At 58.6% G+C, this 57,671-nt stretch carries 35 protein-coding genes, 1 tRNA gene and 6 pseudogenes (1 of these 42 running past the window's edge); 9 read left to right on the top strand and 33 right to left on the bottom strand.

Going from position 1 to position 57,671, the window contains the following annotated elements; all coding sequences use genetic code 11:
- The 24 genes and pseudogenes from nifE to GPL20_RS11155 form a co-directional block, all read right to left on the bottom strand.
- Positions 1–955 carry the 5' portion of a nitrogenase iron-molybdenum cofactor biosynthesis protein NifE gene (gene nifE / locus GPL20_RS11270; RefSeq protein WP_157329602.1) on the bottom strand. 692 nt of this gene lie to the left of the window's left edge, so 955 of the gene's 1,647 nt are visible here — the first part of the coding sequence; its start codon is at positions 953–955; the stop codon falls past the left edge of the window.
- Between the two features lie 96 nt (positions 956–1,051).
- Positions 1,052–2,608, bottom strand: a complete 1,557-nt coding sequence (nifK, locus tag GPL20_RS11265) for a nitrogenase molybdenum-iron protein subunit beta (protein WP_157329601.1) — start codon at positions 2,606–2,608, stop codon at positions 1,052–1,054.
- Between the two features lie 65 nt (positions 2,609–2,673).
- Complete coding sequence (gene nifD, locus GPL20_RS11260) at positions 2,674–4,176, bottom strand: nitrogenase molybdenum-iron protein alpha chain (protein WP_157329600.1); 1,503 nt, start codon at positions 4,174–4,176, stop codon at positions 2,674–2,676.
- Between the two features lie 436 nt (positions 4,177–4,612).
- Entirely contained in the window at positions 4,613–5,860 is a 1,248-nt protein-coding gene (locus GPL20_RS11255) for a cysteine desulfurase (RefSeq protein ID WP_100233581.1), read from the bottom strand.
- A pseudogene (gene sufD / locus GPL20_RS11250) lies at positions 5,857–7,176 on the bottom strand (Fe-S cluster assembly protein SufD). Before sufD ends, GPL20_RS11255 begins: the two are co-directional and overlap by 4 nt.
- A gap of 17 nt (positions 7,177–7,193) precedes the next feature.
- Positions 7,194–7,946 carry a Fe-S cluster assembly ATPase SufC gene (gene sufC / locus GPL20_RS11245; RefSeq protein ID WP_157329599.1) on the bottom strand — a complete coding sequence of 251 codons (753 nt, stop codon included), beginning with the start codon at positions 7,944–7,946 and terminating at the stop codon, positions 7,194–7,196.
- A gap of 65 nt (positions 7,947–8,011) precedes the next feature.
- The gene (sufB, locus tag GPL20_RS11240; protein ID WP_157329598.1) at positions 8,012–9,508 is read right to left on the bottom strand and encodes a Fe-S cluster assembly protein SufB; all 1,497 of its coding nucleotides are present in this window, start codon (positions 9,506–9,508) and stop codon (positions 8,012–8,014) included.
- 190 nt (positions 9,509–9,698) lie between these two features.
- Positions 9,699–9,893 carry a 4Fe-4S binding protein gene (locus GPL20_RS11235; protein WP_091956552.1) on the bottom strand — a complete coding sequence of 65 codons (195 nt, stop codon included), beginning with the start codon at positions 9,891–9,893 and terminating at the stop codon, positions 9,699–9,701.
- 748 nt (positions 9,894–10,641) lie between these two features.
- On the bottom strand, positions 10,642–11,754 hold the full coding sequence (ald, locus tag GPL20_RS11230; protein ID WP_157329597.1) for an alanine dehydrogenase: 1,113 nt from the start codon (positions 11,752–11,754) through the stop codon (positions 10,642–10,644).
- A gap of 397 nt (positions 11,755–12,151) precedes the next feature.
- Positions 12,152–13,198: a hydrogenase expression/formation protein HypE gene (gene hypE, locus GPL20_RS11225; protein WP_157329596.1), complete on the bottom strand. Its 1,047-nt coding sequence runs from the start codon at positions 13,196–13,198 to the stop codon at positions 12,152–12,154.
- Positions 13,195–14,337, bottom strand: a complete 1,143-nt coding sequence (gene hypD / locus GPL20_RS11220; RefSeq protein WP_157329595.1) for a hydrogenase formation protein HypD — start codon at positions 14,335–14,337, stop codon at positions 13,195–13,197. The genes hypE and hypD overlap by 4 nt, the downstream gene beginning before the upstream one ends.
- The gene (locus GPL20_RS11215) at positions 14,334–14,519 is read right to left on the bottom strand and encodes a HypC/HybG/HupF family hydrogenase formation chaperone (protein WP_309143192.1); all 186 of its coding nucleotides are present in this window, start codon (positions 14,517–14,519) and stop codon (positions 14,334–14,336) included. The genes hypD and GPL20_RS11215 overlap by 4 nt, the downstream gene beginning before the upstream one ends.
- 49 nt (positions 14,520–14,568) lie before the next feature.
- Complete coding sequence (hypF, locus tag GPL20_RS11210; RefSeq protein ID WP_157329593.1) at positions 14,569–16,824, bottom strand: carbamoyltransferase HypF; 2,256 nt, start codon at positions 16,822–16,824, stop codon at positions 14,569–14,571.
- Positions 16,821–17,780 carry a hydrogenase nickel incorporation protein HypB gene (hypB, locus tag GPL20_RS11205; RefSeq protein WP_167532981.1) on the bottom strand — a complete coding sequence of 320 codons (960 nt, stop codon included), beginning with the start codon at positions 17,778–17,780 and terminating at the stop codon, positions 16,821–16,823. The genes hypF and hypB overlap by 4 nt, the downstream gene beginning before the upstream one ends.
- A complete protein-coding gene (gene hypA, locus GPL20_RS11200) occupies positions 17,780–18,121 on the bottom strand; it encodes a hydrogenase maturation nickel metallochaperone HypA (protein ID WP_157329592.1) in 342 nt (113 codons plus the stop codon). The genes hypB and hypA overlap by 1 nt, the downstream gene beginning before the upstream one ends.
- Positions 18,114–19,208, bottom strand: coding sequence for a nickel-dependent hydrogenase large subunit (locus GPL20_RS11195; RefSeq protein ID WP_157329591.1), 1,095 nt, complete (start codon positions 19,206–19,208; stop codon positions 18,114–18,116). Before GPL20_RS11195 ends, hypA begins: the two co-directional genes overlap by 8 nt.
- A gap of 100 nt (positions 19,209–19,308) precedes the next feature.
- On the bottom strand, positions 19,309–20,172 hold the full coding sequence (locus tag GPL20_RS11190; RefSeq protein WP_167532980.1) for a hydrogenase expression/formation protein: 864 nt from the start codon (positions 20,170–20,172) through the stop codon (positions 19,309–19,311).
- Positions 20,173–20,711: 539 nt separating this feature from the next.
- Positions 20,712–21,002, bottom strand: coding sequence for a HypC/HybG/HupF family hydrogenase formation chaperone (locus GPL20_RS11185; RefSeq protein ID WP_157329590.1), 291 nt, complete (start codon positions 21,000–21,002; stop codon positions 20,712–20,714).
- A 16-nt stretch (positions 21,003–21,018) separates the two neighbouring features.
- On the bottom strand, positions 21,019–21,603 hold the full coding sequence (locus GPL20_RS11180; protein ID WP_100233593.1) for a HyaD/HybD family hydrogenase maturation endopeptidase: 585 nt from the start codon (positions 21,601–21,603) through the stop codon (positions 21,019–21,021).
- A 19-nt stretch (positions 21,604–21,622) separates the two neighbouring features.
- Positions 21,623–22,335: pseudogene (gene cybH, locus GPL20_RS11175) on the bottom strand (Ni/Fe-hydrogenase, b-type cytochrome subunit); the annotation flags it as partial.
- Entirely contained in the window at positions 22,325–24,115 is a 1,791-nt protein-coding gene (locus tag GPL20_RS11170) for a nickel-dependent hydrogenase large subunit (protein ID WP_254124905.1), read from the bottom strand. The gene GPL20_RS11170 and the pseudogene cybH, both read right to left, overlap by 11 nt.
- 13 nt (positions 24,116–24,128) lie before the next feature.
- Positions 24,129–25,229: a hydrogenase small subunit gene (locus GPL20_RS11165; protein WP_157329712.1), complete on the bottom strand. Its 1,101-nt coding sequence runs from the start codon at positions 25,227–25,229 to the stop codon at positions 24,129–24,131.
- Between the two features lie 781 nt (positions 25,230–26,010).
- Positions 26,011–27,269, bottom strand: a pseudogene (locus GPL20_RS11160) (serine hydrolase domain-containing protein).
- Between the two features lie 78 nt (positions 27,270–27,347).
- Complete coding sequence (locus tag GPL20_RS11155) at positions 27,348–28,037, bottom strand: molybdate ABC transporter permease subunit (protein ID WP_167532994.1); 690 nt, start codon at positions 28,035–28,037, stop codon at positions 27,348–27,350.
- 1,166 nt (positions 28,038–29,203) lie between these two features.
- Here GPL20_RS11155 and dctA point away from each other — a divergent pair.
- A complete protein-coding gene (gene dctA / locus GPL20_RS11150) occupies positions 29,204–30,514 on the top strand; it encodes a C4-dicarboxylate transporter DctA (RefSeq protein ID WP_157329589.1) in 1,311 nt (436 codons plus the stop codon).
- Between the two features lie 517 nt (positions 30,515–31,031).
- Here the strand turns inward: dctA and GPL20_RS11145 are convergent.
- Positions 31,032–31,837: pseudogene (locus GPL20_RS11145) on the bottom strand (IS5 family transposase).
- Between the two features lie 527 nt (positions 31,838–32,364).
- On the opposite strand from GPL20_RS11145, the gene GPL20_RS11140 reads away from it, so the two are divergent.
- Genes GPL20_RS11140 through GPL20_RS11130 form a run of 3 tightly spaced genes read left to right on the top strand, consistent with a single transcriptional unit; the run spans position 32,365 to position 36,192 of the window.
- Positions 32,365–35,040 carry a PAS domain-containing protein gene (locus GPL20_RS11140; RefSeq protein WP_157329588.1) on the top strand — a complete coding sequence of 892 codons (2,676 nt, stop codon included), beginning with the start codon at positions 32,365–32,367 and terminating at the stop codon, positions 35,038–35,040.
- A 56-nt stretch (positions 35,041–35,096) separates the two neighbouring features.
- A complete protein-coding gene (locus GPL20_RS11135; protein ID WP_157329587.1) occupies positions 35,097–35,720 on the top strand; it encodes a response regulator transcription factor in 624 nt (207 codons plus the stop codon).
- 46 nt (positions 35,721–35,766) lie between these two features.
- Positions 35,767–36,192, top strand: coding sequence for a response regulator transcription factor (locus tag GPL20_RS11130; protein ID WP_157329586.1), 426 nt, complete (start codon positions 35,767–35,769; stop codon positions 36,190–36,192).
- A gap of 518 nt (positions 36,193–36,710) precedes the next feature.
- Here the strand turns inward: GPL20_RS11130 and GPL20_RS11125 are convergent.
- The 3 genes and pseudogenes from GPL20_RS11125 to glmS all read right to left on the bottom strand — a co-directional run bounded on the left by GPL20_RS11125 (position 36,711) and on the right by glmS (position 39,426).
- Positions 36,711–37,046 (bottom strand): hypothetical protein, encoded by a 336-nt coding sequence (locus GPL20_RS11125; RefSeq protein WP_157329585.1) that lies wholly within the window; start codon positions 37,044–37,046, stop codon positions 36,711–36,713.
- Between the two features lie 32 nt (positions 37,047–37,078).
- A pseudogene (locus GPL20_RS11120) lies at positions 37,079–37,498 on the bottom strand (IS256 family transposase); the annotation flags it as partial.
- 101 nt (positions 37,499–37,599) lie between these two features.
- Positions 37,600–39,426 (bottom strand): glutamine--fructose-6-phosphate transaminase (isomerizing), encoded by a 1,827-nt coding sequence (gene glmS / locus GPL20_RS11115; protein ID WP_157329711.1) that lies wholly within the window; start codon positions 39,424–39,426, stop codon positions 37,600–37,602.
- Positions 39,427–40,417: 991 nt separating this feature from the next.
- On the opposite strand from glmS, the gene gmd reads away from it, so the two are divergent.
- Positions 40,418–41,503, top strand: coding sequence for a GDP-mannose 4,6-dehydratase (gmd, locus tag GPL20_RS11110; protein ID WP_157329584.1), 1,086 nt, complete (start codon positions 40,418–40,420; stop codon positions 41,501–41,503).
- Positions 41,484–42,491, top strand: a complete 1,008-nt coding sequence (locus GPL20_RS11105; RefSeq protein WP_157329583.1) for a GDP-L-fucose synthase family protein — start codon at positions 41,484–41,486, stop codon at positions 42,489–42,491. The genes gmd and GPL20_RS11105 overlap by 20 nt, the downstream gene beginning before the upstream one ends.
- A 282-nt stretch (positions 42,492–42,773) precedes the next feature.
- Here GPL20_RS11105 and GPL20_RS11100 read toward each other — a convergent pair whose 3' ends face one another.
- Both GPL20_RS11100 and GPL20_RS11095 read right to left on the bottom strand, forming a co-directional pair.
- Complete coding sequence (locus GPL20_RS11100) at positions 42,774–43,913, bottom strand: MFS transporter (RefSeq protein ID WP_167406945.1); 1,140 nt, start codon at positions 43,911–43,913, stop codon at positions 42,774–42,776.
- A 1,742-nt stretch (positions 43,914–45,655) separates the two neighbouring features.
- Complete coding sequence (locus GPL20_RS11095) at positions 45,656–48,760, bottom strand: efflux RND transporter permease subunit (protein WP_157329582.1); 3,105 nt, start codon at positions 48,758–48,760, stop codon at positions 45,656–45,658.
- Between the two features lie 837 nt (positions 48,761–49,597).
- Between GPL20_RS11095 and GPL20_RS11090 the strand changes: the two genes are divergently transcribed.
- Both GPL20_RS11090 and GPL20_RS11085 read left to right on the top strand, forming a co-directional pair.
- Positions 49,598–50,101, top strand: coding sequence for a hypothetical protein (locus GPL20_RS11090; RefSeq protein ID WP_157329581.1), 504 nt, complete (start codon positions 49,598–49,600; stop codon positions 50,099–50,101).
- Positions 50,102–50,477: 376 nt separating this feature from the next.
- Positions 50,478–50,888: pseudogene (locus GPL20_RS11085) on the top strand (transposase); the annotation flags it as partial.
- Between the two features lie 2,246 nt (positions 50,889–53,134).
- Here the strand turns inward: GPL20_RS11085 and GPL20_RS11080 are convergent.
- Both GPL20_RS11080 and GPL20_RS11075 read right to left on the bottom strand, forming a co-directional pair.
- The gene (locus GPL20_RS11080) at positions 53,135–53,458 is read right to left on the bottom strand and encodes a hypothetical protein (RefSeq protein WP_157329580.1); all 324 of its coding nucleotides are present in this window, start codon (positions 53,456–53,458) and stop codon (positions 53,135–53,137) included.
- Positions 53,459–53,828: 370 nt separating this feature from the next.
- A complete protein-coding gene (locus GPL20_RS11075; protein ID WP_157329579.1) occupies positions 53,829–54,437 on the bottom strand; it encodes a hypothetical protein in 609 nt (202 codons plus the stop codon).
- 995 nt (positions 54,438–55,432) lie between these two features.
- On the opposite strand from GPL20_RS11075, the gene GPL20_RS11070 reads away from it, so the two are divergent.
- A complete protein-coding gene (locus GPL20_RS11070) occupies positions 55,433–57,481 on the top strand; it encodes a recombinase family protein (protein ID WP_430641767.1) in 2,049 nt (682 codons plus the stop codon).
- Here the strand turns inward: GPL20_RS11070 and GPL20_RS11065 are convergent.
- Positions 57,438–57,514, bottom strand: a tRNA-Met gene (locus tag GPL20_RS11065). The two genes, GPL20_RS11070 and GPL20_RS11065, sit on opposite strands and share 44 nt — an antisense overlap.
- Positions 57,515–57,671: the final 157 nt, after the last annotated feature.

The following is a 57,671-nucleotide window of genomic DNA, read 5'->3' as shown; positions in this document are numbered from 1 at the left end:
GCCCTATCGCAGCCCGGACCCACGCTTCCTCGCGCGCGATCACCGCTTCAGTTCGCCCGAGCAGATCTGCAGGCGCGCCGCGCTCAACCAATAAACGCGCAAGCTGACGCAGCGATTCGCTCGAATCTTGAATACCGTAGAACGACCCCTCGAAGAACGGAATCCCGTAGCGTTGCTCCATCTTGCGTGCGACGTTGATCATGGACTTTGAGCACACCAACATCGCCGCCCGCGCGCGATGGGATGAAGCGACTTCGTGATACTTGCCATCGCCGGAGATGCAGGAGAGAATCCGTATTCCAAGTTCGTCTAGCAATGGCTTCACTTGCCAGAGCTCTCCCGAAAGGTTGTATTCCCCAATTAGGTTGATATCGTACGGGGTGGTGTAGTCTGGCTCTTGCGTCCCGATCACATGGTCGAGCAATGCTTCGCCGGCGAGCTTGTTACCGAGGTTCTTCGAGCCGACGAAGCCCGGGGAATTGATCGGGATCACCGGCTTTGCGAACCTTTGCGATGCTGCCTTACAAACTGCGTTGACGTCGTCGCCTATCATGGCCGGGATGCAGGTTTGATAGACGAAGATGGCGGGCGGGTCGCACTTGTCGATGATCTCCTTGATCGCTTTACAGAGCCGCTTCTCGCCTCCGAATACAATATCGGTTTCGCTCAAATCTGTTGTGAACGAGGTGCGCCACAGATTCGAGCCTGACGACGCCGCGCCGCGATTGTCCCAGGAATTACCTTCGCACGCGATCGGACCATGTACCAAGTGAGCGACATCGGTGAACGGCTGCAGCGCAACCTTGGCGCCATCGAAAGCACAGCCACCAGCAGCGCTACCCGGCAGCAGTTGTTTGGTGCAGCCGTTCTTGCGTTCAGCCTCCGACTTACTGCCGTTTTTGGCGCAGCCCGGCTCGTCAAAAATATTCTGGACCGTGGCCGCTAGTGAACTCATCCCTTTTCCTCTCAGCGCAAACTAATTGCATGGTCAACGGTCGTGTGCTTGTGCCATCGCCGAGTTATTGGCGATGGCACGCGCCACGGTCGCTCATCAACGAATGATGTCGAAGCTGTAGTCAGTTTTGCCAAGAACGTTTGTCTTCTTGTCCATCTCATCGAAGATCTTGTCCAGGATCTTCACCAGCACATTCAGGCCGCCCTGATAGCCCCATAGGGGGGAGCGGTGATGGTGATGCCGATCAAAAACCGGAAAGCCGATGCGGATCAGTGGCGTTCCAGTATCGCGCTCCAGATACTTGCCGTAGGTGTTGCCAATCAGAAAATCGACTGGCTCAGTGAACAGGAGTGAGCGCATGTGCCAGAGGTCTCGGCCCGGATAGGCTTGGCAGCCCTGCCCAAATGGCGAGCTTGCAAGCAGCACCTGCATTTTTTCGTGCCATGCCTTGCTGCCATTCGTGGACAGTACATGGGTCGGTTCGGCACCGAGCTCGAGCAGAAACGCAGCCAACCCATAGCAAAGATCCGGATCGCCATAGATCGCGAACTTCTTGCCATGGATATGCGCGCTGGAGTCAGCGATGGCGTCGACCAGGCGGCCACGTTCTCGCGCGAGTTGCTCGGGAATATCCTTGCCACTGATGCGTGACAGCGCCACGATAAAGTCATCCGTTGCGGATAAGCCCACCGGGTAGTTGAAGGATACGACGTCCTGGCCATGCTCAGCCACGAATGGCAGTGTTTTTTCGGTGCACCACTGCTGCATGGAAATCGTCGCCTTGGCGTGAACCGCGTTGGCCGCATCTTCTAGCGTCGTGCCTCCGTCATACATCCGGAATTCGCCGTCTGTCGGAGTATCGAAGACTTCGGAATTATCCGCGAGAATCGTGTGCTGGATGCCCATCAACGCCAAGATGCGCTTGATCTCGCGAAGGTTCCCGACGGTATAGCCATCGAACCCACCAATGATGTTGATCGCCCCGTTCTGCTTGCGCTCCAGCTTCGGCGCTATGCCGGCCTTACCGTCCCAAAAATGCTCCAGAATGCCCTTGAGCGCATTGTCATAACCGGTGACGTGGCTGCCGACGAACGCCGGCGTATGGGCGAATGGCACGTCGAAGTCTGCCGGCACCGAGCCTTTTTCTTTCGACGTCTTGATGAAGGCGTTTAGGTCATCGCCAATCACCTCGGCCATGCAGGTCGTCGAGACCGCAATCATCTTGGGTTTGTACATGTTGTAGCTGTTCGCGAGCCCGTCAATCATGTTGTTCAGGCCGCCGAATACGGCAGCGTCTTCCGTCATCGACGAGGAGACGCAGGAAGAAGGCTCCTTGAAGTGCCGCGACAGATGGCTGCGGTAATAGGCCACGCAGCCTTGCGAGCCGTGGACGAAGGGCAGCGTGCCCTCAAAGCCAACAGAGGCGAATACGGCGCCAAGCGGCTGGCATGCCTTGGCCGGATTTACCGCTAGCGCCTCCCGCGCAAAGTTCTTTTCGCGATATTCGGCCGTCTTCGTCCATTCCTTGATGCGTTCGACCTCGGCGGGATCGCGAGGATTCTCGAATATCTTCTTCTTGGCCAGCATCTGCTGGTATTCTGGACCGCGGAACAGCTCGAGATGATCGAGCACGTGTTCGGCACTCTGCGCCATTGTTGAAGTCCTTCACTATCGAGATTGGTGTCGCCCCGGCTTCCCACAGAGCGCGATGAGTTGGTTTATTCTGCAGCCAGGAGCTTGGCTCTCGAAGCTTCCTTCCAGGGGGCCTTCGTTTTCTTCCAGACCGGCGAGTTGATGGCCATGTCCATGTCGCGCGCAAAGATGGCAAAACCGTCATAGCCGTGATATGGGCCCGAATAGTCCCAGGAGTGCATCTGCCGGAACGGCACACCCATCTTTTGAAAAACGTATTTTTCCTTGATGCCCGAGCCGACGAGGTCAGGCTGGAGCTTTTCGACGAAGTGCTCGAACTCGTAGCCATTGACGTCATCGTAGATGAGCGTGCTGTCCTTTACGTAGTGCTGAGCTGTGCGCTGATAGTCGTCGTTGTGACCGAACTCGTATCCGGTACCAATGACTTCCATCCCGAGGTCCTCGTATGCGCCAATCACATGACGCGGACGGAGCCCGCCGACGTACAGCATCACCGTCTTGCCCTCCAGGCGCGGGCGATATTTTGCGATCACGGCGTTCACCAGCGGTTGGTACTTTTCAATCACCCGCTCGGCACTTTCCTTGATCTTGTTGTCGAAATAGCCCGCAATCTTGCGCAGCGACTCTGCGATCTTTGAAGGTCCGAAGAAGTTGTACTCGCACCAGGGGATGCCGAACTTCTCTTCCATGTGGCGTGAGATGTAGTTCATGGAACGGTAGCAATGCAGAATGTTGAGCTTTGCCTTCGGCGTTGCCTCGAGCTCAGCTAGCGAACCGTCGCCAGACCACTGCGCGATCACCCGCAGGCCCATCTCCTCTAGTAGAATTCGCGATGACCAGGCGTCGCCGCCGATATTGTAGTCTCCGATGATCGCAACATCGTACGGCGTCGGCTCAAACGTTGGTTTGCCATCGGACTCGAGCTTGTCGAAAATCCAATCGCGCACCGCGTCGTTGGCAATGTGGTGGCCTAGTGACTGCGACACGCCCCGAAAGCCCTCACAACGGACCGGCACGATGGTCTTGCCGCCATATTCCTTGGATTTTGCTCTCGACACGGCCTCGATGTCGTCACCGATCAATCCGATCGGGCATTCCGATTGGATGGTGATGCCGTTGTTGAGTGGAAACAGCTCCTGGATTTCATCAAGAATTTTGACCAGCTTTTTGTCGCCACCGAACACGATATCCTTTTCCTGGAAGTCCGAGGTGAACTGCAGGGTCACGAAGCTATCGATGCCCGTCGTGCCAACGTAATAATTGCGTCGCGAGCCCCACGAATACTGACCGCAGCCGACCGGGCCGTGGCTGATATGGACCATGTCCTTGATCGGTCCCCAGACCACTCCCTTTGACCCTGCATAGGCGCAGCCTCTGATCGTCATCACGCCAGGTATGGATTTGATGTTGGACTTCACCCCGCAATCTGACTTGCCGGCTTGGTGAACGTTGAGGTGCTTGGCACGCCGTTTCGCGGTTTTCTCCGGATAGACCTTCAGCACCTCCTCGATCAGCTCTTTGTTGCGAGCCCTGATTTCTGCGGTGCTCTGGGTCGTGGCGAGACTCATCTGATGTCCTTCAAAGGTTAGCTGTTACGAGGGCGACTTCTTGAACAAGACTTTAGCAACGAGCATGCCAGCGTGCCGTGAGCACCAAAAAACATAGCAAACAAAATCGCTTAGCGAGCCTCCTGCGGTGACGGGGGGTGTTGTTGCGAACCCGACATTAGCTTTGGGCAGAGAAAACTCTCGGTTTGGCGCTGTTCGAAATGAAACAAGGGCTGCCTATGCGTGAAATCGCCCGCCCCGCCCAATTCTCGAGCGTGTCCGCGATCGCAGTACTCTGCGATCGTGCTCGCCGAAGGCCCTGCACAGGAAGACCGGCCGCAAGAGCGGTTGGCCCACACAGGCCTGCCAATGCCATCTATGCTTGCTGCGACCGACAGGTGCTTACCTGCTGCGATGCGATGAGGTGCATGACCTCATCCAGCGTAGGCTCGCCGAATCACGAGAACAGCTGCCGCGCCTTGATTAGCGCACGCACGAGCACATCGATCTCTTCGCGTGTATTGTAAAGTCCGAGGGACGTACGGCACGTTGCCAGCACGCCGAAGCGCTCAAGCAGCGGCATCGCACAATGGGTTCCGGCCCGCACCGCTACACCGGCGCGGTCGATGATGGTGGCAACATCATGCGCATGCGCTCCCTTCATATCAAAGGAAATGATCGGTCCCTTGTCGGCCGGGGTCCCGATCATGCGCATGAAATTGATCTCCGCCAGCCTCTCCTGGGTGTACGCGAGCAGTACGCTCTCGTGCCTGCGGATCTGCACCTTGCCTATTGAATTGATGTAATCGATAGCCGCCCCTAAACCGATGGCTTCGACGATCGGCGGCGTACCCGCTTCGAACCGGTGTGGTGGATCACCATAAATGACCCCGGAACGCGAGACCTCGCGGATCATCTCCCCGCCGCCATTGAAAGGCGGCATCGATGCCAAATGCTCAGACTTGCCGTAAAGCACACCGATCCCAGTCGGACCATAGAGTTTGTGGCCCGTCATGACGTAGAAATCGCAATCCATGTCGCAGACGTCGGCGCTCAGGTGGACGCAAGCTTGCGAGCCGTCGACCAGCACCGGGATACCACGAGCATGCGCGATCCTCACCACCTCTTTCACCGGCAATACCGTGCCGAGCACGTTCGACATTTGTGTGATTGCAACCATCTTGGTGCGCGGGGTCAGCAGCCGCTCAAAATCATCGAGCAAGAAGTTGCCCTCATCATCCACTGGCGCCCATTTGATCACTGCACCGAGTCGTTCCCTGAGAAGGTGCCATGGCACAATGTTGGAGTGGTGTTCCATAATCGAGAGAACGATCTCATCACCCGGGGTAATGCGTTCACGCCCAAAAGTCTGGGCGACCAGATTGATTGCTTCCGTGGCGCTCCGAGTGAAGATGATCTCTTCGTTTGAACGCGCGTTCACAAACTGCGCCACCTTGGTACGGGCGCCTTCATACGCCTCGGTCGCCGCGTTAGCGAGGTAGTGCAAGCCGCGATGAACGTTGGCGTATTCGCTGGAGTACACTTGCATCATACGGTCAAGCACCGCGTTGGGCTTTTGCGCGGATGCAGCGTTATCAAGGTAAACAAGCGGCTTGCCGTACACCGTCATGGCGAGCGCAGGAAAGTCCGTACGTAGACGGTTGACGTCGTAACCGCCATTGCTCACGGCGGGATGTGCGCTCATCGCCCCGCCTGCAGCCAGTGTTCAGCTTGAGCTGTCACAAAATCGCGCAGATTCTCAGAAGTGATCTCCTCGATCGACTCGCCAACGAAGGCTTTAATCAGCAACATCTTCGCATCCTTCTCGGATAGCCCCCGAGCGCGCAGATAGAATACAAGACTGTTGTCCAGCGCACCCGATGTCGCTCCGTGGCCGCAGGTCACGTCGTCAGCCAAGATTTCAAGTTCCGGCTTGCTGTCGGCCTCGGCCTGGTCGGATAGGAGCAACGCCCGCGTCGTCAGGTTGGCATCTGTCTTCTGGGCGGCGGGACGAACGACAATTCGGCCCTGAAATACCGAGCGGCCGCAATCGTCGATGACCGCGCGGAACTTCTCCCGACTGATGCAATGTGGCACGGCGTGGTCTACCACCATCGTTGTGTCGGCGTGAAGCTCGTCCCTGATGAGGTTAACGCCATTCGCCGAGACCTTGGTTCCCTCGCCAGCCAGCTTGATGAATCCCTGATAGCGGCTGATGGAGCCGCCGCAGGTCATGCTGAAGAGGTCGAGCTTAGCCCTGGCGCCGACTGCAATGATCGCAGACGAGATATTCACGGCGTCAGAGGCAGCGGCTGCGACGCGGATATGCGAAAGGCTCGCCTCGTTACCAACCAGGGCGATTATCGCATCGTTGGCTTGATAGCCGCTCGCGCGTTCAGCCGAGACGACACTTTCCACGATGGCCGCATGCGCCTTTACCAAGCTGTAGATACGAGCGTGTAAAGGTGGACACCGACACTCCGGTTGCGACGTGAACGATTTGAATTGGACGCTTCACCGCGTTGCCGTCGACGACCGTAATCACCAGGCCATCTGTCGCCATTGCGGCGTTTAGCGAGATAGCGGAATCGCTCGTCGTCGACAGCAGCAGACCTGCCATGTCGCCAGGGGCCGAATTCTCCAGAACCTCTCGCAGCGACCGCACAACAACTTGATTTTTCAGCCTGCCGAGATCGGATAGCTCCGGCGCGAATATACCATCCACCAAAACCAGTTTGACCGCCTGATCGACAGATACTCGCTCGGCCGACACCTTTGCGCGCACCAGCGCCTCCGCATCCGGTCGCGGAGCGAGTGGCAGCACCCCGCCGATCAGGGCGCGCAGATCTGTGTATTTCCAGTCCTCCATGCCCCGATGCGGAAGGCCGGTACGCTCGTAGACCTCAAATGCGCTCGCCCGGATTGGGGGACAAGGCCTCCACCAGGCAGCCGTCCACGCGCCGCAGCGAAAACATTGCCAATTGCGCGTTCGGGGTCGGCTTTGGGCAAAACCTGCTTCATCGGAGTCCCTAGAGCCGTCAGGCCGCGTCTTCGAATTGGGCGTAGCCAGAAGCCTCGAGCTCCAGCGCGAGTTCCTTGCCGGCGCTCTTCATGATCCGCCCTTTCGACATCACGTGCACAACGTCCGGCATGATATGGTCGAGAAGCCGCCGATAGTGCGTGATCACGATCATCGCTCGTTCCGGCGAACGCAAGGTGTTGATGCCGCTGGCGACGATACGCAGCGCGTCGATGTCGAGGCCGGAATCGATCTCATCAAGGATGCACAGACCCGGCTCGAACAACGCCATCTGCAAAATTTCGTTACGCTTCTTCTCGCCGCCGGAGAAGCCGACATTGACGCCGCGCTTGAGCATGTCCTGGGGAATGTTGAGCGAACCGGCCACCTCGCGGATTCTTTTCAGAAATTCGGGGGTGGAGAATTCCTGTTGATCCCGCGCCTTGCGCTGGGCGTTCAGTGCCGCCCGCAGGAAGTTCATGGTGGTCACGCCAGGGATCTCGACCGGATACTGGAATGCCAGGAACACGCCCTTGGCGGCGCGTTCATTTGGCTCCGTCCGCAACAGGTTCTCGCCCCTGAACAGGATTTGTCCACCGGTGATTTCATAACCGGGCTTGCCGGCGATAACATGCGAGAGCGTCGACTTGCCGGAGCCGTTCGGCCCCATGATCGCGTGCACCTCACCCAAATTGACGTTAAGATCGAGGCCGCGAATAACTTCGCGGTCTTCGACACCAACATGCAAATCTCGGATTTCGAGTAGCGCCATTCTGGTCTGATCCCTGAGATGTCGTCTGCCGAGCCGCCTTCGAGGGCGGCTCGCGGGAGGTTTGGTTATCCGACAGATCCGTCGAGCGAGGTCGAGATTAGCTTCTGGGCCTCCACTGCGAACTCCATCGGCAGTTTTTGCAGAACTTGCTTGACGAAGCCGTTGACGACCAGGCCGACAGCCTCTTCCTCGCTTAGGCCGCGCTGGATGCAGTAGAACAGCACGTCCTCGGAGATCTTCGAGGTCGTCGCCTCGTGCTCGAACGTCGCGGAAGAGTTCTTGGCCTCGATGTACGGCACGGTATGCGCGCCGCATTTGTCGCCGATCAGCAGCGAGTCGCAGGCGGTGAAGTTGCGCGCCCCTAGCGCTTTCCGGTGCGCGGTGACGAGGCCGCGGTAGGTGTTCTGCGACTTGCCGGCGGCGATGCCCTTGGAGATGATGCGGCTCGACGTGTTCTTGCCGAGATGGATCATCTTGGTGCCCGAGTCGACCTGCTGGAAGCCGTTCGAGATCGCGATCGAGTAGAACTCGCCACGCGAGTTGTCGCCGCGGAGAATGCAGCTCGGATATTTCCAGGTAATCGCCGAACCGGTCTCGACCTGGGTCCAGGAGATCTTGGAATTGTTACCGCGGCAGTCGCCACGCTTGGTGACGAAATTGTAGATGCCGCCCTTGCCTTCCGAATTGCCGGGGTACCAGTTCTGCACCGTCGAATATTTGATCTCGGCATCGTCGAGCGCGACGAGCTCGACCACGGCGGCGTGCAGCTGGTTCTCGTCGCGCTGCGGCGCGGTGCAGCCTTCGAGATAGGAGACGTAGGAGCCCTTGTCGGCGATGATCAGCGTGCGCTCGAACTGGCCGGTGTTGCGCTCGTTGATGCGGAAATAGGTCGACAGCTCCATCGGGCAGCGCACGCCCGGCGGCACGTAGACGAACGAGCCGTCGGAGAACACCGCCGAGTTCAGCGTCGCGTGGAAATTGTCCGAGGTCGGAACCACCGAGCCCAGATATTTCTGCACCAGTTCAGGGTGCTCGCGGATCGCCTCCGAGATCGGCATGAAGATCACGCCGGCCTTCTTCAACTCGGCCTTGAACGTGGTCGCAACCGAGACCGAATCGAACACGGCATCGACCGCGATCTTGCGGCGCGCCGGATCTTCCTCGCCCACCTTGGGCTCGACGCCTTCGAGCATGGCAACTTCCCGCAAGGGGATGCCGAGCTTCTCGTAGGTCTTCAGGATCTCCGGATCGATCTCGTCGAGCGAGGAGACCGACTTCTTCGGCTTCGGCGCCGCGTAGTAATAGAGGTCCTGGAAGTCGATCTTGGGATAGTCGACGCGCGCCCAGGTCGGCTCGGTCATGGTGAGCCAACGCCGATAGGCCTCGAGCCGCCACTGGAGCATCCAGGCGGGTTCGTTCTTCTTCTGTGAGATGAATTTTACGATCGCTTCCGACAGCCCCTTGGGGGCCTTCTCGGAGTCGATCAGGGTCTCAAACCCATAACGATATTGGTCGACGTCGATGCGCTTCACGCGCTCGACCGTCTCTTGTACGGCTACCATTGCCCGCTCCACTCGCGCAACGACAACTCCCGCTGGCGAGGATTCCGCCGCAATCTATCTGACCCGATCGCGCAAGTTGCCGCCGACTCCGGGCCAGCGAGTGAGAGAAACAGAAGACAGATCCAAAAGGCGGCTGTCGATCGCGTTTTCATCATGTTCGCGCCCGAGCTTCTCTCATCGGCCACTCCACCTATGCCGGCACGCACGTATCGGGCACCGGGCAAACGACGGCGCATTGTGGCGCGTCAAAGTGCCCCTCACATTGAGTACACTGGGTCGGATTGATCACATATATGTCGTTCTTCAGGTTGATCGCGGCATTGGGACATTCGAACTCACATGCACCGCAGACGGTGCACTGGGATGCGATTATCTTGTAGGCCATCACTGCGATTCCATGAGCCAAAGTTGCGGGACGGTCTCTGGCGTTCAAGTCTTGTGCCAGACAGTTTAACTTGATTTTGTCTGGGCTAATTTCGAGAACGCAAGTCGCCGTCTCGACACGGTGTCGCAAATCCTACACCGCGCATGACAGTCGCTTGAGCTCGATCCGTGGTTTGCGCAGGGTCGCTCTCACGGCAGTCAGCGATCAGGTGAACCGCGTTCGCCAGCCTCGGGAACGATCTGCGATCCTTTCTAAGGCCGCTGTGCCGCAGCGATGATGGATGCGCCGCGCGACTTCAAAAAAGAGCTTCTCCGCCGGTGTGTCAGGTCGACCCCGAGCCGCATCTTGATGGTTTCACTCACCGGGCAGCGGCGACTCCGGCGACAGCACCACGGTAACCTGTGCAGTCATCACCGGCCCAGTTGGCCTCTCCCCAGACAATCAGAAACGCGGCGATCGGACCAGACAAAGTAGGTTCGGTGATCGCGGGCCCCGCAGCGGACCGCAGGACGCATTCTCAATTGCCTTGGATTACCTGGCAAAACCTGCATTCATATGCGCTGTATGGACCGAAAGTACATTGCCTGGCGTCGTGCGGGGACGAAGCCAGGCGTCCGTCTGGTGATCCTCCGCTTCGCTACAAGTTCGAACGCATGCCGGCGCCGGTCAGCAGATCGATGGAGCCGAAAAAAAGCCACCCCGAAGGGTGGCCTAAGTCAGGGAGGAAACGCCCATAGGGCCTCTGGGATCAGGCCGCAGCCTGATCGATCGGTGAGAAGGGGAGCCCGAGGCTTTCGGCCACCGCTTCGTAAGTTAGCCGGCCCCGATGGACGTTGAGGCCTGCGCGCAAATGCGGATTTTCGAGGACGGCGGAAAAGCCCTTGTTGGCCAGAGCCAAACCAAACGGCAGCGTCGCGTTGTTCAAGGCCTGGCTCGAGGTCAGCGGCACGGCACCGGGCATATTGGCCACGCAATAATGAATGATGCCATCCACCTCGTAAGTAGGATCAGCGTGCGTGGTTGGGTGCGATGTCTCAAAGCAGCCGCCCTGATCGATAGCGACGTCCACGAGCACCGCCCTCTTGCGCATCGAGCTCAGCATGCTCCGGCGGACCAGCTTCGGCGCGCTCGCACCTGGAACGAGCACCGCACCAATCACCACATCCGCCGCAAATACCTCTTCCTCCACAGAGTCGATAGTCGAAAATCTGGTGCGAGCGCGTCCTTCGAATAGCTCGTCCAACTCGCGGAGCCGGAGTATCGAACGGTCGATGATGGTCACCTCTGCGCCCAGACCAACCGCCATGCGTGCCGCGTGTGTACCAACGACGCCACCTCCGATCACCACGATTCGGGCAGGCTGAACACCGGGCACCCCACCGATCAACAGCCCTCGTCCTCCTGCACTCCGCTTCAGGGCGCTGCCCGCCGCTTCGATCGCAAGCCTACCCGCGACCTCGCTCATGGGCGCCAGCAGCGGAAGACCACCATGCGGATCAGTTACGGTCTCGTAGGCGATCGCAGTGCATCCAGATTTCAGGAGGCCCTTGGCCTGATCCGGGTCGGGGGCCAGATGCAGATAAGTGAACAGAATCTGATTTTCCCGCAGCTGACACCACTCGGACGGCTGAGGTTCCTTAACCTTTACGATCATCTCGCTCGATGCGAATACCTCAGCGGCGGAAGGTAGAATCGTTCCGCCAACAATGCGATAATCGTCATCGGTTGCACCAATGCCAGCGCCGGCATTGGTCTCGATCATCACGCGGTGGCCCGCTGCCACGTATTCGCGGACAGCTCCCGGGGTAAGGCCCACGCGATATTCGTGCGCCTTGATTTCCTTGGGGACTCCGACCTTCATTTGAAAACTCCCTGCCTAGAGAGCCTTTCTAATCGGAAGCACGCAGCGATATTGCGACGCAGCCGTCAAAACGGCGCAGAAATTCAACGATATTTGACAAGCTTCGCAGGATTTCAAACCCACGGGTACCGAGCGGATCGTGTGACCATGCTCGCTGAGCTTAGCCATCGAAACTGCGCGATGGCGATAAATCGTTTCGAATTGCGTTCTCGGCTCGTGGAAAAGCTAACAACCGATATTCAGCACGCCTAAAGAGCGAAGTCGCAGTCTGCCGGTTGGACAGATTGCCCATCTAAGAGATCGTTTCAGAGCTAATGAGTAATGGGGGGTGATGGGTGATGGCTCACGACCATTGATCATAAACTTGGTTTGCAAAAGCTGGACGATGCGCGGCGTGTTAACAGATCCGGGGCAATTGTTCGCCCCACAACCAGTCGACGATTCGTCGACCGCCGAAGCTGGTCGCCATCTGAACGAATTTCCGATTGTCAGCCACCGCTTCGCCAATATCAGCTGCGTCGGACCCGAGCGGGTGCGCCTTCATGGCTGCAAGCACGGCATCGGCGAAATCAGGCGCGACGATCGCAACGAGCTTGCCTTCGTTGGCGACATGGATAGGATCGAGTCCAAGGAGTTCGCAGGTAGCCGCAACCGCCGGCTTCACCGGAATGGATGCTTCCTGCAGACGGAACCCGAGTTCGGATTGATGCGCAATCTCGTTGAGGGTTGCGGCAAGCCCACCGCGCGTGGGGTCGCGCATTACCCGGATGCCGCTACCGCCGGCGGCAACCATGACCGCTACGAGCTTATGCAACGCCGCGGAATCCGAGACGACCTCGGTTTGAAAAGCGACATTCTCGCGTTTTGACATGACCGCCACTCCATGATCGCCGAGGCTACCGGAGACCAGCACACGGTCCCCGACCATTGCCTTGTCGGCGGAGAGATCGAGCCCATCGGCCACAATCCCGATCCCGGTCGTAGAGATGAACAAACCATCCGCCTTGCCGCGCTCGACGACCTTGGTGTCTCCGGCAATGATGTAAACGCCGGCACTGCGCGCTGCCGCGCCCATGGAATCCGCGATCGCCTTCAGATCAGAAAACGGGAGGCCCTCCTCGATGATAAAACTGGCCGACAGATAGAGGGGACGAGCGCCGGACATCGCGACATCATTGATCGTGCCGTGCACAGCCAGTGACCCGATATTGCCGCCCGGAAAGAACAGCGGCGAGACCACATAGCCGTCGGTCGTCATCACCATCCTGCCTGCCGCAACGTCAAACGCCGACTGATCATTGCAGCGGGCGAGCCATTCATTACCAAAGGCTTGGTGGAAAAGGCCGGAGATCAGCTGTGCCATGGCCCGGCCCCCGGATCCGTGGGAAAGATCAACTCGTCCGTTCTCGAGGTCGAGCTTGCGTTGATAGCCCTTTACGCTCATGACGTCCGCCTCAACTGTTCATCGCGAACTCGGCCATAGGTCCAATACGCCGCACAAGCGCCTTCCGATGATACCATGCAGGACCCTATGGGAGTTTCCGGCGTGCAGACGGTTCCAAACAGCTTACACTCGACCGGCCGCTTGGCGCCACGCAGGATCGCGCAGCACTCGCACGCCGGATTGTCTGCGACACGCAGGTCGTGGATCGCAAAACGCGCCTCCGCGTCGAATTGCGCGTAAGCCGGTTTCAGCTTCATTCCGCTGTTGGGTACGAGTCCGAGCCCACGCCATTCAAACTGCTCGCGCAGTTCGAATATCTGCGATACCTCGTCCTTGGCGCGCCGATTTCCTTCACGTGTCACCGCACGACTGTATTGGTTCTCCACCTGGTAGCGATCTTCGTTCACCTGCCGCACCAGCATCAGAATCGCCTGCATCACATCGAGCGGTTCAAATCCCGCGATCACGATCGGCTTGCCAAATTGTTCCGCCAGGGGCTCGTAAGGCTGCGTACCGATAATGGTGCTGACATGTGCAGGCCCGATGAAGCCGTCAATTGGAACCCCGCCGGTGTCGCGGATTTTGGGGTTCTCGAGAATGCTGTGCATCGCAGAGGGTGTAAGCACGTGGTTGCAGAACACGCTGAGGCCCTTCAGCCGCTTCTTCTCGGCAATTCGGATCATCACCGCCGTCGGGGGCGTCGTGGTCTCAAATCCGATGGCAAAGAAGACCACCTCGCGGCTCGGTGCCTGTTCGGCGAGCCGGATAGCGTCGAGCGTCGAGTAGACCATCCGAATGTCGGCGCCGAGCGCTTTAGCTCGCAACAGGGACTGTCCTTGCGACCCAGGCGCGCGCATCAGGTCGCCGTAGACGCACAGAGTGACCTCTGGTCGGTCGACAAGCCGGATCGCCATATCGATTCGACTGGCGGGCAGAACGCAGACCGGACAACCGGGCCCGTGGATCATGCGGACGTTCGCGGGCAGCAGATCCTCCAGGCCATATCGGGAGATCGCATGAGTGTGCCCGCCGCAGAATTCCATGAACCGATAGGCTCTTTGCGAACTAACCTCGGCGCCAATCGCATGCGCAATTCCCTGCGCGATGGCCTTGTCGCGAAATTCGTCGGCATATTTCATGATCCGCGTTCCCCTGCGCTGCCTAGCTCCTGCAGCAGCTCCAGCGTGCGCTCGGCTTCCGTCGGATCGATCTTGGCCAGCGCATAGCCAACATGGACAAGGACGCAATCGCCGACCTCGAGCTCGTCGACGAGAGCAATCGATATCTCCAGGCTGATGCCATCGATGGACACTATGGCCATGTCGTTGGGAAGAATCTTCGCAATCTTTGCCGGAACCGAAAGACACATCTCAGGCTGATCCTCCCCTGACGGACGACTGTTGAGATATCTGCAGAGCAGCAATCCAGGCCTGGCCAAGGCTCAAACCGCCATCATTGGGCGGCACCCGCCGTGGCACGAGCGGGGTAAGGCCGGCCGCGCTGCAACCGCGCGGGATTTCATCCGCCAGCGCCGCGTTCAGAAAGCAGCCGCCGCTCAGAACGACGGTATTAACGCCCGTTGTCCGCGAAGACCGCGTGACCCAGTCAACGCAGGCAGCGGCGAAGGTGCCATGAAACAGCCCGGCTCCGCCCACCGGGTCAATGTCATCTGCAATCAACCGCGCAAACAGCGGGCGAAGCGACAGCACGCCGCCATCGATCGTCCAGCCGGCTTCGAGAATCGCAGTCCGCCGCACAAGCGCCTCGAGCTTCATCGCCACTTCGCCCTCATAGCTCTGCAAACTCGCAATCCCCAGCAGCGCCGCTGCGGCGTCGAACAACCGGCCCGCACTGGTCGTGGTGGCCCCGCCCGGCTGTTCGAGCAAGGCCGACACACATCCAGCCTGCCGTTGCGACGCAAAGCGCGGCCCGATTTCGTTATCCCGGCCGAGCGCGTGTAATACTGCGCTGGCCATGCGCCACGGCTCGCGGGCTGCACGATCTCCACCAGGCATTTGCAGGGGCGCTAAGTGCCCGATGCGTCGGCACCCCGTCCCTTCGCACAACAATAGCTCGCCACCCCAGTTTCCTCCCCCGGAGCCAAGGCCATGGCCATCGAGCACCAGGGCAAGCGCAGGTCCCGCATGGCCATGCTCGGCAATCACTGCGGCGGCGTGTGCGTGGTGATGCTGGACAGCGACCAGCGCGCGGCCATTTGCTTCCGCAAACCGGGTAGAAGCCATATCAGGATGCAGATCATGGGCGATGGCGACAGGCTCTACATCAAGGCTCGATGTAAGGTGTCGGATCGTCTCCTCGAACGCGCGGATGCCTTCGGCCGTATCCAGATCGCCAATATGCTGGGAGACGAACGCTTCGTTGTCCCGCGTGATGGTGACGGTCGATTTCAGTGCGCCGCCGACGGCGAGCACGGACGGCACCGACTTCGCAAGCCTGATCGGTTCGGGAACATAGCCGCGGGCACGACGAATGAATTGCGGCCGGCCAGCCACCACCGACACCACGGAATCATCAGCATGCGTCACTATATCGCGATCATGGGTCACGATAAGATCGGAGATCCTCTCGAGCCGCCGCAGCGCCTGCGCGTTGTCGATCAGGAGCGGTTCGCCGCAAAGATTGGCACTGGTGGCGACGATGACCGGGCCGCTGCCCGCATATGCTTCTGCCGAGCGAAGCGCATGAAGGATGAGGTGATGCAGCGGCGCTACAGGCAGCATGACACCCACTCGCGATAAGCCAGGAGCTATGGCGGGCGCCAAATTGTTGCGCGAAGGAAGAAGGACGATGGGACGTGCTACGGATTCGAGCAGCGCAAGCTCGGACGCGTTAGCCTCCGCGATCGCGCTGACGCGCTCTATGGAATCTACCATAACCGCGAACGGCTTCTGAAGGCGCTGCTTTCTCCTGCGCAAACGCTGCACGGCGTCCTGGTTACGCGCATCGCAAAGAAGCTGGTATCCCCCCAGCCCCTTTATCGCCACTATTTGCCCCCCCGCGATAGCCGCGACAATGGCGCTGATCCCATGGCTGAGCCGAGGCCCGCATGTCGGACACGCGATCGCCTCCGCATGAAACCTGCGGCTCGCCGGATCGGCATATTCGGCCGCGCAGGCGGCGCACAGCTTAAAAGCACCCATCACGGTGTTGCGGCGGTCGTACGGAAGTCGTTCGGCGATGGTGTAGCGTGGGCCGCAATGGCAGCAACTGATGAAGGGGTAATGGTAGTGCCGATTTTTTGGATCGAACAGCTCGCTGAGGCATTGCCGGCAGACAGCAGCATCAGCAACGATCTGCGTTGACAATTTGCCGCCTTCGCTCGTGCCGATCAAAAAGCCTTTCGCCCCGAGCCCCGCAGTTTCCCGAACGCAGATGTGGTCGATGCGTGCCAATGGAGGCGCCTCGAGCGGCAACGTGGCGACAAACTCCGACGTGCGGTGGCCCTCGACTTCGATCGTAACGCCCTCCGGGCCATTGATGACAAACCCCGCCAATCCGTAGCGCGTGGCGAGTCCATAGACGTAAGGACGAAAGCCAACCCCTTGCACGGCCCCACTCACGCGCACGCGCAGCCGCGTTCGGTCGCAGGTGGTTGGGGCTGTCATCGCCTTGTGTCCTCTAGGGCGCGCCTCTGCTGCCCCGACTGTCTATCGATCCAGGCGTACAGCGCGCCAAAACCCTCGCCCGTACGCGCCGACACTACAAGCACGTCAATCTTGGGATTGACTCGTCTGGCGTATTCGATCGCCCTTCCCAAATCGAAATCAAGCAGCGGGGCCAGATCAATCTTGTTAATCACCATGAGCGAAGAAGCGGCAAACATATCAGGATATTTGAGCGGCTTGTCTTCACCTTCGGTAATCGACAGCACTACAATCTTGCAAGCCTCGCCAAGGTCGAAGGCTGCGGGACAGATCAGATTACCGACGTTCTCGATGAAGAGAATACCCCCCGTGAGCAGCGGCAAGCGACGATAAGCCTCGCCAATCATCGCAGCGTCGAGATGGCAACCCTTGCCGGTGTTGACTTGAATGGCTGGCACGCCGGCGGCCCGAATGCGTTCGGCATCGTTCGAGGTTTGCTGGTCGCCTTCGATGACCCCGACCGGCCGGCTACGCTTGAGCTCAGACACCCCGCGGACTAGCAGCGTCGTTTTACCTGCACCGGGACTGGACAAAAGATTAAGTACAAGCAGGTCCTCGGCGACAAAGAGCGCGCGGTTGTCCGCCGCAATCCCATTATTCTTGCCAAGAATATCGCGCCCGATCTGAATGACCCGCTCTCTGCTCATGCCCGCGACCTTCGAGCCAGCCGGGCCAGCGCCGCCACTCAGAAGCGCCTGCCCACCATGAGCCTGGTGATTGGCAGAGGGACGATGGCGACTATGACTATCGCCTGCATGGTTTGAACGCTGCGGGCCTTGGTCGCCATGCGGATAGGCACGATGGCGATCGCACTCGTCCAGCACGTGGGCATCGTATCGCTGACAGCTCTCCTCATCATGCGCCTTGGCGCGTTTGGTCGATGGCGTCTCTTCGGTGCAGCCGCAAACGGTACACATCAATCGATCTCCAGCTCTTTCACGCGCATCTGTTCGCCCGCGGTTACCTGCAACTGATAGCTGCCGCAGCAAGGACAGCATTCACCGCGTCGCGCAATCTCGACGCTCTTCGAACAGCTCATGCACCAGGCAGCACCTGGCAGTTCGACGATATTAAGGACTGCACTCTCGGCAACAGTCCGCGTCGCGACGACAGCAAAGCAGAACCTGATCGCTTCCGGCGCGGCATGACTCAGCGCTCCGACCTCTAGACAGACACTCCGCACCCGCGAAAACGATCGGTGACGTACCTCCTCCTCGACGACTTGAATGATGCCAAGACAAATCGCCACTTCATGCATCGCCAACTTCGCGAAACTTGAGAGTGAACCCGACGCACGGATCCAGCGATGCAATCACCGCATCGACTGCATCCCGACGCCGTCTAGCCGTCAGCACCGCGCCCAGCAGGCTGCGGACAAGCGGTCCGCGCGGGTGGAAATTCCACTCCGTCGGCGCAAGGAATTCGAAGCGGGATATCCGGCCCTGAGGATCAAGCTCAACCGCGTGGTAGAGACGCCCCCTGGCGCATTCGACTGCGGCCGCGGCACGGCCGGGCCCTAACTTATATCTTTCGATAATCCCATGCTCTGCCGAGTCAATCTGAGCACCGGCCTTGAGCCACGCACATAACCGGAGCGCTTCAGCAATTCTGGCCCTCAGCCGCTCGGCCGCACCGGTGGGGCTCGGCGAGAGCCGATAACGCGTCATTCGGCGCGCCCATGGGCCCGTCTCGGGCACATGTCCGTCAAGATCCGGACAATAGCAAAATGTCGCGCCATCCACGAGCAGCCGTTTAATAATGTTGAGGTCGTCAGCAACGGACAGGAACGAGTGCCCCGCCGGAATTGACTTCAGGTCGATCTCATCAAGCGCTGCAATGCGAAGCGCCAATGGGCTACCGGGCCTCACCGCGTCCCCCTCATTCGACATGCCGAGAGCGTTCAGCGCAGCCACGATCCGCGCTGTTTCTTCGCATTGAGCGGAGCCCCAGGCTGGCTGGGCGCTTCCGAGAAGGGCTGACATTCTCCGCATAAGAACGCGGATTGCCGCCGCACTGGCGATGTCTTGCGCAACATGTCCGACAAACAGGCCCCGAAGCAAATCCGCGATGCGCTCGATTACGATAAGCGCAATACGATGCTGTTCTGTTGTGCGGGTGGCCACTTGGTCGCGCGCCGTCTCGATCGCGCACAGCAGTGCAGTTTGCTGCGCAGCGGCACACAACGCAAAGAGCCGCGGCAGCACCTCGAGCAGCAACGAGGCTTGTTTGCCAGCGAACAGTCGCGCCAGCGGCGGCCGGACTCGCGGCTGGATCTCGATCGCGGCGACTACGTCGGCAGCTAGCGATACGGTGACATCGATTTTGTTTAGGGCAGCGAGGCTCATGAGCACCGCTCCACCAACTTCCTGCGCGAGGTATGCCGGCGGTCGCTGCGTCCGCGCCGTCTAGAGGGTCCCACCCGACACCGAACATTCTCCAAGCTCTTCATGTGAAATACGCCTTAATGATTTCCTGCATGCGCTCGGCCGAGTCCTGGAAATCTTCGTCGGCAGCCAACGCAACAATCGGCACGCCGCCGACCTCCAGCGTATCAAGGATGATATTGTCCGTAGAACTGAAGAACTGCACCGACCAGACGTTCCTGATCCCGGTCGCATGCACTCGGCACGAGCCGTAGCCACGGAAGATGAGTTGGACCGGGCCATTGCCCACGCTTTGCTGCAGGAATGTCAGGTCGACAACGCTCATCGGCAGCAAGGTGAGATTGATGACATGCGTGCGCATCCCAAAGCGCCAGACGCGCGCCCGCTCGCGTATTTCGGCGAGCACCGGTTGCACGTTCATCGCGCCATCCGGCGCCGCGCCAATCGCAAGACCGGCGGACGTCAGGTCAGTTGCGGCGCGGCGGACAATCTGCGGGATCGCTCCGACCTCAAGATATTCGTGCGCCGGCTCGCTCCCGATGCGCACGCGCCAGATTCCCGCAAGCACGGACTCCCGGATTTGCGCGAAAGAGCCATCTGGCAGCGCAACCACGCCGGCGACCTCACCTTCTCCGAGCACTTCGCCAATCAGCTTGCGCTCGAGATCGCTGAGATTCCCGAGTCCGTACAGTTGTGTCCGAGCGCAGCTTCTCTGGCTGCCAACGGCAGCAGCGGCATTCGATAGCAGCGCCATGGCATTTGGGTAGTTCCTTGCAAGCTCGTCGCCCTTGCGCCAAGCGCGCTTGGCGAGCGCACTCGCGCTCGTCAACCCGCTATAGAATACATCGAGACTTCGAGAGCCCGTAGCGAGGTCACTCGCCGTCCCGTCGGCGTCGGCGGATACAACGCGGATCGCCGTTTTCATGATGCGATGTTCCGTTGGCTGCATCGAGAGGCAATGCACTTGCCGACACAAGCGTTGCCGGCGTGTGGCCGAACCATCGGTACCGGGACGCGGCCGAGCCACCCAACCAGTTCGCCACCAACGCCGCGCGCAGGCACTGCACCTTGCAGGCGCCGCCGAAACGCCTTGACCATCTTAGGAAGTAGGAGTGCGACGTGGATGATCCGGAGCAAATATAGGGGATCGACCGCCGGCAGCTGCATCACGGCCGTCCTCACGGGAGCGTGCACGACCAGGCGTGCATCGACGCTGACGCCCTCCACGTCGTACCAAGCGGGCCGCGCAAGACCATGTTCCGACGGCTGCAATTTCATCACACGCCCTCCTGAAAATGTTCGGTTCTGCTAGCAGGGTATTAGCAAGGCGTATGCCAATCACGGTCTGGCCGCGACCCGCGATCGAAGCAACGGCTCGAAACCTGACATTTTCGATGCAAGGTTACGTGCGACGGGATGCGATTCGTGAGCAAGCCTGGTCGGCGCAACCGGCGAGGGGAACTGCTAGCGTAGGTGCTCCGGCAATTGCGGCTCATGACCGATCAAGTCGGCAAAGAAGCGATCGCAGTCCTGGCCATTGAGGCTGGCCTCAAGCCCGTGAAGTGCTTCCGAGATCAGCCTCGCTTCATTTTCGGTCAAAAGCCGCACCGCGCTGTCGATATGAACGAGCACCTTGGCGCCGGCCGAGGCGTCGGAGAGCAGCAAGATCGAGACGCGCCGCCGTTCATTGCCATACTCGCACAGCGCCGTGATGCCGTCGGTGTCGACAATCGTCATTGGCAAGCCAAGGCACATGGTCAGTCTCGGGCCGCTAGATCGGCCGCGCCCCGATCTCATAGTTTGCATGGTCGATATTGTTCGCCAACAGCCGTTCTGATGCAGGCAGCGGCGCGGTCCGCGGCTTTGCCGGCGAGTCCCACTGCGCCAGGAGTTTGCAAGCCAGTTCAATCGCAGGCGCAATCTGAAGGCGTACCGGGGTGGTCAGTGGACCGCCCCAGTGCTCCAGGTCTAGCGGCTGACAGCCGATGAGAGCGAGCTCTCGCGGGCGGCGGCCAAGCAGGTCGGCCGCACTCAAGACCTCCTGAAAGCCGGTCTGATGCAGGCTCACCTTCTTGGCGGCGGTAAATTTTGGCACTTCGTCATCTCGCACAAGCTTCAACTGCCCGGGCAGCAATCCATAATCGATGGCATCGAACACGATCAGGCAATCGGATTGCTCAAGAAAACTGACGAGGTAGAGCCCCTGTGTGCCGCCATCGAGGACGGTTACGTTGTCATCGGTGGCGTAGCGGCGATGAAACTCCTCGACCACCCGCACGCCGAATCCCTCGTCGGCCCACAGGATATTGCCGATGCCGAGCACCAGGATCCTTTTCTTGTCTTTCGGATTCAGCATCTGCTTCCCAGTCAATCGCGAAACCGCGCTCACCCGATATCAAAGAGATGCTCCGGCGCGCCATGAGTCTTCCCGGACCACCGCGTAGATATGGACCAGCGCAAAGGTCACGATCACCCACAGGCCGAGATGATGCCAGGTATGGACGTCCTGACTGTTCGGCCAAATTGAAAATACCCAGCCGAACAGCTTGTACTGCCAGCTGTCAGTATCGGCACCTTGCCCATAAAGTGCAAAGCCTGTGACGACCATGAACGTGATCGTCTGCGTAAACATGAAGAACATCGCGAGCTGAGCAAGACGGTTGCGCCCGACGGGCCTCTCGGGCTCAACTGTAAGGAACGCATACCAGCGAATCTCGTGGTACACCTCTCGCCATAAGCACTTGCGCCAGAGCGGCACCCAAAAGATCTGCATGGCATGCGCGTTTCCGATTAAAGCCCAGTAGATCCGCAGAAGAAAGCCGATACTGAGCACATATCCCGCCGAGAAATGAGCAAAGCGGATATAGCCGAACACGAAATTGCCGCTTGCCTCTCCCGACATCGCCGGTGTCCCGGTTCCAATGACATAGCCGGTTAAACTCAGCATCAGTATGGCCGCCGCATTAACCCAATGCCACAGTCGCACCGGCGCGTAACTGATGGCAATGCCGATGCTCCATTCAGTGGGTTTCGCATCGACGGCGGCAAAGAGCTTCCGAGCTCTGTCCCGAATGTCGTTACCGAACATTGATTGAGGCCACTTCCTGGCCGTCAGGACTCATCACGTGGGTCGAGCAAGCCAAGCACGGATCAAAGGAATGGATCGTGCGCAAGATCTCCAGAGGCCGCTGCGGATCGACCATCGGCGTACCGATCAGAGAGGCTTCGAAAGCGCCAATATTGCCCTTGGGATCGCGAGGAGATCCGTTCCACGTCGTCGGCACGACACATTGATAATTGTCGATCTTGGCGCCCTTGATCTTGATCCAGTGCCCAAGCGCACCGCGCGGGGCCTCACTGAACCCGTAGCCCTTGGCCTCCTTGTGCCAGCTTTCCGGCTTCCACCTGCTCACATCGGCAGTTGCCGTATTGCCTGCCTTGATGTGGATTACCAGCTTATCCTGGAAATAACGCATCTGATGCGCCGCCCACTGGCATTCGAGCGCCCGCGCCGCAGTACGGCCAAGCGTCGAGAACAGCGCAGTCAGGGGAAGATTGAGCCCCTTGAGCAGTCTCTCGGCCGGCTCCTTGAACTCGGCTTTGCCTTGCGCATAACCGATGATGTATCGCGCCAACGGCCCGACCTCCATGGCGTGGCCGCGCCAGCGCGGCGCTTTGATCCAGGAATACTTGCCGCCTTCGTCGAGTTCCTTAATATCTGTCTTGCTGCCTTTGAGTTTTGGCCCAAGTTCAAAATGCGGCTCGGTGATACCGTCCCAGGGATGCAGCCCGCAGCAATCGCTGGGGTATTTGTACCATGAATGCGCGACGAATTCCTGGATCTGCTCGGGATCACCATGGTCGATCGGCAGTATCTCCTTGAGATTGCCACCAAGAATGACCCCGCGCGGGAGCTTGAAACTTTTGGCGGAACAGTCATTTGCGTTTTCGGGGATGTCGCCATAGGACATCACACTCTTGCTTGAAAGTCCGCCGCCATGGAGCCAGTCCTTGTAGAACGAGCAGATCGCGGCAATGTCGGGCAGGTAGACCTGCTCGACGAACTCGATCGAGCGCGAGATGATCGAGGCCACGATGTTCAGTCGCTCCATATTGATCGCACCCACCGCACCGGGTCCGTCGATGTTGATCGCGCAGGGCACGCCGCCGACCAGCCAGTTCGGATGCGGGTTCTTACCACCATAGATAGCTTGGATCTTGACGATCTCCTTCTGGAAGTCCAGCGCTTCCAGATAATGCGCTACAGCCATCAGGTTCGCTTCCGGTGGCAGCTTGTAGGCCGGATGCCCCCAATAGCCATTCTTGAACGGACCGAGTTGCCCTGATCCGAAGAATTTGGTGAGCCGGATCTGCAAATCCTTAAAGTAGCCAGGGGACGACAGCGGCCAGGGCGAGATAGACTGCGCGAGCGCCGAGGTCGACTTGGGATCGGCCTTGAGCGCGGAGACCACGTCGACCCAATCCAGCGCGTGCAGGTGATAGAAATGTACGAGGTGATCATGCACGAGCAGGCACAGCTGCATGATGTTGCGGATCGAATTGGCATTCTCCGGAATCGCAATTCCTAGTGCATTTTCAACCGCGCGCACGGAGGTGAGCGCATGGGTGCCGGTGCAGACCCCGCAAATCCGCTCGGTGAACGCCCAGGCGTCGCGAGGATCGCGCCCGCGCAGGATGACTTCGATGCCACGCCACATCGTCCCGCTTGAGACCGCATTGCGGATCACATTGTCGGAATCGAGATTGGCTTCGACACGCAGGTGGCCTTCGATCCGCGTCAGCGGATCGATGACGATTCGCCTGCCTGAACGATCAAGATTGAACCCATTCGGTGTCTGGACGGCCACCGTCGCCCCCTCCTCAACTCGGTTTGCTTTTGTGGGCTGCGCGATCCGGCTTGTGGGTCAACCGCTTCACGGCGGTGACCGCTGCATGGGCAGCGACGGTTAGCCCAACTACGCCGGCAGCGGCCAGGCCGATCTGGTCGGCGTTCTCCTCGATCCCGAACTGCTTGATGGTTGTGAGTCGGTCGTAAAATGACCCCTTATCCCAGAAGCCGTCTTCGGAGCAGCCAAAGCAGCCGTGGCCGGATTGAATCGGAAATGAAACGCCGCCGTTCCACCGAAGGGCCGAACAGGCATTGTAGGTGGTTGGTCCCTTGCAGCCCATCTTGTACAGGCAATAACCCTTGCGTGCATACTTATCGTCCCACTCCTCGACGAATTGGCCAGCGTCGAAATGGGAACGCCGATAGCACTTGTCGTGAATGCGCTCGGAATAGAACATACTTGGGCGCCCTTGGCGATCGAGCTCCGGAAGCTTTCCGAACGTGGTGATGAAAGTCACGAGGCCACTCATGACCTCTGCGATAGGCGGGCACCCGGGCACTTTGATGATCGGCTTGTTGGTGATCACCTTATCGATCGGGGCCGCGCCAGTTGGATTGGGCTTGGCCGCTTGCACGCATCCCCAAGACGCACACGTGCCCCAAGCGATGATCGCCATGGACTCTTCCGCCATGGACCTGAGCTTTTCAACGAACGGCTTGCCGCCGTCAATGCAGAACATGCCACCCTCGTTCAGCGGTGGATTGCCTTCGACGGCGAGCACATACCTGCCTCTGTACTTGGCACGAGTTTCCTCCAAGATGGCTTCGGCCTGGTGTCCCGCCGCCGCCATGATCGTATCGTCATAGTCGAGTGAAATCATCGACAGCAGCGCGTCCTTGATCAAGGGATGGGCCGAGCGGATAAAGCTTTCCGAGCAGCAGGTACACTCGAGCCCGTGCAGCCAAATAACCGGCAAACGCGGTTTGGTCTCCAGGGCGTTGGCAATACTGCTTGCGGCGAGCGGACCAAGTCCCAAGCTCGCGGCAGTCAAACTGCAGAATTTGTGGAAACTACGGCGCGTCATACCCTGACGTCTGATCACGCTGTAGAACGTTTCCGTTGCGCCACCCATCAGGCGTTCCATGTGAGTTGTCGTCGGCCATAGCGAATTACTGACGTTCAGCAAGAACCAAGCCACCGAAGCGAAACATTTGACAGATACCATGTCACCGCTTCGAGATCTGCGGACTGTCGAAAGCAGCCAGCGAACCACAAGCTGCGCGATTGGTGTGTCATGCCAATGGTGTCCGGTTTTGGACGTCCATGTGAGCACTTCAACAGAGCAGCACGATGGTTCACTACTGCACGGCGACTACGTCTTGCTCGCGTTTGCACGACCGCGACACTCACGCGTCGCGCCGGTCGTTCAATGGAATTGGTGCAGTTGACGGGCACTGGACTGCCCTCCAGTCTTAGTCAGACTTGACGATTGCTGGCCAATGGGGCGTTAATCCGCTCATAGTCGCAACCGCGCAAGCAGTCTGTACCAAAGCGCCTGTCGAGCGACGAAGGCGAGCCGCGGTGCGCACACCGCCGTCGCTTTTTAGGTCTGATCGATCCAATATGCCTTTGATTCAAGTGCCGCGCCGCACGTCATCGCTGCAGGATGTAAGCGAGAGCCTGGAGAGCTATCACGAGCGCTCGTCGCGCGAGCCGATCGATAGCAATTCGCCATCGTCTTGGCGCATCGCTTCTTCTCGATAGCGGAGGCAATCTCGTTCTTGAAGCACTGGCGCGACCCGCGCCAAACGCGGATATCAGGTAACGGCGCCGACTTCAGTCGACATCGATGCGTAGCAGCACGTCTGCCGACCACCCAAAACGGTTGGCCGAGCCTTTCGGCCAGAAGCGGATTATCGGATTATTGCAGCATAGACGATATATTGGACTTGTTCGCGGTAATACTTCCGGATTTCTCCGGGTGCTGCCGTTCCGACCACCACGACGAGACGCTCCTTTGGGTCGCAGAAAAATTGTGTGCCGTAGGCGCCAGTCCAAGTGAACTCACCTGGATTACCCGGAACCGCCGAGAGACCCTCGTTTATACGTACAGCTACTCCGAGCCCGAAGCCGAAACCGGCACGGTGCGCCTCCACATTGGCGACCTTATTTTTGATCTCTGCCCCGAGGTGGTCGGAAATCATGTGGCGCACCGTCTTCGGACCGAGAATGCGCTGCCCATCGAGCTCCCCGCCGTTGAGCAGCATTTGTCCAAAGCGCACGTAGTCACCGACTGTCGCAAATGCGCAAGCTCCCCCGCAGTCAAACTTCGTCGAACTTTCGAGGAGCTCGATGTCTTGTGGCTTTCCCGTAAGCGGGTCGGCTGGAAATGGACGTGCGAGGCGTTCGCGTTGCGATTCAGACAAATGGAAAGTGGCATCCTGCATCTCGATGGGCTTCCACAGATTGCTGGCAAGATAGTCGCCCAATCGCTGTTCGCTGACCTGTTCCACGACAGCTCCCAGCACATCGGTCGAGAAGCCGTACTCGAATTCCGTACCCGGTTGGTGCACCAGCGGCAGCTTGGTAATGGTTTCGATGAACGCCTGCTTATCGCCCCTTAGTGGCGGAGCGGCGAAATCGGGATAGAGCCGCGCCACTTGGTCTGAGCTGTCAGGGGGCACAAGGTGAGCCCGGATGTGTGGCGATAGAGATCGTGGATGTAGATCGGAGAACTCTGCGTTTGAAATTCCAATGAGCCGTCATGCTGTGGCACTCCCACCTTCATGTTTGCGAATTCCGGGTAATAATCCGTAAGCCTGGCCCGTAGAGGCAGGCGACCTTGCTCCATGAGGATAAGTCCCGCAACGGCCACCATCGGCTTGGTCATAGACGCAAGCCCGAACATCGCGTCGAGCCGCATCGACGTTCCTTTTGCAGGATCGAGTTGCCCATACGCCTTGTAGTGAATCAGCTTGCCGTCCCTGGCGATTGCAACCACCGCACCCGGCACGCGTTTACTAGCGATTTCGCGAGCGAAGAACTCGTCGAGCTTGGCGAGGCGCTGCTGAGAAAAGCCGACCTCGTGGGCCGTCGCTTCGGGCAGAGGCGCGGGGTGCACTGAATTGAAGCCGATTCCAGCAACCGCAGCGGCCATAACAAGCTTGTTCATTGTAGCCTCGCAAAGATTGATGGATCCGGCTTGCAATACTACTGCTCGGTCGTGATCGGATATGTCCAGCCGGCGAACCTAAGACGGTTCGTTGCCTCTCCTGGCACAGTGTCTGTCTATGAGGGCTAAGGTGAAGATTGCCACAAAGGCGAACATCACCATACCGCCGGCAACCACACTCGCCTCGCGCCAGCGCGATGCTTGGACGTAATCTACGACGTAGGCTGACAAAACCTTGGTGCGCCCAGGGATGTTGCCGCCGATCATCATCACGACTCCGAATGTGCCGATCGTATGAGAAAAGCCAACCACGGCGGCTTTAACAAACTCCAATCGCGCCAGCGGCCCCCTGATGGAAATGAGGGCGCACAACGACGAAACGCGCCCCGTAGTTTCCAACTGGCGATCTCCTATCGCAACAAAGGTGTTACGGATCGGCTGCACCACCAACGGCAGCGCCGAGAGGACCGATCCGATCACGATTCCCGCGAAGGTAAAGGCGAGCGTGCGCTCGCCCCACAAAGAGGCGAGAACGCCACCCGGTCCGTTTGGGCCGAGCAACACGAGTAAGCAAAAGCCGAGAGCCGTCGGCGGTAGCACTAGCGGCAGGGCGATCATCGTCGTCACCGCCTCGCTCAAAAGCGTCTTTGAGCGCGCTAGCCACCAAGCTAGGGGCACACCAATCACGAGAAGGATCACGGTCGTTACGCTGGCGAGCTCAATCGTGAGCGCAACGGATTGCGCAATCTCTACCGAAAAGACATCCATGTGCGTCAGCCCAAGAGTGAAAGCAGGTCGTCTTACGGGCCCGGTGATCGCCTGCACGTCCGGCTCGCCCAGGCATGTGGCGCGGATGGCCTTTTAGTCGCGCCGCATTTCATGGCGGCCGCCACATTCACGCGCGTCGTTTCTACGAGCAAGAGCAGCGTCGCAAGTCTCATCGGCAACTCCTGTGACAGGGCCGCTTCCATCCATCTGACGGCGGCACCTCCTCGTTTGAAATCAGCAATTCCTATGCCGCGGCCGAACTGCGGGGCGTGCTATGCGCAATATGGGGGAAATTCGCACAGACTTCGACGTCACTGTGGCGTGGACCTAACGCTATGTCAGATTTCTGGCATCTCTGTTGCCGAGTAGACAGCGACGGCCGCGCAACGGAACGGCAGAATTTGACGCCACCAGAGATGCCTATGTGGTTTGTCGGTGGCTCAAACGCCGCACTCGCCGGGCCGGCAATGGAAAAGATCGCAGGAAGCCTGCCCTTTGGCAGAGCGCGAACGATCTAGCTGAGTAATCATCGTGACGCTGCTTCTGCGACGCGGCAAAAGACGCTGACGGGCCGAAAGCGAAGGCCGCCTCTCGATCAACCTGCCTAATGCGTATCGTTGGCACAGGCCTGGAGAAAAATGCTTCGTGCACGAACGAGCTTTGCCGCCATCGCCAAGGCCATGCATCGATTCAAAATTACGCCGCGCAATCGAGCTCCCATCAGGCTTCCATCGCGTGGATGAGTACAATCCAAACTATCAATTTTACCAATGTCCTCTACTGTTGCATCCATCTCAGCAGTTGGCGCATATCGATCACGCTCGGGCTACCATCCCGAGACGGGACTCCGCTAATGCCAATTAGCGCCTCGCTGCTAATTTTTGTTCCACCTTGCGAACGCGAGCCGAGCACTCAAACAGATGCCGCCCGGAGAAAGACGGTTTGTCCGAGACTGCTTAATCGGGCGCACTTTGGGCAACTGGTGCATATCTTGCTTAACGACAAAGGATAACGCAACTAAACGCCTGCCTTTGGAACGACGCCACCGGCTCTCGGAACCGTCTTCAATCGGACACGGCTAAAAATGATGAGTCTCGTATGACGCTGTCCGTCCTCTCTCAATGACGCGGCGGCTCACATTCGAGTATATTCGGGAAGGAAGCGTCATGACCACCATGGCAACTGCGGCGCCCGCACGCGCGTCGCAAGCTTGGTATAAGATTCTCTACGTGCAGGTGCTGATCGCGATCTTGATTGGCGCCATGGTCGGTAGCCTATGGCCGTCCGTCGCGACCAACGACTGGGTCAAGGCGCTCGGTGACGGGTTTATCAAGCTTATCAAGATGGTGATCGCGCCGATTATCTTCTGCACCGTCACATCTGGTATTGCGCATATTCAGGATGCGAAGAAAGTCGGGCGCGTCGGCGTCAAGGCGCTGGTCTATTTCGAGATCGTCTCCAGCTTTGCCTTGGTGTTGGGCCTTCTTATGGGCAATCTGGTCCAAATCGGTCATGGTCTTGCGGTCAAGCCGGATGCTGCGGCGGTCGCCAATTACGTCAAGCAGGCGGAAGCCTCGAAGACCGTCGATTTCTTTCTCAACATCATTCCCGATACCGTGGTCGGCGCCTTCGCCCGCGGCGATGTTCTGCAGGTTCTCCTGTTCGCGATCCTATTCGGCTTTTCGCTGATGGCGTTGGGAAACCGTGGGGAGCGGCTGCGAGGCATGATTGACGACGTCGCGCTCGCGGTGTTCGGCGTGATCGCTATCATCATGAAAGCGGCTCCGATTGGCGCCTTCGCAGCCATGGCCTTCACTATCGGCAAGTTCGGGCCGGCAGCACTCGGCAATTTGATCGGTCTGATCGCGCTGTTTTACGCGACGGCGGCGTTATTTGTCGTGGTGGTGCTCGGTTTGATCGCGCGCCTCGTCGGCTTTTCAATCTTCAAGTTCATTGTCTATATCAAGGACGAGATTCTGATCGTGCTCGGTACATCGTCCTCTGAAAGCGCGCTGCCACAATTAATGGAGAAGCTGGAACGGCTGGGCTGCTCCAAGCCCGTGGTCGGCCTGGTGGTGCCAACTGGCTACTCTTTCAACCTCGACGGCACCAATATCTATATGACACTTGCGACATTGTTCATTGCCCAGGCGCTCGGGGTCGATCTCACCTTTGGCCAGCAGCTCACGATCCTGCTCGTGGCGATGCTAACGTCGAAGGGAGCAAGCGGCGTCACCGGCGCGGGCTTCATCACGCTCGCTGCGACGTTGTCGGTGGTCAACCCAGCGCTGGTGCCGGGTATGGCAATCGTATTTTCGATCGACAAGTTCATGAGCGAGGTGCGCGCCCTTACTAACATCACCGGCAATGGCATCGCCGCCGTGTTCGTGTCCTGGTGGGAGGACGAGCTCGAGCACGCGACGCTGCAAGCTCGGCTCAACCAGGCCAACGTTTCCACCACTATCGACACACGATGAGATAGTCCCGGATCCTAACCGCCGCCATTCAAAGACGCGTCGAATGCGAGCGCAGCGACATTTCTCGTAGTTCGAACCGAGACAGCTGACTTGACACGAGCCGGAACTTTCACGCGCGATCTCCAGTGCGCCAGCCCTTGCCGCCTCGCCCCCGGCAGCCGTCCTAAGAAGGGCCCGCCGAGCAAAAGAATCGGGCTTTTTTTAACAGTCATTTTCAAGGGCGTCTTCAAGGTCAAGCTTGCGACAATCTGAACGCTTCTGCGACATTTGCCGTACAGGATAATAGGGCTGTGACAGAACGTGTCCAGCCTGAAGAACTAGGTGCTGCTTTGCCTACAATCGCATGTGCGCGGTCACTGCGCTTGCCTCGTCCGGCCAACGAGTGGTAGCGATCTTGCACGCAACACATCATCCCTTGTTACGGTCCGCGCTGCCGCATTAGATCAGATGGTGTGTGATCAGCACGGATTAGATGGCACCTCGCCCCCGCACCGCGGCGTGATGGCCCTAGAGGCTGTTAGGAACCAGCAGCGAGTTTAGCGACGTTTTTGAGCATGATGCATGCGAAAGCGATGAGGTGGAGATCGGCGAGGGTCTGAGCGCATCGCTCGTAGTCTTTGACAAGTCTTCGGAAAGGTGTGGCCCACGCCAAGGATCGTTCGACGACCCATCGCCTTGGGAGCAGCACGAAGCCTCGTTTGGCCTCCGACAGCTTTATGACCTCGAGGGCAATGCCATGTTCTGCAGCCGCCATTGCAGGCTTGTCGCCTGTGTAGCCCTGGTCAACGAAGGCGACCCGCTCTGACCAGTCTCTGCCTGAATCGTCTTGGCGATCCGGCCAATCTCGGTGCGATCGTCGGTGTTGGCGGGCGTGACATGCAGCGCCAGAAGATGGCCGAGCGTATCGACGGCCAGATGCAGCTTCGAACCTTTTTTGCGCTTGGCTCCGTCGTAGGCGCCGCGGGCGCCACTCTCGGGCGTCGAGCGTAGAGTTCGACTGTCGATGATGGCGGCGGTCGGCTGCGCGGGTCGGCCAGCCGCAAGGCGCAGGATGACGCGCAGATCCTCGGCCAGGGCCTCAAAACAACCCGCGCGCAACCACCGCTGCGCCTGTTGATAGACGATCTCCCACGGCGGCAAATCGTTCGGCATCCAGCGCCAGGGCGCGCCGGTCTTCACGATATAGCGCAGGCCGTTGAACACCTCGCGAAGCGCATGCGTCCGCTGCGGGGCGTCCTCCGGCAAAAGTGTCAGATACGGCGCAACAAGCGCCCATTCGTCATCGGAAACGTCAGAAGGATAAGGCTCGCGGGGAATCGACATCCCGCAAACCTCAACATCTATGGTTAATCAGTCCCTAACAGCCTCTAGGACATACAAAGCTTCGCGTAACTTCATATCTCGGCACATCACCATTGCGCTTTCTTTCCGCATGACCGATCGCACCGGCGAGATGAGTGGTCCGGCAGCTCGTCTTTGTTCTTTCCGGTTCGGCGAGGGGCGCCCGATTGCTTCGGCTCAATGTCTCGACTGAACTGCAGCCGCTGTCCTCGTGCGGCGGGGTAAGGGAGCTATCCTCCGCTGCAGCCTGGAGCGCTTGCCCGGAGTTATCGGCAGCGGAGGAAAGCAGACATCTGAGCATCGATTGCAGGCGTGTCAGAGCGCCATATTGAAAGGTTTAGGACAACTATACGTACGTCTGTGATGCAATTTTTCTCGGCGCGTGCTCAACTCACCATCAAGCAATCGAGCGGAACCGCTCACCAGCGGGTGCTGGTGCCGAGTATTGCCCTATTTTTGCCTAAAATGTTATAGGTCTCCCGCCGGAGAACAAGCCGGACGGCATCAAAATGCGTAGCCCGATCAGCAGTTTAGAACGTTCAGCCCCTCAGTTTACCATCGGCAGCATAGCGCTGGCCGTGGTAACACTGGCTTGTTTGTACCTTCATGCGCATTTCGCCGCGACGGCGTTCGCCTATTTGTTAGTGGTATTGCTGTTTTCGTTGATGGGCAGCTTCATCGCGTCGTCCGCGCTTTGCATCGTAGCCATCGCTGCTCTCGCTTACTACTTTGCGCCGCCGGCGTTCAGCCTGCGAATCGATGACCCCCAAGATCTGCCGGTGGTTGTTGCATTCTTTATCGCCTCGATTGTGGGAGCGCACCTGATCGGAAAGCTCCGCCAGGAAAGAGAGGCTGCGCGTGTGGTTGCGGCCAAGCTTCAGCGGAGTGCGGCCGATTTGGAGGATCGCGAAAAACGCTGGCGCGCCATCTTCGAGCACAATCCGGCCATGTACTTCATGGTCGATGAAGCCGGCATTGTCCTCAACGTCAATACGCTCGGCGCGACACAACTAGGCTATCCTCGTACTGAACTGATCGGTCGATCCGTGCTGGACGTATTTCTCGAGGAGGATCGCGCGTTCGTTCGTGAATGCGTTCGGACGTGCCTTGAGGATGTCGGACAAACGCGCACGTGGGACGTCCAGAAAGTCAGGAAGGACGGCTCGGTGTTGTGGGTGCGTGAAAACGCCAAAGCCATGCTCTGGGGCGATGAGCAGCCCATTGTCCTTATCGCCTGCGAAGATATCACGGAGCGAAGGCGGACCGAACTTGCCCTGCTGCGGAGCGAAGCACATTTGGCCCAGGCGCAGGAGTTGAGTCACACAGGCAGCTTCAGCTGGAACTCCGCTACGGGCGAAGCCTTCTGGTCAAGGGAAACATTTCGGATTTTCCAATTAGATCCAGAGACAGTGCCGCCGGGGCCGCAGCTCGTCGTTGAGCGCACTCATCCAGATGATAGGGCTTCGGTTAAGGAAATTATCGATCGCGCGATGCGAGACCCGAGCGATTTCGAGCACGAATACCGGCTTCTGCTACCGGACGGCTCGGTAAAGCACATCCATGCGCAGGCACGAGCGACGAGGACAGCCTCTGGTGAGGTCGAGTTTGTTGGGGCAGCTACGGATGTTACGGCGGCGAGGCGAGCAGAACAACAGCTGCGCCGCAGCGAGGCCTATCTGGCCGAAGCCCAGCATCTCACTCACACAGGCAGCTGGTCCTGGGACGTCCACGCTCTAGATTTCATTTATCGCTCCGCTGAGGTCGATCGCCTGTTTGGATTTAACCCACAAGAGCCGGTTTCGATAGACACTATTCGATCGCGCATCCATCCGGAAGACTTGCCACTGTTACAACAGGTGCAACGCCAGGCGATTGAACACGACGAGGAACGGTTCGAATATGACTTTCGTATCCTTCTACCAGATGGCGGGATAAGACGCATACACTCCGTTGCGCACGTGGCGGTCGGCAGCGATGGTAACGTCAGCGAGTTGATCGGAACACATATGGATGTGACCGAGCAACACGCAGCTAGGGATCGACTGGAAAACACACTTGGCGCGCTGCGCGAAAGCGAACAGCGCTTCCGCGACTACGCCGAAACAGCTTCCGACTGGCTCTGGGAGACCGGGCCGGATCATCAGGTCACTCACTTATCCGAGCACACCAGTGCTGCGGGAATTTTGGCGACAGGATTGATGGGGCTGCTTCGCTGGGACATTGCGTGCGACGTCGAAGAGGAACCTGAGAAGTGGCGGCAGCATCGGGCGACGTTGGAGGCCCATCTTCCGTTTCGGGATCTCGTCTACCGCACCGTGAGTCGGACAGGTTCTCCGATCTACGTCCGCACGAGCGGCAAGCCTTTTTTCGATGGAAAGGGCAATTTTCTCGGCTACCGTGGCGTCAGCACTGACATCACCGCTACCATTCGCGCCGATCAAGCCGAACAAGAACTACGAAAGGCACAGGCGGAGCTTGCGCATGTGACGCGTGTAACGACGTTAGGAGAGCTGACAACTTCGATCGCCCACGAAATAAACCAGCCACTCGCCGCTATTATCAGCAACGCCGATGCGTGCCTCGGTTGGATGGGGCGGGAAGCTCCAAATCTTCCCGCCGCGCGCTCTTCGGTGGAGTGGATCATCGAAGACGCAATCCGGGCAAGCGAGGTAATCCGTCGTGTTCGCGCGCTCGCGAAGAAAGGCGAGATTGAGATGGTGCCGCTCGATATCAATGAGGTTGTTAAGGACGTCATTGCGTTGGTAACACGAGAGCTGGTGAGTCACCGAGTGACGTTACGAACCGAGTTGACGGCAGGGCTGCCTATGATCCTCGGCGATCGGATTCAGCTACAACAGGTGATCATCAATCTGGTGATGAACGGAATTGAGGCCATGGACGCAGTTACAGACCGGACGCGCGAACTGCTGATTCAATCGTCGAAGGACGATGTGGGGCACGTCCAGCTTGCCGTGACCGATTGCGGCGTCGGCATCGCCGAGAACGACGCGGACCGCGTCTTGGATCCCTTCTTCACCACCAAATCGAATGGCCTTGGAATGGGTCTTTCGATCTGCCGGTCGATCATGGAAGCTCATGGAGGACGACTGTCAATGGTCCACAAAAATGCACCGGGCGCGACGTTCCAGTTTGCCCTGCCGCTGCATAAGGAGGCCGTCTCTTGATAGCACCATTTGACTCGCCAAGTGAATGCAGCAACGCCAAGACCTCGACAAAAGCCATGGTCTTCGTCGTCGAGGATGACATCTCCATGCGTCGCTCGCTTACGAACCTTTTTCAATCGGTAGGGTTGGACGTCATTGCATTTGGATCGGCTCGCGAAATGCTGCAGAGCACAATCCCGGACGTTATCAGCTGCCTAGTTCTTGATGTCCGGCTGCCGGGCTTGAGCGGCCTTGACTACCAGACCGAGCTAGCGAGGTTGAACATACATATTCCGATCATTTTCATTACCGGCCATGGCGACATTCCCATGACGGTCAGAGCCATGAAGGAAGGAGCGGTCGATTTTCTCAGCAAACCATTTCGCGATCAGGAACTGCTTGATGCCGTGGTTGCGGCGACCGAACGCGATCGCAAAAGACGGGAGGCTCAGCAGATCGTCGCGAACCTGCAGTCTCTATTTGAGACCTTAAGCCCGCGCGAGCAGGGGGTGATGAAACTGGTCGCTGCCGGCCTGATGAACAAACAGGTAGCCGCCGAGCTTGGGCTCGCCGAGATCACGGTCAAGATCTACCGGGGACACGTCATGAAAAAGATGCGTGCACGGTCGCTAGCCGACTTGATCAGAATGACTGAGACGCTGGGAATTCGCGCCAATCGTCCTGAACAAACCCAAGTATGATTTTACAATTTCATCAGTCGAGCCCACTTTTCGCTGAAGGTGGCTAATGCTTGCAGCCGCTATTCTTCCTTCAGGAGGGCTCGTCTTGCCCACGCCTTTAATTCTCGTCGTTGACGACGACGCCTCAGTCCGTGCGGCGACAGATAATCTTTTGAAATCGCGTGGCTACATCGCCCAAATATTTGCGTCGGCCGAGGAACTCCTGAGGTCCCCGCAGTTGGACGAGACATCCTGTGTCATTACCGATGTGCAGATGTCAGCTATGAGCGGCCTGGAGCTGTTGGCAGAGATGCGGACACGTGGTTACGGCGCACCATTCATTTTCATTACCGCTTTCCCCGACGACCGCGTGCGCGCGTCAGCGCTGCGCGCCGGAGCTATTGGCTTCCTCGCCAAACCCTTTGCCGGACAAGCCTTAATCGAGTGCCTCGAGACCGCACTGAACGCGTACGACGGCCGAGGCGGCATCTGATGCAATCAACCTGCGGCTTGAATTGATGTAGGGCTGTCGATCCTGCTATACGAACGGGTCGGTCGTCGCCGGATCATATAACGGCTAGTAGTACTCTCCTGCCGCGACAGGCGGGGCCCCGCATCCTTCCGGTGCGGCGCCGCCCTGCACTCGATTTTAGGTCCTCGAACTTGCGCGGGAATGTCCAGTTTCTAACAATCCGTTTGGTGACAGGTAGCAGCTGGGAGGGCCGAAGTGGCGCGTATGGTCCAACCGGATTGCGTGAGCCGCTGCTACCCGCCGAAGCGGCAAACTGGACTGCTAAATCCTAAGCAATCGTCGCTAGGGGCGAAGTGCATGCTCAACGTGCCCAACATGGGGCGGACGCTGGCAATCGGGAAAAGTCCGTTGTCGCGCGTATACGCTGCCAGTGAATAAGCCGCGACAGAGCGGCCCGAAGCTGTTGTGTGCACGGACTTGCTCGTCGGCTTCGGCAAGATGGGAGGATGAGTTAGAGAGTCACTTTTGTGCACCGAGCTTCAGGCTGATTTGGCCTCTGCAAAGCAGATAGCAGGTTGGGTGACCGAGAGCCGACTTGGATCTCCCAATTGTACGTAATTCCCACTTTTTATCGACCGTTCCGCTCGAACGACAGGAAGGTAACGCTCACCCCCGTTGACGTTGGTCGGTTGACGATGATGATGCAAGCAGGACTCACTCTGCTCATCGAGCTGGATCGGTCTATGATTGACCTGTTGATACTGGGGTCCGTTCTCCTTGAGCTCGCCCACTCCATTAGTGGCCTCAAGCTCCAATAGATTACTGCCGCGCCAGCGTTTGACGTTGCGCGTGACGCGGCGAATGGTGCCCATCATGTTCTCGGCGATGTTGGTACACGCGAGCGATCGGGCGGTGCCGGCACGTCACCCTCGGGCAGCCGGACAGCGCGGCCGAACCGGCGCGTCGACACATTGATCAGCATCAGGTTCATCGCCCAGCGACCGAGCCAGTCCTCCTGCGCCGCCGTTTCCTAACTCGGGATCTTGACCTCGCGGCGGTCCACGCCCCGGACCCGCGGGCGCTCGACCTCGATCTTGCCGCCGTGGAAACCGATCCGTCCCCGCGTTCGGCCCCAACGGTGCGCCCGCCGCGCCGCATCGCGACCGTGGCGCGGCCCGCAGGCCGCCGTGACATCCGCCTCCATCATCGTGCCGAGCGCCTCGATCCCTGCCGCAAGGCAGAACCGATCGAAGCTCGCCCGCACTTCTGCATACGCTTCGTCCACAGCCCCAGTCGCCGGCGAACCAGCCGGTGTGATATCTCGCATGGCGTTGCTCTCCTTTGTGGAATCAGCACCCCGAGCCTACCGGCTCAAGGTGGGCAACGCCGACCTCTTCAGAAATTCAACAGAACCCGGGACATCCCCCCTCATTCCACAGTCACCGATTTTGCTAGATTACGCGGCTGATCCACGTCCGCGCCCCTTACGAGCGCGGTATGGTAAGCCAAGAGCTGAACCGGAATGGCATAGACCATCGGCGTAAAGCTTGCGACCATCTCTGGCAGCACAATGGTCATGAGTGTGTCCACCGTCGCTTCCAAAGCCCCCTTCGAATCGGTGATCAGGATGATCTTGCCGCCCCGAGCCGCCACTTCTTGCATATTCGAGACGGTCTTCCCGAAGACCTCGTCATAAGGCGCGATCACGACCACAGGCACTGCCTCATCTATCAGTGCGATCGGTCCGTGCTTGAGCTCACCGGCGGCATAACCTTCTGAGTGGATATAGGCAATTTCCTTCAGCTTGAGTGCGCCCTCCAGCGCCAGGGGGGCCGATGTGCCACGACCGATATAGAGCACGTCCCTTGTGTCGGCGATATAACGCGCGAGCTTCTCGATCTGCGGTTCAATCAACAGTGCCGCAGCAATCAACCGCGGCACTTCGATAAGCTCACGCACAAGCTTCGTTTCATCGATCTCAGACAGTTTATCACGCTCTTTGCCTGCTGCGACGGCAAGCGCGGCCAATACCATCAGCTGGCAGATGAATGCCTTGGTGGAGGCGACGCCGATTTCTGGCCCCGCCAGCGTCGGCAGAATCGATTCGCTCTCCCGCGCAATCGTCGATGTCGGGACATTGACCACAGATATCGTGTGCACGCCCTGGTCCTTGGCGTATCGCAATGCAGCTAGCGTGTCAGCGGTTTCACCCGACTGGGAGATGACGATCGCGAGATCGCCCCGGCGCAAAGGCGCCTCCCTGTAGCGGAACTCGGAGGCTACATCGATCTCGACAGGCAAGCGCGCCAGCCGCTCGAACCAGTATTTGGCGATGTGACCGGCATAGCTGGCAGTGCCGCATGCGGTAATTGAGATGCGCTGAATGGATTTGAAGTCGAACGGCAATGTGAGCGGCAGGGCGACGCGCTTAGCCGCCATGTCGAGATAATGCGCCAATGTTTTGCCGGCCACTGTCGGCTGTTCGTGGATTTCCTTGGCCATGAAGTGGCGATAATTCGCTTTGTCCACAAGGAGTGACGATACGCCAGACTTTGAAGTCTCCCGCTCGACGACAGATCCGTCTGCGCTATAAATCACGCACATCGTGCGCGTAAGCACGGCCCAGTCGCCGTCTTCAAGATAGGTGATGGTGTCGGTCAAAGGCGCGAGCGCGAGCGCGTCCGATCCTAGATATACTTCGCCGTTACCATGTCCGATCGCAAGGGGCGACCCCTTACGCGCACCGATCAAAAGATCATCGTGGGCCTTAAAAAGGAATGCCAGGGCGAAGGCACCGCGCAGCCGCGGCAGCGAGGCTTGTACCGCATCCTGCGGCGAGTAACCCTTCTTGAGATAAGATTCGACGAGATGCGCCACCACCTCCGTGTCTGTCTCTGAGCTAAAATGGGCACCATTCCGCTCCAGTTCGGCTCGCAGCTCGCGGAAATTCTCAATGATCCCGTTATGAACGACCGCGACATTTTCCGTCGCATGCGGGTGAGCATTGGCCTCGGTCGGCTTTCCATGAGTCGCCCAGCGGGTATGACCGATGCCGGTATGACCCGACGGCGGATAATACCGCAGCTGCTCCTCAAGGTTTCTCAGCTTACCTTCAGCGCGGCGGCGCTCGATACGGAGACCTTCGAGAGTCGCGAGGCCTGCGGAGTCGTAGCCACGATATTCCAATCTCTTGAGCGACGCGACCAACTGCCCAACGACCGGACCACGCCCCAAAATGCCAACAATTCCACACATATCGATCAATGCAGCCCAAGTTTAAGCATCCGACGTCCCCCTACAGGAACCCGGACATGAAATTCGCTTGCCGGATGGTAACAGGTGTCAAGTTCGCGCTCCCTGTATCGCCGCCGCATTCACAAGCGTGAGTTGGATCTCTTTCAGCCATCATCGCTTCGTCCGCCGATCGAGTACAAACGGCGCAGCAGCTCTAGCTTGAATTGTCCCGTCTTACTGGAGACATTTTTCCGGCGCGGGTTTAACAGACTTATCATACTCGAACCGAGGCAACTTACGCTCGGTCAAGGTTAAAGGATTGCCGTCGAAGCTCCATTGTACGAAAGTAAGCTCTCGATATCGAAACGTTCGACCATCTATACCAACGTTTGCTATTCTTTCTCACCTTGCCTTGCGTCGACCGTCCCCTGCCTGCCGCGGTTGGATATTGGCAACGGCGCCGATCATGGTTGATGAGTCGACCTAGAAGACTGCGTGTTCTGTTCGGAAGCTAACAGCGCTTTGTAGACCGCGGCTCTATGAGCAGCCTTGGCTGTGTGCTGACTTGCATGCCGTCATTCCGACAAATGCATTGACGAATGTGACCTCAGCTTGTCGCTTTCCCACGCCATGAGGAGACCACGCAAATGCACACGTGCGCCTGAGGATAGATAAGGAGCACAGACCGTCGCTTCTCTCTCATTGGAAATATCGCCGAGAGGTAAGCGCGTCCCGGGCGCGCGTAAGGGCGTTTTGCCATTCATCTCGCCTTAGGATCCGCCCGGCTAGGGTTACTGGGCTGCATTTTTGACGCTCAATGTGTTGGCATCCTTCAGTCCAAATATAAATCAATGTATATAGTGTGCATTCCTGCATGATGTGTATGACTGGAGCTAACGTTCGCGTTCCTTTAGTTGCGGGTGGAGCGCGCGAGCACATCTAGATTTTTCGAGAAACGGCTTCGCAATGGCGTTTCACAGCGAGGCTCTTTGCGGCGCAACCAAGAGAGACCATGCCGGCTCAGGACTCAAAGCGGCGCATTGCGCTAATTACGGGCGTCACCGGGCAGGACGGCGCATATCTCGCTGAGTATTTGCTCGGTCTCGGCTACACCGTGCATGGGATCAAGCGCCGATCGTCCTCGTTCAACACCGCGCGGGTCGATCATCTTTACCAGGATCCGCATGCCGGCAACGTGCGGTTCCTGATGCACTACGGCGACATGACGGATTCGACCAATTTGATCCGCCTCATGCAGCAGATCCGCCCCACCGAGATCTACAATCTCGCAGCTCAAAGCCACGTCGCCGTCAGCTTCGAGAGCCCCGAATACACCGCCAATGCCGACGCGATCGGCGTGCTACGCCTCCTGGAAGCGATCCGCATCCTGGGCATGGAGAAGGAGACGCTGTTCTACCAGGCCTCGACCTCCGAGCTCTACGGCCTCGTGCAGGAGATCCCGCAGAAGGAGACGACGCCGTTCTATCCACGCTCGCCTTACGGCGTGGCCAAGCTCTACGGTTATTGGATCACAGTGAACTACCGCGAAGCCTATGGCATGTTCGCGGCCAACGGCATCCTGTTCAATCACGAGAGTCCGATTCGCGGCGAGACCTTCGTGACCCGCAAGATCACCCGTGGTGTCGCCCGCATCGAGGTCGGTCTCGAACAGACGCTCTATCTCGGCAATCTCGACGCCAAGCGCGACTGGGGCCACGCGAAAGACTACGTCGAGGGCATGCATATGATCCTTCAGGCCGACAAACCGGACGATTTCGTGCTCGCCACCGGCGAGACCCGATCGGTGCGCGAGATGGTCGAGCTTGCCTTCGCGGAGGTCGGCCACCGAGTCGAATGGCGCGGCACGGGCGTCGATGAGACCGGCGTCGACGCCAAGAGCGGCAAGACCGTGGTGAAGATCGATCCGACCTATTTCCGGCCGACCGAGGTCGATCTCCTGGTCGGCGATGCCAGCAAGGCGCGCGAGAAGCTCGGCTGGAAGCCGAAGCGGACCTTTGCCCAGCTCGTCGTAGAGATGATGGCGAGCGACCTCGCCGAGGCGAAACGGGACGCGGTCCATGGCAAGCGCAGCATTTGACCTGACCGGCAAGAGCGTCTATGTCGCCGGCCATCGTGGCATGGTTGGCAGCGCGCTGGTGCGCCGGCTGGCGCGCGAGGACGTCAAGCTCGTCACGGCAGACCGGCGTGAGGTCGACCTCTGCAACCAGGTCGCCGTGTTCGACTGGTTCGCGGGGGTTCGGCCGCAGGTCGTATTCCTCGCCGCCGCGAAGGTGGGCGGCATCGTAGCGAACGACACGCTGCGCGCCGAGTTCATCTACGACAACATCGCGATCGCGGCGAACGTGATCCAGGCAGCGCAGCAAAGCGGCGCCGAGAAGCTGATGTTCCTCGGCTCGTCCTGTATCTATCCGAAGCTCGCGCCGCAGCCCCTGCGCGAGGACTCGGTCCTGACAGGCCCGCTGGAGCCGACCAACGAGCCCTATGCGATCGCCAAGATCGCCGGCATCAAGATGGCGGAGGCCTATCGCAGGCAGTATGGCAGCGACTTCATCAGCGTGATGCCGACCAATCTCTACGGTCCCGGTGACAATTATCATCCCGAGTACAGCCACGTAGTTGCCGCCCTGGTCCGCCGCTTCCACGAGGCGAAGCTCGCGGGCTCGAAGAGCGTGGTTGTCTGGGGTACCGGCACGCCGCGCCGCGAATTTCTCTACGTTGACGATCTCGCCGACGCCTGCATCCATCTGATGAAGACCTATTCCTCGCCGGAACTGATCAATATCGGTACCGGCGAGGACATCAGCATCGCCGAGTTAGCACTCATGGTCGCGGCCGCCATCGGTTTTCGCGGTGAGATCAGATTCGACACGTCGCGCCCTGACGGCACGCCGCGCAAGCTGCTCGACGTCGGGCGGCTGTCCGGGCTCGGCTGGCGCGCCACGACCTCGCTTGAGGACGGCATTCAGCTCGCATACCGGGAGTATCGCACCGACAGCGATGGACGGCACCAGAGTGATCTGCCTGGCCGGAATAACGGGCCAATCCTAGCTATCAATCGGCGGTGAATGTCCAGCCTAGCGGACTTGCCGCTCACGTAACGACCAACTTTGCTTCGCAGTTGACAAGCGTTATTGTCAATGACCGGGCTCGGTCGGACGCCAAGAACCCAAGTGACGCGGTGTATCCTACCTACGACGCAGCCAGCCACTTGCAGGAAACGGAGAATGGCCATGATCGAGCCTGCTGCCACGAAGTGAGAGCTCATCGTCTCTAAGCCGCTAAGCGGCGACCGCTGGACGGTCATTAGCCGGAAGCGTACTGGTGTCCCTTTCCTCTCGGCCAACGCCTTAGCGATGGTCTGTCATCATCATCCTCGCTGACAGCGTAACGATGGACATGAGCGCGCCCAACATCCCAAACGCCAAACGCAAGCCAAACATGTGTGCGACGAGCCCAATGCCGGAGGGCCCAACGAGTATACCCGCGTAGCCGGCCGTCGTGATGACCGCGATAGCAACGCCTGCTGGCATCATTTTCTGTTTGCCGGCGCGTCGACAAAGTACAGGTACAACATTTGAAATACCCAATCCAATAAGCAGGAACCCCGCCATAGCAATCAACGCAACTGGCGCGGCCACCACAGCCAAGAAGCCTGTTACGATCGGCAGAGTCCCGAGTATCAATGTGGCACGGTCTCCGATTCGCGCCACCACGGCATCTCCGCTGAGACGCCCTGCGGCCATTGCGATTGAGAAGAGCATACAACCAATGCCCCCGTGCGCTTCCGCGAGAAGGTCTCGTTCAATGAGAAGCAAAGCGCTCCAATCGAGCATTGCACCTTCGACAAGAAAGGTGATGGCCGCGAGCACAGCTATTAGCAGCACACTGCGATGGGGCAAAACAAACGATTGCCCCTGCTGCCCCGCCCCCGCCGCGAGCAACCCCGGCCAGGCCGATACAATCGCGATCGTCATTAACGCCGAACAGACCAACGTCGAAAAAAGCGGGCCAAGCTGCAGCGACAGGAACGAGGTCACGGCGGCAGAGCCGGTGAATTCCCCAATGCTGTACTGGGCGTGGAAGCCAGACATCAATGGACGGCCCGTGTCGCGCTCCAATTCAATCGCATGAATGTTCATGGCTACATCAATCGAGCCGAGTGAAACGCCGAAAGCAAACAGCGAAGCACCGAGCCTGACAGGTGTGTCGGCAATTGCAAGGCACGGCAGCATGATTGCGAGTCCAAGTCCACCACCGAGGATAATGGGCTTGCTGCCGTACCGCGCATTCAATACGCTGGTCAAAAGCATCGCGACAACGGATCCCGTTCCCAGACAGAGCAGCAGAAGACCAAGCGTGCGGTCATCGACCGCGATCCGCACCTTAGCGAGTGGCACCAAAGGCCCCCACGCCGCGAGGCCGAATCCGGCCACAAAAAATGCGAGCCGTGTCCCAAGCAGGCCGGCAGACCAATTAGCAGACAGTATCACAGGCGCTCCTGAGAGAACGGGCTCGCGAGCGCGACGCCCCTCATCCTGAGTACGTCGCCTCCTAGCGACGCAATCGACTATGATGGCCTCAAGCTGGCGTTCTTTATCCCTGCAAATGCAATGCCGTCACAGCAATTACTGGATTACGTCACCAGGCGAGCGGGCGGTGATCGTCGACCCCGTGGATACGGTGTTTCGGTTATTCCTTCCCGGTTAAGCTGGCCATAAGAGGGTGACAGTTTTTGCTGATCTGCGACAACCGGAGGCGCAACCCTAACTGTGGCTTTGTCGTAAAGCCTACAAACCCCGCAAAGCCAACGGCGCCGGACGCCGCTGTGTACTTGCCGCGAACACCGCCGTAGTTTTTCGACAGCTCTTGCACAATCGGGAGCTCTCATGTCGAGTAACGGCCCTGACTCACGGGACCAATACAAGACCGCTATCACGCGCAAGTCGTCAATGTCGGTCCATACTCTTGATATTCGATTATTCCTGGTTTCGGGCGGCCAGGTAGCTTTCATGACATCATTCGCGCCGCGGAAGAGGCAGCGTCGCTCAGGTCCACGACGCGCGCACATTCGATACCGAGGTGCCCGCCGACATCGTTCGAGCGCTTGTATTCGCAGTTCGCCGAGACCGTCGCTCCAACCAAATCGGACTGTGGGCAGGAATGGGCAAGTGTAGCAGGTACAGATCCATCAGTATCGCCGCCCCTCACGGTATAAGCCCAGGTGCTCTGCACTAGATCGAGCTCGATCATCACCAGTGACAAACCGACAGCGCGCGCGCACCCGCATCAAAGCTCAAGCAGATCCGTCGAAATATCTCCGGATGCAGCCGACGCATGAGGTAGGAGCCCAGCAGGATGTCAGGCATGACAATGGGTATAAAAACATAGAGCAAGCTGCCGTTCTCGGGAACGAGCCGAGGTGATAGTAGACGAAGGGGGTCACGCTCGATTCTACCACGCGAGTCCAGGGCTAGGCAGGCGCGAAATTCGTGTTTAGCCAGCCCTGATTGTTAAACAACATCGATAAGGGAGGGCCGCAGATAGTCGTCACCGAACGAGCGGATACCCAGCATCCACCCGAATGGCAGGCGGATCCACCAGCTTGCCTTGATAGGGCGGCGTCAACCCGCAGCTTGCAGCACGATCAGGGCCAAAATGATCGTGTAGGAAAATTTGATCCAGCCCGCCTGGAGCGAGGTCAAGGCATGGCCGGCGCGCGCAAGGCAAGAGAAGCAAGATGGGAAACACTCGTCTCAAACCGCCGGCACGCCCTTCAGATTGACGAGAACGTAGACATTGACGAAGGCTCAATGATGACCTGCGTCGGTCATGTATACGGGCCCCTGACGACGACCGTTCTCGACCCGTTCGTCCAGGGAATTGAACTCGTGTCAATTAGTCCTAAAGGGTTCAAACCAGCGTCATATTTTTCAGCTAGCAACGCAACGCGCGTCAGACGGAAGCAAATAGTTGTCGTTCAAGAGCCAGTAGCATAAGTGGTAACGCCATCTTTTACGAGAGAGCATGAATTCTCTTCTCCTCGGCGAGATCGATTTTTGTAGTTCACCTTAGCGGAGCAGCCGCGGATCACCCACGTGTTCTTCACCGAGCACCTGATGGTCGCCAAGCTCGGCACCACGGGCGTGAAGATCTCGACACGTAAGGGAGCGTGAAGCGCTCGGAGGCTGCTTCGCTCACTACACTGAGCGAAGCTGGATTGATTTTATCGTCATTGCTTGACCATCTGAGCATCAGCCGCGTCGGTGAGGTCGCGCTCGGCGGCGATCTTCGCGCGGCCGGAGCTCGCATCGGCACGATGATCGGACGCGATCGCGACATAGACCGCCGGCAGCACGAAGAGCGTGAACAGCGTGCCTATGGACATTCCCGCGACGAGCACGAGCCCGATCGAGAAGCGGCTCGCAGCGCCAGCTCCCGTTGCGGTCATCAAGGGTATGAAGCCCGCGACCATTGCCGCAGTTGTCATCAAGATTGGACGCAGTCGGACGCGCGCCGCCATCTCTATAGCCGAGCGACGGTCAAGTCTCTCCTTGAGCTGCAGCTCATTGGCGAACTCAACCATCAGGATGCCTTGCTTGGAAATCAACCCGACCAGGGTCAAGAGTCCCACCTGGGTGTAGATGTTCATCGTCGCCCAGCCAAAGAATGGCGGGATCAACGCGCCGACGATTGCCATCGGCACGCTGATCAGGATGATGAGGGGATCGCGCAGACTTTCAAACTGCGCCGCAAGCACCAAGAATATGATTATGAGTGCAAATGCAAAGGTAATGGCCAGTTGGTTGCCCTCGTGCACATATTGGCGGGCGTCGGCGAGGAAGTCGTGGCTGAAGCCTGCGGGCAGTTTCTTCGCCTCCGCTTCCAGGAAGTCCACGGCCTGCCCGATCGTGACGCCGGGCATCGGCACGGCCTGAAAGGTTGCGCAGTTGAGCTGGTTGTAGTGTGTGAGCGCGTTCGGATCGGTTGCAGCCTCGATGGACACTACGGTAGACAACGGGAGCATCGAGCCCGTCGCAGTCTTCACATAATAGCTTCCGATTGCTTGCGGCGCCAGGCGTTCCTCGCGTGGCACCTGCGGGATCACCTGGTAGGAGCGGCCCTGTAAATTGAAGCGGTTGACGTAGTTTCCGCCAAGTAGAGTGGCGAGCGCGTTACCGACTGTCTGCATGGTGATGCCAAGCTCGTTGGCCTTGGATCGATCAACCTTGATTCGTACCACCGGCTGGTTGAACTCGAGGTCGGAGTCGCTCACCATGAAAAGACCGCTCTTTCGCGCGGCATCCTTCAGCTTCGACATCTCCTCGTAGACGGATTGGAAGCCCAGCGTCGAATTGATCACCATCTGCACTGGTAGGCCATCCGAACCGCCAGGAAGCGGCGGCAAGCTAAAGGCAAACGCGTTAATGCCTTCGATTTTGGACAGCTCGGTCTGGACAAGGGACTTTAGCGCAATGGATGATCGCTTGCGCTCGTCCCAGGGCTTGAGCAGCAAGCCGGCTATGCCAGTCTGCTGGCCGCTAACGCCATTGAGTACAAAGCTCAAATCAGTCTCTGGAAATTTCTGGAGCGCGTGTTCGAGCTTGGCGCCGTAATAGTCGAGGTAGTCGATATTGGCATATTTCGGCGCCTTGGTTAGAGCGAATACGATACCTTGATCCTCCTCGGGTGCGAGTTCCTTGGGAGTATGCAAATAGAGAAAGCCGACGAGGCCCAGCATAGTCAGCGCAAACAGGCCGGTAATCGGACGATAGTCGAGCGAGCGGTCGAGCTTGTTGCCGTACCATCGTGTGATGGCGCTGAGCCCGCGGTTCACAAATCTTGCAAACCGCCCCCCGTCAGCGTGCCTCAGGAAGAGCGAGCACATCAGCGGCGACAGCGTCAAAGCGATCACGCCCGACACGATCACAGCTCCCGCTAGCGTAAACGCGAACTCGCGGAACAGCGCACCAGTGAGGCCGCCGAGAAATCCGATTGGGGCATACACCGCAGCCAAGGTAATCGTCATGGAGACAACGGGGCCGACGATCTCGCGCGCGCCCCTTATGGCGGCCTGTAGTGGCGGCGCATCTTCTTCTAAATGGCGATGAATGTTCTCCACCACCACGATCGCGTCATCGACCACGAGACCGATCGCGAGAACCATCGCAAGGAGAGTCAGGAGATTGAATGAGAACCCCAGCGCCAGCATCATGCTGCAGACACCGACGAGCGACAACGGAATAGTAATCACCGGAATGATGACCGACCGCAGCGAGGCCAGGAATAGGAAGATTACTACCACCACGATCACGACGGCCTCGATGAGCGTCTTCTCCACTTCATCGATCGACGATTGAATGAATTTGGTGGAGTCGTAGGCCACTTTCATCTTCAGTGATGGCGGCAGGTTACGCTCCATTTCTGGAAACAGCGCCCGAACGCCTCGCACTATGTTTAGCGGATTGCCTTGCGGGCTCGCCTGAACGCCGATAAAGACCGCGTGCTCACCGTTCATTGCAACGCTAGTGTCTGCGGTCTGCGCGGCAAGCTCGACTACCGCAATGTCCTCCATGCGCACAAAACCACCGTCATTGGCTTTGACGATCATGCGCTTGAATTCATCGACACTCCGCAGATCCGTATTTGCCGTGACATCGGAGATAGTGAAATAGCTCTTGGTCTGGCCGGCCGCGGCCTGGAAGTTGTTAGCCGCGATTGCAGCCGAAACTTCGGCTGGCGACACGCCGTACCCTGCCATTTTCCCATTATCGAGCCATAGCCGCATCGCAAAACTCTGCCCCCCCAGGATGTCTGCCGCTGCGACACCGTCGACGGTTGACATAACGGGTTGCACGACGCGCGAGAGGTAGTCGGAGATCGCGCTGGCCGCCAGTTCCTCGCTGGAGAAGGCGATATACATGACAGCGGTGGCCTGACCGGTCGACTTAGTGACGACCGGATCGTTTGATTCCTTCGGGATTAAGTATTTGACTGAATTGACTTTGGAGAGCACCTCCGTAAGCGCTTCGTTGGGATCGAAATTGAGCTTGATGTAGACTCTGATGGTCGAGATACCAAGCACAGACGAGGAATTGATGTAGTCGACGCCCTCAGCGGACGCGACTACCTGCTCCAGGGGAGTGGTGATGAACCCCTGGATCAGGTCGGCGGAGGCGCCAGGATAGGAAGTTGTGATAGTGACGACCGTATTGGATAGCTTGGGATATTGCCTGATCGGCAGTACGGTGGCCGCGCGCAAGCCGATCAGCAAAATCAAGGAACTGATAACAATAGACAATACCGGACGTCTGATGAAAAGCTCAGTAAATGCCATATCGACCCGTTTGAAGAGTGGGATGCAGATTCAAGCGGCAATGATCACAATGCGGCGGCTGTGCTAGAGCCCCCAGTATGAGGGACGTGCTATTGGCTACCCTAAGGGCTCACGTGCTCGCGAGCGCGGACGCCCGATCCTTCGCTTCCATCTTGGTCGCTCGAGTGAATGTTATTCCGTTGCTCTGATGGGAGATCGCGACCTCGATGGCACCTTCTATAAAGCCCTTGTCTTTTTGCGTGCAATCGGCCAAAGGTGCGACACCTGATCGGAACTCAACGACTTATAGCAAGGCATCAGGTTTCGCACTGACCCGCAGACCGAATGATCCGGGTTCAACATCGAAAGTACAAACGATCTGACGGGTGCTCAACTCTACAAAGGTAAATGGGTGATATAGCCTGGGCTGCAAAGAACTATACCAACGTTTGTCGAATTGGTCGCTGATCGCCATTGCGCAACTCGTGATGTTGCAGGACACAAAGTTCTCGTCCCCCAATATTCCGTACGCACGCGTTATCGCTTCGCTAGGTCGCTAAACGAAGTCGCGTCGGAGTTGGCCCTTGGCTACTAGCTCGACGCCCCTTTTCCGAGCAGTGCCTTGAGCATTCCTTGCCGCTCAATATGCTGCGCGCGGTTTGCGCCACGCATAGCGCTACCGAGTTGGCAACCCAGTATTAAGTTGTCGATCAGCTGCGTTGAGCCGACGTAGGCTGCCGCACAAAGCGCCGCGGGGCGGCGCACATCCGCGCTCAAGCACTTCCATGGAGCTGATCTCCTGCTTCAACCGAGCGATCTTTTCCTTGATCCTCATCGTTTTGATGCTGATCTCTTCCGATGGCTCCTGCCGATCGGCGCTATCGAGTTGACGCAGATATCGACCGACGCTTTCTCGATCTGCGCCTTCCGCCTCACCATCTTGGCATGCGTGAAGTTGCGGTCGCGGTTGTTCACCGCCTCGAACTTGCCGCCGTCGATTGCGACGCTTGGTGTGTACAACAGGCCGGTCTGCCGGATAGTGCAATGAACTTCGCACAAACCTTCCGGATCGCCGCACCATTGTCCTTCCGGAAATTGGGCGATCGACTTATGATCGGGAGCCGGGCGGCCGATCAGCTACATCAGCTCGATATTGCGGCACGCCTCCGTGGCGATCACACGCTCAAAACCCAGTCTGTGCAGATCGAGCGCCTCGACAAACACATCGATAACGGACCGCGTTCCCTCGCTTACCCAATTCTCCAGACATTCCGGCCTTCAACGAAGCGTCCCATCCTTATCCCCATCAGGAAACGGAAGAATCTCAGCCGCTCTCGGCTTTTCACACAGCCAGGGTCATGACGCGGTGACCTTGATGCGGAGGCTTGTGGCGAACGCAGCCTTGACGAGGACCACGGGGCTGCCCTGTCGCTCGCTCTTCATCACCTTTCTGAAGGAATTTCGGGAGGCATCGAGACAGATTTCGACATAATGTCCGCCAGGCTCTTCGCGGCGAGCCGCAGGCTGCTCTGTCGGTTCCGCCACATGTTGATCGATGGCCTACAAGGTTGAACTTGCAGAGCTTGTTTTGATTTCGTTGGATCAGGTCGCCGGGATGTTCACGTTCATAGCGCCGCACCGACTCGGCCGGACGCAATCGGCTCAATCCTAGCCGCCGCTGGATAGGGCTGGTGGTCGCCGGCGACAAGCCGGCCTCGGTTGCGATCTATTTGCTTGCGAGCGGCGAACGGCAAAAGACTATGCCCAATGCATGCGCGACCTCGTCGACATCCATTATCCCGATGCCGAGATCATCCGTGTCGTGCAGGATAATCTATCGACCCACTCCGCCGGCGCCCTGTATCAAACCTTCCCGCCTGCCGAAGCACGGCGCATCCTGCGGCGGATCGAGTTCCACTACACCCCCAAGCACGCGAGCTGGCTCAATATGGTTGAGATCGAGATCGGCGTCCTGCGGGGACAATGCCTTGACCGCAGGATCGACAACCCCAAGCGACTGCGCCGCGAAATCTCCGCTTGGGAACGCCAGCGAAATGCCGCTCGCTCCCACATTAAATGGATGTTCACAACACAAAAGGCCCGCGCCAAAATGGGCCGCGCCTACCCAAACCCTTCCAAAGAGTCATAATCACTGTGCAGAAGTACTAGTGGTCTCACAGACATCCGACCCGAACCGGCTGACACCCAGGCGGCTCCTCTAAAAGCGCGCGTATGCGCGCGGCGATCTGCCGTGCTTCGTTGGGCCGCAGGTTGGGCTTCATGCACTCGAGTATGGCTAGCATCGCCCGAACTTCGTCGATGTTTAATGTCGCGACCTTGCGATCTGATCGTCCCAGCGACTGATCGGCGGCACGGACCTGATTGGACACAAGCACCGCAAGCGCTTGCGGCCGCAGGGACGCGATATGCCGCTCGATAGTATGCATTTGTTGGCCTGTAGCCGCCCTGTGGGGCAGGTGTCGCAAGCGCTCGTGGCAACCCGGTCCAAAGACTGGGCTGGCCACCTTTGCTAAGAGGCTCAAATTCTCAAGGGCTACCAAGCTGTATCTTCGAGAAGTAACGAAGGCCACCTACCAAAATCGGTCGGTCCCGTCCTCATCGGCGACTCTCTAAGCTGGGTAGCTGGATCTTTGTCTTTGAAGAAACTGGAGACACCAGCATGTCCAGACAAGTGCGCATTACATAAACAAGAATGATAGGCCAAACGCACATAAGAGACGCAAAATGTTGGCGGAGTAAATTCGAAGCGCGATAGAAGCAGTCCGTTGGAGAGATTATCCGAGACCTCGAAAGCCGCGCCAGCGAGTACCGCGTTGAAGAATCGGAGAGGTGTCGGCGCCGTCGTCGCCACATATGGCGGAGACAATTGCATCAAGACAACAGCGGACGGAATTCGGCCAGGCAATCTCTGAGTGTTGCTGATGATTATCGGAAGCAGTGCGAGCGCGATTCGGCGTCGTTTGGTTGCGCTGGAGCAGACGCTGTCCCTACCCCGCCCGCACTGCCAGTTGAGCTTAGCAGAACTTGGTTCAGCGCTTGTCCCCCAACGTGTAAACAGGGACACCGCTGTCCCCGCCACCACGCTACTGTTCCGAACTCAGCTTGAAGTGGCGGCAAGAAGCTGATCGGAATTTTATCGCTCGCAAAACGAGCAAAGTCGACAGAACGAACGAGAACTAATCCGTGAGTTGGAAGCGGTGCGAACGCGGCTCGGCGCCTGACGGTCTGGGGGCTCATGAGGCACTATTCTGCCGCATCCGCAGTGCAATGAGCTTAACGGAAGCGTGACTCGGCACATGGTGGTCCTTCAGCTCATGCGCTGTCCCTGCCACGCCCCCGTTAAACCCAACGATTCTTTATCGGGGCAGGCTTACCGAAAGCTGACACGGCTGCGAAGCAATTTACAAAACGAAAGGCCGCGTGGGCCGCTCGCCGTCGGCAGCAATATCGACGTTTACGCCTCGGACAATAGCAATTCGGCGCGCTTGCGATCAGCGGCAGCCGCACCGGGCAACGCGCCGGATTGACGCTCAGCCAATCCACTGCACGTTTGCGACTGATCGTCGCTATGACCTCACGCCCCCGGCTCGTGCGGCTCTTCGACCGTGGCAGGACTGGCCATTCGGATCGCGCATCTGTTGCTTTCGAACCCGAATACGTCGCGCCGCTTACCGGGTCGCTGGTTTTGCGTGTCGAGGACGATTGGGTCCCGATTTGTCAAAATGCGTTACTGAGCTCGATCGCGACGATCAGCCGGTAATGCGAAAACTAGACGCAATTGGCGAGTTCGAGAGAAAGCAGCGCGGATGCGACTCGGCGCCTATGTCCACCGGGGCACGGTGGATAAATGCGCTATTTTGCTGCATCCGCTTCGCCGGAAACCTAGGGGCGACATGGCTCGGCACCCTCCACTGGAGGAAGGAAGGCGCTGTCCCTATCATGTGCCGCTGGCTCAATAGTCAGCCTCGGGGATCACAAGGCTAACCCACCCGACTTTCCCGTGAGGCCCGTCGCCTCAGGGCAGTGGGAGTTTAGCAAGAGAGCGGCGTCGGGTGACCTACCAGCATTGGTGGTGATGCACAGCAATGGAGAAACTGTTGGTCAAACTTGACGACCGGGCGAGTTAACACCGCTCAGTCCTCCCGAACGATCAGACGACGCCGGGGTCGCCGCTATTTCGCCACATCTCGGTTTCAGCTGCCGTAAGTAAAATAAATCCGAGCGCCCCCTAAAGCATCGGCCAGCCCAGCATTTCGTCACAACGCGGATGGCGCGAGCTGGCAACGAGAATTGAGGCAGCTCCTCGACAAGCCGAGGGCGCTTTGCGCCGACCGCCTAGCGCTACCGGTGGGAGCGATCTTGCGCATCCCTGGATCACTTGCCACCCACTATGATGACGGTTCGCGCATCGTCGATTGGCGCAGCGATAGTATCCTGCTTGTCAACATTCTTCGGCACCAATGACGCGGTCCCCGACTCGAAAATCGGTGCGGGCGTGACACTGCCGCGACGCTGTCTCCACTGCGTCGCGACATCGGGTTTCGTCGTCACCTCAGCAAGGTTCTTAGTTCGCGTCGGTTCATAAACCAATGTCTCAGCGTCGAGCGCCAGCGAAGACGCGGCCGGTAACGAGACCGCAGCATGTCGCTCATGCCGCCATCGTGAGCTTCTGACCTTTACGATGGCAGCACGCTTCATACCGGGTTCGGGGTATCAGGCGCTCCATTACGCCGTTGCAGAGCATCTTTGCGTACAAGGATTGGAGCCCCCTCACTACACCGCGGCTTTGTCGCGCCGATATAGCTCCCGGCGCTGTTTGCGATTCTGGCGAACCTCTCGTTCCCCAGCACCTCCACGCTCCCTTTGCTTGCGAGAGACCAAGGTACGACGACCACGGCTTGCGGCGGCGAGCGTTGGCTTAGAGGCGTTTGTCCCTCGAGCTGGCGTCTGCAGCAAGCTCCTGCCGTTAGGGAGCGCAGTTGCGCGAGGAAGTTCGCGGCGAACAGCTCGCTGTCAAGCAGAGCCTTTGATCTGTAGAGAGGCGCAAGCCTCCATGCCCTTCTTATCACTAAGCATCGGTCAATTCCTTCTCTCGCGGTCGACCGAACCGCTTTCGTTCCCAAAATGAAGCTACGCCAGCAACGCGATAACGGCTATGCGTGCCGCAATGCAGCCGGGCCTTTTGCGTACTGTCAGCGCGTGGCTCCGGAGTCTCGTAGGATCTTTCGCGATGGATTGCGAGAATTGGCGCGGCCTCAACTTGTGAGGCTGGGAGGCGATCGGTCTTGATGTTATCTGTGCTCAGCACAGCTTTGAAAGTCGCGTCTGCCGGTTCGTCGACGCTATGCCACCATTTGCTTCGTCGGGACTCGGCGGAATAACCGGGAATATGGCAAATTGTGAATGCGGGATCGGCTCCGGAACTAGGCGCGGAAGAGAAGTGCGCTGCCGCCCTCGTCGGCCTTAGGATCTGCCAGATTTGTTTGGCGACGATGATCGGAAAGGTGTGCTGCAAAGATCCGCTCGCCTGCCGGATCGCAAAGGCGCGCATCAATCGGCGGCTTTTGGCGGCACCAGCATAATTCGGCGTCCTCTGCAGCTTAGCCGGGTCAAAGAAGCTGTGACCTGTCGATCTAAGAGGGCGCAAATCGACGTCGCAGATCGAGATCAGAGACATTGTCCATTGGTGACAGAACCGATCTCAGCGGCGCCAGGTATCGTTCGGCAGCCGCCTCGGCTCATGATGTCGCTTGCCAAGGAACGTGTCCGCCCACTTATGCAGCAGATCGCGAGAGTGACGCAGCGCAGCGTAACTGGCTGCCCGCCTTTCAGCGTCTCAAGGCTCTGGCTGACAGGAATCGGCGGGCAGGGATCGGGCATGGCTCACCTGTTAATGTTTTGAAGTATTCTGAGCCCGGAGAGGGGAGGCAGCGCGGGCCGGCTCTCCGCGCTGTTCAAAGCTCTGAAACTACCGGCTCCGCGCTGCCAGCGAAGTTAAATGACGATGTGACTCGGCGCTCGTCGAAGAGGCCCTTGGAAAGCGCTGTCCCTATCACGTGCGCCACTTCGCTCGCCAGCGTCACGGTATTGCAACGCTGCCACCTAGCACCCTTGGGCGGCTGCCCGGGGCGTTCTGCCTTTTTATCGTAGAGAAGTCCCGCAAGGCACCCACCAGATTTGGTCGGTTGAGCTGGTTACCTAGAAGAAACTGAAGTGAAAACGAGTCGTTGTGCCGACCACCCCTGCCCCGCATCCAAGCCTGACGCCGCTTATCGCGAGGGGCAATGAGGAGCTTCAGGCTTGTTCACAGTAGGCAGGATTTGATTCGCGACTTCCGCATCAACGTGAAGCCACCGGCCAACTCTCAGGAATATCAAAATGTCAGAACCTGAAGGCATTTCGCAGAATTGGCTATAGTATATGGGCCCTTCATCTGAGACAAGAATTCGACAGAAAATCGTACCGGGCCATTATTGCGGTTGCGCCCTATGAGGGTCTTTCCTGTGTATCTTCGAAACCGGTCCGCGAGGAACCTGCCAGATTTGATCGGTGGACTCCCCCTCACAGGCCATTTCCGCTCGCCTGGATAGACCTGCCTAAGGACCGTTGAACCCCACCCTGGCCTAAGGTCTAGCTACTGGCTCTAATCACGCCAAGGTGGTGGCGAAATCGATGGCCGGAATAGAGCTCTGGCGAGGCCCGGAGTTTCCACTCAGGTATTCGGTAGATGGAGAGGGCGTGCGCTTCCCGGCGGTATCAATTCCGCGCAAGCAAAGCCATTGGCTCCTCTCTTTTTCTTCGCTTGGGCATCCGATTGTACGACGAGTTAATAGCGGCCGTTGCACTAAGTTTTCATCCGAGCAGGATGCTCGACATGATCAGTTCCCCCCACGTCTTGTTGACTGGCCCCAGCGCAGGTGCGTGCACCTCGTTGAGCAGAGCGATGGCCTAAAGGTTCGATCGTGCGGGAAGCCGATCGCAACTTTTGCTTGCAGACAAATCCAGACAGGGCGATCTTACGTCTCGCGCGAGTACTTGCCCGTGTGGCCGCGAGGGAAGATCATGAAAGACAGCTCATCGATCGAAGCGATAAGGAAAAGAGCGACGATCTATGCTCGATTCTCAACCGATCTACAGAACGAGAGATCGATTGAGGATCAGCTTTCACTTTGTCAGAGCTATGCAGAACGCGAACGCTTAACTGTTGTCAGCACCTATGAGGATCGAGCCCGTTCGGGTGGCTCAGTCATGGGACGCGAAGGCCTTCTTCGGATGTTTGACCAAGCGCGGGAGAGATCCTTTGACGTAGTAATCGTCGAAGCGCTCGATCGTCTTTCTCGCGACATGGAGGATCTCGCAGGCATCCATAAGCGGCTGACTTTTCTCGGAATCGAGATCCGGGCGGTTCACGAAGGTGTTGTCAACACCGTGCTGGTCGGCCTTCGCGGCTTGGTCGGACAACTTTATCGTGAAGACAACGCTCACAAGGTGCGTCGTGGCCTAGCAGGGCGGGTCAAGCAAGGTTTGGCTGGAGGTGGCCTGACATACGGATACGCCCCGGTTGCCGGAAAAAGCGGCGAACGGGTCGTCCTCGAGACCGAGGCACAGGTGATCCGGCGCATCTTTCAGGAATACGTGGACGGTCGAACGCCTCGCGAGATCGCACACGATCTCAACAAGGAAAGGGTATCACCTCCGCGAGGGCGCGCATGGAATGCTTCAACTATCAATGGCAACGTTCAGCGTGGCGCCGGAATTCTGCAGAACGAGCTTTATGTAGGGCGCCTCGTCTGGAACAAGGTCAGGATGGTGAAAGATCCCGACTCGGGAAAGCGCCTGTCACGACCGAATCCGAGGAGTGATTGGCAGATTGCTGAAGTGCCGCATCTTGCAATTGTCAGTCCAGCGTTGTTCACAGCTGCCCAGCAACGCAAAGGGGAGCGCAGCCACGGCCACCCCAGCCATCAACGTCGGCCCCGTCGGATGCTATCTGGCTTACTCCATTGCGGTTCATGCGGCTCGGGTATGGCAACGAATGGACGGGACAAATCGGGGCGCGTTCGGATTCGCTGCTCAGCGGCTACCGAAAGTGGCACGTGTCCTGACGCCAAGACGTTCTATTTAGACACGGTCGAGACTGCAGTCCTCAGCGGGCTAAAGGCCGAATTGCGTGCGCCGAACGTTCTTTCGGAGTACGTGCGCACATATGTAGAGGAGCGGAAGCGCCTCGCAGCTACATCAAACGCAAAGCGGCAGCGCCTTGAGCAGCAGCTTGGGCAATTGAACCGGGAAATCGAACGACTGGTGGATGCGATCGCAAAAGGACATGGCGATCCGTCTATTCTCGGACCGCGATCAACCGCGCTGGATGCCAAACGAAAGCGGATATCCGAGGAGTTGCAAAGTGAACCGCTTGCCCTGAAGGAAGTCGCGCCGCATCCGGCCATCCTCAAACGATACGAGGATCAACTCGGTCGGCTTGAAGGAGCACTAGCAAAAGGTGCCCGTGCGGGCGACGGAGAGGCCGCAGAAGCCATCAGAGACCTGGTCGAGAGGGTCACTGTGTTCCGCGATCCAGCGCGCCCAGGTGGTGTAGCCGTGGAGATAGCAGGCCGGCTAAATGCCCTGCTCGGGGAAAAGGCCTATCCCAACCACGTCAAAGGAGTGTGGGGAAAGGTGGTAGCGGGGGAGGGACTCGAACCCCCGACCCCAGGATTATGATTCCCGTGCTCTAACCAGCTGAGCTACCCCGCCACGAGCGATCGCGGGGCCACAACGGCCGATCTCGCGAACGCGCGGCATATAAGGAAGGGGGCGGCGGGAAGTCAAGCAAAGCCCGGTCGATTTGGCGGGGATGAATTCAGCGCGGAATCGCACCATTCATGCATCCGACTCGTGGAGAGTCACCCTC

It is taken from the genome of Bradyrhizobium cajani, from assembly GCF_009759665.1.
Lineage (GTDB): Bacteria > Pseudomonadota > Alphaproteobacteria > Rhizobiales > Xanthobacteraceae > Bradyrhizobium > Bradyrhizobium cajani.
The sequence above is the reverse complement of the archived record's forward strand: the minus strand, read 5'-3'. Positions and strand labels throughout refer to the sequence as shown.

Excerpts from the sequence above, each read along its gene's own strand:
- hypA (WP_157329592.1), bottom strand. The coding sequence starts at position 18,121 with ATGCATGAAGTGGCGATTTGTCTTGGCATCATTCAAGTCGTCGAGGAG.
- sufC (WP_157329599.1), bottom strand. The coding sequence starts at position 7,946 with ATGGCGCTACTCGAAATCCGAGATTTGCATGTTGGTGTCGAAGACCGC.
- glmS (WP_157329711.1), bottom strand. The coding sequence starts at position 39,426 with ATGTGTGGAATTGTTGGCATTTTGGGGCGTGGTCCGGTCGTTGGGCAG.
- GPL20_RS11140 (WP_157329588.1), top strand. The coding sequence starts at position 32,365 with ATGCGTAGCCCGATCAGCAGTTTAGAACGTTCAGCCCCTCAGTTTACC.
- GPL20_RS11080 (WP_157329580.1), bottom strand. The coding sequence starts at position 53,458 with ATGAAGCGTGCTGCCATCGTAAAGGTCAGAAGCTCACGATGGCGGCAT.
- hypB (WP_167532981.1), bottom strand. The coding sequence starts at position 17,780 with ATGTGTACCGTTTGCGGCTGCACCGAAGAGACGCCATCGACCAAACGC.
- GPL20_RS11090 (WP_157329581.1), top strand. The coding sequence starts at position 49,598 with ATGGCTCCTGCCGATCGGCGCTATCGAGTTGACGCAGATATCGACCGA.
- GPL20_RS11215 (WP_309143192.1), bottom strand. The coding sequence starts at position 14,519 with ATGGCCATAGTGTCCATCGATGGCATCAGCCTGGAGATATCGATTGCT.
- GPL20_RS11180 (WP_100233593.1), bottom strand. The coding sequence starts at position 21,603 with ATGCTGAATCCGAAAGACAAGAAAAGGATCCTGGTGCTCGGCATCGGC.
- GPL20_RS11095 (WP_157329582.1), bottom strand. The coding sequence starts at position 48,760 with ATGGCATTTACTGAGCTTTTCATCAGACGTCCGGTATTGTCTATTGTT.
- ald (WP_157329597.1), bottom strand. The coding sequence starts at position 11,754 with ATGAAGGTCGGAGTCCCCAAGGAAATCAAGGCGCACGAATATCGCGTG.
- hypE (WP_157329596.1), bottom strand. The coding sequence starts at position 13,198 with ATGAGCGTAAAGGGCTATCAACGCAAGCTCGACCTCGAGAACGGACGA.
- GPL20_RS11155 (WP_167532994.1), bottom strand. The coding sequence starts at position 28,037 with ATGGATGTCTTTTCGGTAGAGATTGCGCAATCCGTTGCGCTCACGATT.
- hypF (WP_157329593.1), bottom strand. The coding sequence starts at position 16,824 with ATGACAGCCCCAACCACCTGCGACCGAACGCGGCTGCGCGTGCGCGTG.
- GPL20_RS11070 (WP_430641767.1), top strand. The coding sequence starts at position 55,433 with ATGGCCGGAATAGAGCTCTGGCGAGGCCCGGAGTTTCCACTCAGGTAT.
- GPL20_RS11075 (WP_157329579.1), bottom strand. The coding sequence starts at position 54,437 with ATGTCTCTGATCTCGATCTGCGACGTCGATTTGCGCCCTCTTAGATCG.
- GPL20_RS11235 (WP_091956552.1), bottom strand. The coding sequence starts at position 9,893 with ATGGCCTACAAGATAATCGCATCCCAGTGCACCGTCTGCGGTGCATGT.
- GPL20_RS11105 (WP_157329583.1), top strand. The coding sequence starts at position 41,484 with ATGGCAAGCGCAGCATTTGACCTGACCGGCAAGAGCGTCTATGTCGCC.
- dctA (WP_157329589.1), top strand. The coding sequence starts at position 29,204 with ATGACCACCATGGCAACTGCGGCGCCCGCACGCGCGTCGCAAGCTTGG.
- hypD (WP_157329595.1), bottom strand. The coding sequence starts at position 14,337 with ATGAAATATGCCGACGAATTTCGCGACAAGGCCATCGCGCAGGGAATT.
- GPL20_RS11255 (WP_100233581.1), bottom strand. The coding sequence starts at position 5,860 with ATGAGCGCACATCCCGCCGTGAGCAATGGCGGTTACGACGTCAACCGT.
- sufB (WP_157329598.1), bottom strand. The coding sequence starts at position 9,508 with ATGGTAGCCGTACAAGAGACGGTCGAGCGCGTGAAGCGCATCGACGTC.
- GPL20_RS11190 (WP_167532980.1), bottom strand. The coding sequence starts at position 20,172 with ATGAAAACGGCGATCCGCGTTGTATCCGCCGACGCCGACGGGACGGCG.
- GPL20_RS11195 (WP_157329591.1), bottom strand. The coding sequence starts at position 19,208 with ATGAGCCTCGCTGCCCTAAACAAAATCGATGTCACCGTATCGCTAGCT.
- GPL20_RS11130 (WP_157329586.1), top strand. The coding sequence starts at position 35,767 with ATGCTTGCAGCCGCTATTCTTCCTTCAGGAGGGCTCGTCTTGCCCACG.
- GPL20_RS11185 (WP_157329590.1), bottom strand. The coding sequence starts at position 21,002 with ATGTGCCTTGGCTTGCCAATGACGATTGTCGACACCGACGGCATCACG.
- GPL20_RS11165 (WP_157329712.1), bottom strand. The coding sequence starts at position 25,229 with ATGGGTGGCGCAACGGAAACGTTCTACAGCGTGATCAGACGTCAGGGT.
- gmd (WP_157329584.1), top strand. The coding sequence starts at position 40,418 with ATGCCGGCTCAGGACTCAAAGCGGCGCATTGCGCTAATTACGGGCGTC.
- nifD (WP_157329600.1), bottom strand. The coding sequence starts at position 4,176 with ATGAGTCTCGCCACGACCCAGAGCACCGCAGAAATCAGGGCTCGCAAC.
- GPL20_RS11125 (WP_157329585.1), bottom strand. The coding sequence starts at position 37,046 with ATGATGGGCACCATTCGCCGCGTCACGCGCAACGTCAAACGCTGGCGC.
- GPL20_RS11135 (WP_157329587.1), top strand. The coding sequence starts at position 35,097 with ATGGTCTTCGTCGTCGAGGATGACATCTCCATGCGTCGCTCGCTTACG.
- nifK (WP_157329601.1), bottom strand. The coding sequence starts at position 2,608 with ATGGCGCAGAGTGCCGAACACGTGCTCGATCATCTCGAGCTGTTCCGC.